Raw genomic sequence first — 55,107 nt, forward strand, 5'->3', positions numbered from 1 at the left:
TGCGGTGACTGCAACCAGCGGGCGCTGCCGACCCCGAGCAGCGCCCAGGCAGTCATGCACGGCAGGGCGATGATCAGAAAGATCAGCGCCAATTGCCACACCGGCTGTCCAGGCGCGGCAAACACGCCGATGATCGCGATTGCCATCATCCATACCTTGGGGTTGATCAACTGCAAGGTGGCCGCGCTCACTGCCCCAAAGCGTGCCCGCTGGGTACCGTGCAAAGGCGCAGCGGCGCTGCGCAGCAACTGCCAGCCGAGCCAACTCAGCCAAAGCACTCCCAGCCAACTCATCAGCTGCTGCGCGACGGGGTGCTGCAACAGCACTTCGGCCAAGCCCAAGCCCACTACCCAGACCATCCCCGCTGCAGCCAGGCAGCCGCTGAGGATCGGCGCCACGCTGGCGCGCAGGCCGCGCTGGGCGCCGTGGGCGAGGATCAGCAGATTGGTCGGCCCCGGGCTGATACTGGCGACCAGGGCGAACAGAACAAAGGGCAACAGCGACTGCGCCATGACGGGGTACTCCACACAATTGGAGCACCATGCTCGCCGCTGGCGGCGGATCAGTCTGGAACGATTGAGCAGCGGCGGCGGTAGTCTGCCGGGGTCAATTGATACGCCCGCCGAAACCAGCGCCCCAGGTGACTCTGGTCGGCAAAGCCCAGGGCGCTGGCCACCTCGGCGGGCGTTTGGCCTTGCGCCAGCAGGCGGCGGGCGCGGGCGACCCGCAGCTGGATCAGGTAGGCATGCGGGGCCAGGCCAAAGGCGGCCTTGAACGCCCGGGTCAGGCGGAAGCGGTCCACGCCACAGGTGCGCGCCAGGTCATCCAGGCCGATGTCCTGGTCCAGATGCGCATGCAGATAGTCACGGGCCACCTGCGCGGTCAGCGGCAGGCGCGGGTCGGGGTTGAGCCGTTTGCGCCAGTGCAGATGCTGGGTGAGGCAGGCGAGCAGGTCGTCCATGGCGGTTTGCCGAACGATGCGCAGCTCTTTGCCGTGCATGGCCTTGAACGCTCGCAAGGTAGCCCCCGTCAGGCGTTCGTCGCGGCACAGCGTATCGGCGAAACTGGGCAGGCCATCGGCAGGCGCGTGCTCGAACAGGGCGCGCACTTCGGCCTCCATCCAGTTGGGGTCCAGATACAGCGTCGAATAGGTGAAACCGTCCTCGGTGGGGGCCTGGCCATCGTGGATTTCGCCAGGCTCGAGCAAGAACACCTGGCCCGGCGTACTGCGATGGCGGGCGCGGCGGCAGTGGAACTGCTGCACGCCTTGTTCGGTCACGCCCACCAGGTAGCTGTCGTGCCAGTGCGGGTCGTAGGCATGGCCGATGAAATGCGCCCGTACCGACTCGATGCCGGTATCGACGTCTTGGGCAAGGTCGATCCAGTTGCTCATGGCCATGGCCGCTTGTGAGGAGCCTGCAACCTTATCGCAGAACCGCTGCGCAGGTTTAGAACGAATGTGCAGCGCTTTGCGAACCGCAGTATATTTGCGCCCCCAGGAAACGGGGGTAGCGCTGTAAGGGCGCGATTGCGCCTTAGCGGCATCAAGAGGAAGGGAGTGGGAAGTGAGCCTGAAAGACGATCTGGTTCTTGAAAAGTACAAGTATGTCTTGTCGCAGAAACAGGCACTGAATGAAGCGACGTTCAAGATCATAACGGTGTATCAGGCCTTGGTGCTGGCGCTGTTTGCTGGACAGTTCGCGGTGGTGATGGCTACCAAGGATAAGCTGCCGGTCGAATCAGGACTTTACGCATCTTGGGTGCTGTTGGCGCTGTTCGTCATGATCTCCCTGCTGGTGCTGGCGTTGCTGGTGGGCGGGGTGTTTTCCTGGTTGAGCTATCGACAGGACGAGTCGGAATTGGCGTCGAAGTACAAAGTCGCGGTAGCGGCCAAGAAGCCGGTGGCGTGGGCAGATGTGCTGCGCTGGTATGAGACCTACCTGGTGCTGTTCGTGGTGGGGTTTGGTGGCTTGACTGTGTATGGATTCGTCAAGTACATCCCGGCGATTTTTGCGATTTAGTAGGTTACTCAAGTACTTCTGAAATCCAGGCCGTGAAGCGAAATGGGCTTCACGGCCGTATTAGGTTTAGAAAGGGCAATGTTCTACCTACCGGCGACGGGTCATTTTTTTCGATAAACTATGCAGTTCCTGATGATGTCATGCCCAAAGACGGTAGCAACTTTGTATTTCTCATTTTTGCTCGCGGTAAATTTTCCCCAGGATTGCGTGATAGCGTATTCAATTATTTCGACCGTGGATCTGGGTTGGCGTGGTTCGCTGAGTTCTGATAAGTCCAGCCAGTGCACGGGTAGTGCGCCTTCTGTTTCAATTACAAAATCTTGGGGAATGTATTTTTCATAGAATTTTTTAGCTGAAACGTCGTCGTGGTCTTCAGGATCGATGCGGCCTACATGGAGTGCAATTGTTTCGGTTTTAGCGCAGAGGGTTAGAAAATCTACATACGATATGTCGCTTCCGCTGACGGCTCCGATTTTGATTTTTTCTTTATCAACTCCAAGTCGGGCCAAGATGGCGAACTGCTCAAGGTCTAATGTGCTTAATGATGAGTATTCATCTATGTGGTCATTCACCCACTTGTGGAACTCTTGCGCGGTGAGTGCGGGCGTCGCTGTGTTTCTCGCCAAATCATCTTGTTGAAAGGTGTTCAATATGCCCAGTAGGCCTGGGATAGTGCCAGTCAGGATGCCACGATATACCCCGGCAGATGTTAAACCATCGGGCCGATAGTAGGGTGATAAGTCTAGTCCAATGCGGCCGATAATCTCGCCGGCGGTATTTTTGATGAATTTAAGCGGCGTGTAATTTTCGATGCAAGGACTCACGTCAACCAAGCCAGGATTGACTCTGCTGAGGAGGGTTATTTCGTCAAGCTCTAGCCAGTCGTTTGCCCGTACTGCTCGGGTTCGAGAACCTTGAAATTTACAATATAAATGTATATCGAGCGAAGGTGCCAAACTTGCGCATTTATCCGCTAAGGTAAGCGTTACGCTTTTGTTGTAGTTAATTTTCGAGGTGAGCAGTCGTTTAAGTTCTCCTGAGCGTAACAACACTGAAACCCGTGTTCCATGGCGATGTAGTCTTTCATCTTCGTGCGGTGCTCTCAATGTGGGTCTGGCGTGATGGTCATTAGCAAAATCCAGCACCCATTGGCAACTCTCGTTATCTTTAACCTCATACCGACGCGTGGTTAGGAGTATACGTGACCCAAGCATGAACACCGAAAAGAAACCAATACCGAATCTGCCAACCGCCTCGAAGTCGCTGGTGATCAGGCGTTGCCATTCGCCGCGCAACTCTGCGCTTTTCCACAAAGACTTACCGAAGTCGAGTAGGACCTCGGTAAGTACATAGCGACTCATCCCTATCCCCGTGTCTGTGACATGCAGCCAGTCACCCTCGGCAGTGGATTGCACGCAGACTTCAATCTCACCTTCTTCCTCGCCAAGCCCGCCCAGGCTGCGGCACGCGTTGACCGCATCCCTGGCGTTCTGGATCAGCTCCCTAAGGGCGGCAGAGGGATCGTCGCCATAAAGCCGCTGCCCACCGAACTGCTCCACGATCTTGCTGATGTTGCTGATCTTCAGGCTGGTATCGATCGGGTGCCAGCCGGTAGTGGGGACGTTTACGGCAAAGCTCTCTGTGCTGTGGAGGTGGGCCACGGACCGCACCGCAAACAGCGGTCGATTGTAGTCGAGCTGCAGGCGTTCGCTGGCGCGCAGTTCGCTGTCGATCATCTTGGCCGCGTCAAAGGCCAGCCACCAGGCGGTTTGTTCCTCGAGCGGGAAGGGCGACCCTGACAGGCACAACTCTTTGCGTTGAGGATCCGCATCGCGCTTGACGCTATTTAGGCGGGACTGGAACCGCCAGTGCTCAAGGGACAGCCCAGTGGGCCTGGTTAGTGCCTGAAGAAAACGCGGCGCGCGCTGCGCATCGATGTGTGCGGCATCTGCCGTTCTGAGGATCAGCGCGAGTTTGAGCACATCGACTGTCCACAACGCCGGTTGCAGGCAAGCTGCTGGGGTAATTTTCTGAGGGTGCAACAACTCAAGTTGATGAGGATGATGCCAGTGGCTTTCGGCGACCAAACCGATCACGTCGCCATAGGCCCTGCGCAGCTCAGCATTAGGCAGCAGGAACAACGCGCTATCGTCCCCGGCAATCGTCCAGCTTTTGTGCGCCAAGCTGCGCGCTTGCTTGGGATGCAAGGCGCGCAGCACTTCGAACAGTACTTTCTGAAATTCAGGGCTGCCTCGCTGCAGGGTTGCCGGATCGATTTTCAACGTATTGCAATAGACCGCCCATTCCGGCAACGAGACGATCTCCTCAACACCTCCCGGATACGCGGCTACGCAATGCGCTGCGTCATGCAGCAGAAACGCGCCACCCAGCACGAACGCCTCGGCAGGATTGAGCGGATAGTCAGGCCCGGTAATTTCCGACGCGGTCAGCCACAGGGCATCGATGTGAGTGATGTCATGCACGGTCAAGGACGGCATGTCCTTGTGGATATGGCTTACCAGCGTAGCTACATTTTTTCGAAACTCCGTGAACGCTTCGATTAGGCGATTTCGTTGCCTGTCGAGGCCGTCGTCCTGAGGTGCGAAGGCTGTTTTCCATAGTTCAGAAAGCTGGTAATTCTCCACGCGACGTCCTTGCTTAAGCTGGCGAAACCGCCCTGAAGGAGAGGCTGTGGCGGTCATACAAAAAGGCTGGATCTTAATGCCGATGTGGCACTTTGTCATTAGCTCGGGAAATGCTTGAACTGGCGTGCGCGGGGTTGCAGGGGGGAGCGCAGCATTTTCACTCCCACGACGAAAGTGTTGTTGCATGGCGAAGGTTTTTCTTTCTCAAGGGCGAGATAAGATGCCCGCCAGTTTCGATCACTACAGGAGCTTTTCGATGGACACCGTGACCCTGGCCAAACGCCGCTACACCACCAAAGCCTACGACGCCGCCCGCAAGATCCCCCAGGCGACCGTCGATACCTTGCTTGAGCAACTGCGCCACAGCCCTTCGTCGGTCAATTCGCAGCCGTGGCACTTCATCGTTGCCGACAGTGATGAAGGCAAGGCGCGTATCGCCAAGAGCACCGAGGCGTTCGCCTACAACACGGCGAAAATCCTCAACGCTTCGCACGTGATCGTCTTCGCCACCCGTACCGAAATGCCTGATGCGCATCTGCAGGCAGTGCTGGAACAGGAGGCGCAAGATGGCCGCTTCCGTGACGATCAGGCCCGCGCAGGGCAAGATCAAAGCCGCCGTTTCTACGTCAATCTGCACCGTTTCGATCAAAAGGACGTGCAGCACTGGATGGAAAAGCAGACGTACCTGGCGCTGGGCACGGCGCTGCTCGGTGCCGCCGCGCTGAATATCGACGCTACGCCAATAGAAGGTTTCGACAGCAAGGCGCTGGATGCAGAGTTGGGCCTGCGTGAACGGGGCTTCACCAGCGTCGTGCTGTTGTGCCTGGGCTACCGCAGCCCGGAAGACTTCAACGCCGGTCTGAACAAGTCGCGCCTGCCCGCCTCGACGGTGTTCACCTTCCTCTGAAGGCCAAGGTGATGGCACTGTGCAGTTAGGACACCCGCCCTAGATTCAAAGGCAGGGAGGGGAGCAATAATCGGGGCGTTTCATTGACCACAAGGAGTGTTGATCATGACTAGCCCTGATGCGTTCAGCCATGACGCATTGCGTGACTTGAGTGAAGAGGAAACCGAGCTGATCAGCGGCGGTGCCGGCCAACCGGAAATTGTCCGCGGGCCGCCGCCGCAGTTTCCCGAATGGCCTGAGCTGTTCGGCGACAGCTATTGATTGGCGACGTGCCTGGCCTCGGCTGATTCAGCCTCGGCCTGCCTCATCTACTTCAAGGAGCGTTATTTATGCCTTCTGTACATGCACAAACCCCGCGCGAGTTGAGCGGCGAGGAGCTGGATCAGGTCGCGGGTGGTTCGGATGCGACCATCATGCCGGTATTTCCGCCGGTGAGCAGGCCGATCTGCGGTGGGCCGGACGTGCCACCGCCGCATCTACCGCGCTATCCCGATGTGCCACCGCCCAATGATATTCGTGGCCCAACCCTGGGGCTTTGACAACAACGCCAGAACACCTGTCCAGGTTCATGCACAGCATGCACATGAACTTGGACAGGCAGCTACCACAATGCAGTCGCAGCAGCCGATACCACTCGCTTGAACACCTCCACGGCTTTGTCTACATCCGCTTCGCTGGTGTAACGGCCAAGGCTCAGGCGCACACTGTTGCGTGCCTTGCGCTCGTCCAGGCCGAGTGCCAGCAATACATGTGAGGCAGCGTTGCTGGCTGAGTTACAGGCTGAGGTGCTCGACAGCGCCAGCTCACTGGCCAATGCAGCGCTATTGAAACCACTGGCATCGATGCACAGGTTCAGGGTGTGGGGAATGCGTTGCTCTGGGCAGCCATTGAGGCTGACACCGGGCAAGGCCAGCAGGCCGTTACGCAGGCGCGCGCTCAAGGCCTGGATGCGTTGCTGCTCGCTGTCGCCGGGCTCGCCGGCGAGGGCGAAGGCGCTGCCCATGGCAACGATTTGATGGGTGGCCAGGGTGCCCGAGCGCAGGCCGCGCTCGTGGCCGCCACCGTGCATTTGCGCGTACAGCTTTGGGCGCGCACGGGCGCCGACGTAAAGTGCACCAATACCTTTGGGGCCATACACCTTGTGCGCCGAGAACGACATCAGGTCGACAGCCTGCTCGGCCAGGTCGAGGTGCACCTTACCCACGGCCTGGGCCGCGTCGACATGCAGCAGCGCACCGTGGGCGCGAACCAAGGCGCCAATTGCAGCGAAGTCAGTCAGCGTGCCAAGTTCGTTGTTCACCGCCATCAGCGACACCAATCGGGTGTCTTCGCGCAATGCCTGGTGCACTGCGTCGGGCTGGATCAAGCCGGCCGCATCGGGCTTGAGCCGGGTCACTGCCCAGCCTTGGCGTTCAAGTTCGGCCACGGTGTCCAACACGGCCTTGTGTTCCAGCAGGCTGGTGATCAGGTGGCTTGGTTTACCACAGCCTTGGGCGACGCCTTTGAGCGCCAGGTTGTTCGATTCGGTGGCGCCGGAGGTCCAGACCAGGTCGTCCGGTTGCGCGCCTACCCGCTGCGCCACTTGCTTACGCGCCTGCTCGACCAGCTCGCGTGCGGCTTGTCCATAAAAGTGGCCACTGGAGGCCGGGTTACCGAAGTTCGCTTCTCGTCCAAGACAGGCGAGCATGGTTTCGATAACCCGGTCGTCGACCGGGGTAGTGGCGGCGTAATCGAAGTAGAGCGGGGCGCTGGGCATGATGAGGCGAATCCGTGCATGTCGCCTTGGAGGTGGCGATCGATGCATTCATGCTACTGGGTGTAGTCGGAAAGATTTTTCTATCTGTTTGGCTATTTGCACTTTTAGTAGAAAATACTTCTCCAAAATAAGGTATGGATAGCAAGAGCTCGCCATTTCCTAGCCTAGAGAGGTTCAAGCGCCTTTTCTTCTTCGATCACCACCCGCTCGCATAGCTCGATAATTTGCTCGCGCATCCAGCGGTTGGCTGGATCCTGGTCAGTGCTTTCGTGCCAATACAAATGAGTTTCCAAGGGCGGCACTTCCACCGGCAGCGGCAGGTGACACAGGTTGTGGCGGCGGGCGAAGCGTTCCGGCACGGTCATTACCATGTCGGTCTGCTGCAATACCTGCGAGGCCATCAGGTAGTGCTGCGAGCGCAGGGCGATCTTGCGCTGCACGCCCATCTTGCCCAGGGCCAGATCGACATAGCCCAGGCCGTTGCGGCGGCTGGAGATATGGATATGGGTCATGCCCAGGTAGTTGTCCAAGGTCAGCTTGCCGTCGGCCAAGGGGTGACCTTGGCGCAGGGCGCAGACGTAACGGTCCTGCATGAGTTTGACGTGACGCACTTGCGGGTCGGTGTTCAATGGCGCGTCGACGGCAAAGTCCAGGCGCCCGGCGGCCAGCTCCTTGGTGGTTTCACGGCGTTTGCACAGGAAACTCTCGATCATCACCGCCGGCGCCAGACGTCGCAGACGCTGGAACAGCGGTGGCAGGATCACCGCCTCGGTGAGGTCGGTCATGCTGATGCGAAAGGTCTTGTTGGCCTGTTGTGGATTGAAGATGCGGCTTTCTTGCACCGACACCCGCAACAGCGCGAGCGCGTTGCGCACCGGGCCGATGATGTTCTGCGCCATCGGCGTGGGCACCATGCCTTGGGCGGTGCGTACGAACAGCGGGTCGTTGAAGGTTTCGCGCAGCCGCGACAGGGCGTTGGACACCGCCGGCTGGGTGATGCCGACAATCTGCCCGGCACGGGTCAGGTTGGCTTCGGTATAGATGGCGTCAAAGACGATGAACAGATTCAGGTCAACCTTGCTGAGGTTCATGGGCGCCGCTCGTTGTTGGAGTTATGGCTCGATCATATATCGGTTATGAATGTTTATACACGCGGAAAATAGACTAGGTGGATCGACTGCGGCTGTTCTAGTCTCTGGCCCATGTTCTTCGTCCCGTGAAGGTAGCCCCAATGGATTTCGCCTATTCGCCCAAGGTCCAGGCTCTGCGTGAGCGCGTCAGTGCGTTCATGGAGGCCTATGTCTACCCCGCAGAACCGGTGTTCGAGCGCCAGGTTGCCGAGGGCGACCGCTGGCAACCCACTGCGATCATGGAAGAACTCAAGGCCAAGGCCCGCGCCGAGGGGCTGTGGAATCTGTTCTTGCCTGAGTCAGAGCTCGGAGCCGGCCTGAGCAACCTGGAATACGCGCCGCTGGCCGAGATCATGGGCCGCTCGCTGCTGGGGCCGGAGCCGTTCAACTGCTCGGCGCCCGATACCGGCAACATGGAAGTGCTGGTGCGCTACGGCAGCGAGGCGCAAAAACGCCAGTGGCTGGAACCGCTGCTGCGTGGCGAGATTCGTTCGGCGTTCGCCATGACCGAACCCGACGTCGCCTCTTCGGACGCCACCAACATGGCAGCCACCGCAGTGCGCGACGGTGATGAGTGGGTGATCAATGGCCGTAAATGGTGGACCTCCGGCGCCTGCGATCCGCGCTGCAAGGTGATGATCTTCATGGGCCTGTCCAACCCGGACGGACCCCGCCACCAGCAGCACTCGATGATACTGGTGCCCACCGATGCGCCGGGGGTGAAGATCGTCCGCCCACTGCCGGTATTCGGCTATGACGACGCGCCGCATGGCCACGCCGAGGTGCTGTTCGAGAACGTGCGGGTGCCTTATGAGAATGTTCTGCTCGGTGAGGGCCGCGGCTTCGAGATCGCCCAGGGACGCCTGGGGCCTGGGCGCATTCACCACTGCATGCGCTCGATCGGCATGGCCGAGCGCGCCCTGGAATTGATGTGCAAGCGTTCGGTCGAGCGCACCGCGTTCGGTCGGCCACTGGCGCGTCTGGGCGGCAACGTCGACAAGATCGCCGATTCACGGATGGAGATCGACATGGCGCGGCTGCTGACCCTCAAGGCTGCGTACATGATGGATACCGTCGGCAACAAGGTGGCGCGCAGCGAGATCGCTCAGATCAAGGTAGTGGCGCCCAACGTCGCCCTGCGGGTGATCGACCGGGCTATTCAGATTCATGGGGGGGCAGGGGTCAGCGGTGATTTTCCGTTGGCCTACATGTACGCCATGCAGCGCACCCTGCGCCTGGCCGATGGGCCGGATGAAGTGCACCGGGCGGCGATTGGCAAGTACGAGATTGGCAAGTACGTGCCTAAGGAGATGTTGCGCGGGCACTGATAGCGCCAGGCCGGTCTCTTTAGCGGTAACTGGCCGTGTGCAGCACTGCCAGTTACCGGTGTGACGCCCCTCAGGGATCAGGGTGTTTTCAGGTCCACCAGCAGATCCTTGGCCGCCTTGGTGGCCAAGACGCTCATCAGCCTACTCATCTCATCCTGGCGGCCGATGCCTGATTCAGCGCCGCCCATCATCACGTTCGGTACTGGGGCTTTGGCTGCCGCTTCAGCCCACGCGCGGTTGATCTGTACCAGCGCGTCGAGCTTGTTTTGCAGGGCACCATCGGCCTTGAGCGACGCCTCGCGGGCGTAGGCTTCGGCGTCGGCACTGATCTTGGTGGCTTGGGCATTGACCTGGGCTTTATCGCGCAGCAGCTCAGCAGTCTGCTTATCGATCTCGGCGCGGCGTTTTTCCCGATCGGCATTGATCAAGGCCAGCTGCTTTTCCGTCTCCGCCTCGGTGGTGCGCTCGATCTGCTGGCGCAGACTTTCCTGGCGCTTGGCCTCGACGTCCTTGGCGCCACGAGCGGACACCAACTCTTTTTCCTCTTCTTCCTTGAGCCGGTTTTGCCGGGCCACCGCCAGTTCCGCCAGCGCCTGCTGCACCCGCACCATACGCTCTTGATACTGCGGGTTGGGGTCGATATGGGTTACCCGAGCATCGACGACTTCGACGCCAAACAGGCGAAATTGCTGCTGCTTGCGCAGCTCTTGGCCATCTTTGTCGAGCTTCTTTTCGATGACGAAACGGGTGGCGCTGTTGTCGCCGAAACTGCCCTGGTCGGTGCCGGCCTGGAGTACGGCGGTCTGGGCTGGGAAGTGGTCGCGCTGTACGCGGATCTCCTTGCGACTGGTCAGGTACAGGCCATTGCGCAACTGGTTCTCGAACTCGGCACCAAAGTGGCTGCGATTGCCGGCATAGTAATCGTCGGCGCTCATCAGTGACGCCGTGGCTTGCAGGGTTTCCTTGACTGCCGGCAGCAGCGCACGCTGGAGGAAATTATCCGGCGTGCGGTACTCCTGGGCAATCTTTAGGAACGCATCCGCTGAGGGCAGGCGAAACTGGGTGCTGAACTCGGCCTTGGCGTCGACATTGCCCAGGAACACGATGGGCAGGTTTTCCAGGGTTACTGACGGATGACCACTGCGATTGCCTTCCTCGTTGTCCGCTTGCAGGGCCGACTGGACGCCGATAGTGCGCCGCCAGGAGGTGCTGCGGCCGAACCATTTGGTTGCGTAGCCCACGTCCTCGACGACTTTCTCCTCGCCGAAGATCGTCCGTACATGGGTCATCTGACCTGCTTCGTTGTAGAACAGCACTTGGTTGAACAGCGCTGCCAAAGCGGCGCAGGCGAGCAGCGGGGTGGCGATGACGGCAATGAGCTTGCGGTTGACGCGCAGTTGGCTGAGGTCAGGTATCGGTGGCTTTTCCATGAGGGCACTCCTTGTGAAGGGACGTGCATGCTGGTTAACAGGGGACAAGCTTCACAGTCAGCTAAATCATATAGCGCTGTAGGAGGCTTCTATTTTTGTTTGGAAGGGCTGGCGCTCGCAGCCGATCTGACCCAGCTCATACCGGATGCAACGCTTAACGCGGTGGCGTTCTATCGCGTGCGCTTTGGTGAGCGAGGAGGGGTGATCTATCAGTCGCCTTCGGGCTTGGCGGTGTGTTCTCCATAGGAACAAGTGGTCTTGGTACGCCCATATGTGCCTTGGTTCCGGTGGGTGGCGGGTCAGCAGTGGGGGGGGCTTGGAGGTAGTGCGGCAGGTGAAAGGCTGGCAGAGGAGTTATATGAGTTCGGACATGATTGATTTTGACAGTTGGCCGCAGCTTGTAAGAATTGCCTTCTTGGCAGGGCCGTTTTTAGTTGGATTGCCAGGTGTTGCCATGAGCCTGTACATCGCCAGTACTCGCGAATTCCACATCATGTTGTCTGCCATTCAAAGTCGTCCATGGTTTGAGCAACAGAAACGAGGGTGGGGTATCGGCGGGTTAAAATCTCGCTGGATGCTGGTCTGTTTCGTTTGCGGCTTGCTCTTACTCCCTGGACCACATATACGCAGGGGGGGCTAGATATTAACGAGCTGCGCAATTTTCCTCGGGGTTTGAAACGAAGGATGCTGGTTTCTGTATGGCTTACCATAATCGGATTCACGTGGATGATGGTCGCCTTTGTCCTCATCAGACTGTCCCAACCATGAAGCTTGGCGGCATTATGCTTTGAACGGGCAACTCAGACCCGCAAATGCGGGTCTTTCTTTTCTTCAGTGCTAGACGTTTGGCCGGGTTTGACTGCCTGTGAATCGGTAGCTTCACCGGTTTCGATGGAGCTATGACCAGCGTCCTCTTGCTGACTGTCCCGCGTCTTGAACAGCGACAACAGCACCCCGCCGAGCAACAAGCCGAACGTCACCCCCAGTGACAGCAACGCCGGCACCTTGCCCATCATCCCGTGGTAGAAAATCTTGCAACCAATGAAGATCAACACCAGCGCCAGCGCGTATTTGAGATAGACGAAGCGGTGCATCAACGCCGCCAAGGCGAAGTACAGCGAACGTAGGCCGAGGATGGCGAAGATGTTCGAGGTGTAGACGATGAAGGGGTCTTGGGTGATGGCGAAGATCGCCGGGACACTGTCGACGGCGAACACCAGGTCAGCCAGTTCGATCAACACCAGGGCCAGGAACAGCGGCGTGGCATAGCGCAGCGCCTTGCTTTGCCCCGGTGGGGTGAGGTGGACGAAAAAGTGCGGGCCGTGGATCTGGTCGGTGACGCGCATATGCCTGCGTACGAAGCGCAGCACTGGATTATTGGCCAGGTCCGGATGGCTGTCTTGTTTGGAAAAGGCCATCTTCACCCCGGTGAACAGCAAGAACGCGCCGAACAGATAAAGCACCCAGGCAAAGTTCTGCACCAAAGCCGCGCCCACGCCGATCATGATCGCGCGCAAGAACACCACCCCGAGAATGCCCCAGAACAACACCCGGTGCTGGTAGCGGCGAGGGATGGCAAAGAAGCTGAAGATCATGGCCATGACGAATACGTTGTCCATCGACAACGACTGCTCGACCAAAAAACCGGTGTAGAACTCCAGCGCTGACTGCGCGCCCAGTTCAAACCATACCCACACCCCGAACAACACGCCCACGCTGAAGTAGCCCGAATACAGCAGCAGGCTTTCGCGCATCTCGATTTCTCGGTCTTTGCGGTGCAGCACGCCCAGGTCCAGCACCAGCAGACCAATGACGATGGCGATGAATACCAGCCACAACCAGGCGCTGGTGCCGAGCAATGGGGTGGTGAGATAGGTGTGTAGAGCCGTCATGAGCCCCTCCTTGATTGTCGACGTTGCATGGCAACAGTGATCCGACATGGCGGCTTGGCAGCCGTCAGAGGGGCCCGGTATCACATGGGTTTGAGCCTAGACCCATTTCCCCCAGTGCTCGAATGCGACGCTGTTACATTTCTTTGCTTGGATCCTTGCCCCGGGATGAGGCCAGTACTGGCCAACTCGTCAATACACCCAAACCTCAACCCGCCGATTGCGCAGGCGCCCCTGTTCCTGATCGTTGTCGGCCACCGGCAGTTCATCACCCATGCCGGTCACCTCCTTGATCTGCACGCCATCGCGAGCCAACTCGCGGCGTACCGCCATCGCCCGCAAGCGGGAAAGGAGCGCGGCGCGCCCTGGCGTTTCCTTGGGGTCGCTAAAGCCGACCAGCACTGTCTTGACGTGCAACTTGCCCGTCTGGCGCAGGTAATCAGCCACCCGCCGCACATCGCGCAGCGCCTTGTTGTCGAGGCTGGCACTGCCTTGCTGAAAGCGGAAATTGACGGTCAGACGCTGCGCCTCCTCGGCCAGGTTGCGGTAGCGCGGCGGCATATCCGCTTGGGTGGGCACCGCCAGTGCCTTGACCTGCTGCGAGACAAACCCCTGTTCAGCGACAATCGCCTGGCCTGCCGGGCTCTGCGCGAACTCGGCCAGTGCCCGGGCCAACGGCTGCGGGTTGCTGGGCAGGTAAAAGTACAATCGCCGCGACAGCGGATAGTCTTCGCTGGCCACCCGCGCGCGGCTGGGCAGCAGGGCCGGCGCGTCGCCCTCGGCGATGGCCAGCACCTTGGCCCCGTGCACCGCAGCAAGGCTGCTAAAGCCAATCGCCTGGCGATCAGCCTTGACCCGCTCCGCCAGTTGCTCACTGGATTCAAAACGCAGCGCCTGGCTGTCCAGCACGCTGGCGTGAGTGTCCAGTACCAGCGCCTTGAAGGTTTCGAAAGTGCCGGAGCGGTCATCGCGCGCGTACAGACGAATCGGCCCGCCGGGCACGCCTAACTGCTCCCAGCGCGACACCTGGCCTGAGAACACCTGCGCCAGTTGCTCGGTGGTGAGCTTGGCCAGCGGGTTGTCCGGATGCACGATCAGCGCAACGCCGTCCAGGCCGATCACCTGCTCCTGGGCCGGGCTACGTAGATCGCCCAGTGCCCGCAGGCGCTGGGCTTCGGCTTCGCTGATGGGGCGCGAGGCGGCGGCAAGGTCGGCAGCGCCACTGCCTAGCGCGGCAAACCCTGTGCTAGAGCCATGCGCTGCGATCGCGACGCGGATCAACAGGCCCTTGAGATCGCGCGCAGTGATGTCGGTTTCATTAGGGGCCGCCCCTGGCGCCTGCTCGATAGCGCTGGCGCCTTGGGCTTGCAGCATGCCTTGGATCAGCGCTGGACCCAGCGCCGCGCCGATGGTGTTGGAGCCTTGCACATGCAGCTGCGCCGGCTCAGCCAAGGCCAGCAGGGGCAGAATACACAAGAGCAAGACGCAGAGGCGGTGCATGCCGGGGACCTGTGGCATAGAGATGCACCGCAGATTACGACAGTGGGATGACCGCTAGATGACAGTCAATTTGACAGCGGTTGCGCCGCGGGTAATCCAGCGGGGCTGGGGCAGGCAGGTAGCCGCGCTACCTGCCGGGCGACGGCCTCAGTGTGCTTGCGCCGCCAGCACAGCCCCCTTTGAGCGAGGAACAATCTCAGACTGTTGCGCAACCCTGGACCGCAACTGTGTCGGTCCGGCGCCAGCAAAAGCCCTTATGCTGTAACGAAATATGTCTAGAACAGCCTGAAGAAGGAAGTCGCAATGCCACTCAAGGACCTGCTGATTGCCCTGGTGGTGATCATCGTCTGGGGAGTCAATTTCGTGGTGATCAAGGTCGGCCTCGACGGCCTGCCGCCCATGTTGCTTGGCGCCTTGCGTTTTCTGCTGGTGGCATTCCCGGCGGTGTTGCTGATCAAGCGGCCGAATTTGCCCTGGCGCTGGCTGATCGCCTATGGCGCAACGATCTCCCTCGGTCAGTTCGCCTTCCTGTTCCAGGCCATGCATAGCGGAATGCCGCCGGGGCTGGCTTCGCTGGTGTTGCAGTCGCAGGCCTTCTTCACCCTGGGCTTCGCCGCGCTATTTCTCGGGGAGCGTCTGCGCCCGGCCAGCCTGATTGGCTTGTTGGTGGCTGCGAGCGGCTTGGCCCTGATCGGCAGCGAGAACAGTAGCCATGTGCCGCTGGTAGCCCTGTTGCTGACCCTGTGCGGCGGTGCCATGTGGGGCATGGGTAACATCATCACGCGCCGTTTCGGTTCAGTGAACCTGGTGGCGTTGGTGGTCTGGGGCGGGCTGATTCCGCCGCTGCCGTTTCTGCTGCTGTCCTGGTGGCTGGAGGGGCCGCAGCGCATGGCTGATGCGTTGAGCAACATCGGCTTGAGCTCGGTATTGGCCCTGGCATTTCTGGCCTACGCCGCGACCATGCTCGGCTACACCCTGTGGAGCACGCTGCTGTCGCGTCACCCTGCGGGCAAGGTCGCGCCTTTCTCGCTGTTGGTGCCGGTGGTGGGCTTGAGTTCATCGGCCTGGTTGCTGGATGAACGACTGAGTGCCATGCAGGGCTGGGGCGCGTTGTTGGTAATGCTGGGGCTGCTGATCAACGTATTCGGTCCGCGGATCAGCCAGCGCCTGCGCCCGGCCAGCGCGCAATAAGCGCTTACGAAAACGCCGCAGACCTTGCCGGGAGGGCGGGCAAGGTTTGTTAGCATGCGCTTCTTTTGCCTAATCCAAGGGAGCGCCCGTACATGATCATTTCCACTACCAGCCAACTGGAAGGCCGTCCGGTCGCTGAATACCTTGGCGTGGTCAGCGCCGAATCGGTGCAGGGCATCAACTTCGTGCGCGATTTCTTTGCGCGCTTTCGCGACTTTTTCGGTGGCCGCTCGCAGACCCTGGAGGGCGCACTGAAGCTGGCGCGTGAGCAGGCCACTCAGGAGTTGATGGCCCGGGCACGTCAATTGCAAGCTGACGCCGTGGTCGGCGTGGACTTCGAAATCAGCATGCCGTCGGTGCAGGGCGGCATGGTCGTGGTGTTCGCCACCGGTACGGCGGTGCGTTTGAAGTAAGGCCATGTGCCACTGGTCGGGTCCGTGGATTTTGTCCGGGCGGTCCGAGAATGACCGGCTAGTCTCACTTCAACAGGCCGCTGTTCATCTAGGCAAGCACGCTGCTTGCCGACACGGTCACCTCTGGAGGGAGACAGGGCATGAGCGAATCCTTTTTCGAAGACATGAATGATGCATTCCCGATCAACAGCCAGGTCCGTTGCGGCCAGACGGCTTTTCGCCTGGGCTTTGCCAACATGACCCTGGACGAATCGGAGCAGCTGCAGCCTGCGTCGCTGCAGCGCAGCAAGAAGGGTCGCTTCACTCCACGGGTGCCGACCAAGAAGTAAGCCGACCGCCAACGCCCCGCTCAATGGCGGGGTTTTTTTTGCCTTTGTTGATCCTGCTCATGGTATCGGCGTGTTGCCCTCGCACGCGACTCGATGCTGTGGTCTTCTTGCGCGGCATTTCGCCAATGGAGGATTGATTTCGATGCGAATCAGGGAAGAGGCCTACTGGCAGTGGGCCGATGCGCAGTTGCACAGTCGCAGCCACGATGAGGAACTCAGTGATGGCACCAGCATCGATGTGCAGGTGCGCCTGTCGCGCCTGGGGGCCACGCAGTTGTTCCTGGGGCTATATGCCAAGAACGGTGCCGCGTTGCACGAAGAGTATCATCCGACGCGTCCAGGCGAGACCATGACACGAGCGCTGGTCTGGGGCGTTGAGCGCGGGCGGGCGCTGGCCACTGGCGCCTTGCCATTGCCGCAGGTGCAGCGGCCTAGGCTTCAGGCCTGAAGGACGGCGGTTGCAGAACCGGCGAAACCGCCCATGAAAAAGCCCGGCCTTTGCGGGCCGGGCTCAAGTAGCGGTGTACAACTCAGTTCAGTGGGTCGATCACCTTGACTGCCTGCCGCTCACGGGCGGCGGGCCATTCTTGTTGCAGGGTCTGCAGCACGCGGCCAACGAACTCGGTGTCGGCGGCGGCTTTCTTGCCGACGTAGCCTTGGCCACGGCGGTAGACCTTGAAGCGGGCGCGCATGGTTGGCAGGTCCGCTTCGAATTGATCTTCGACGCTGTTCGGCGGCAGGCGGTCGAGGCGTACCTCGCCGGTCTGGCTGAGCCACAGCAGATGGTCGTCAAGGCTGTCCTTGCGCGCGGCGAACAGCTGGGCCAATTGGTCGATAGTCGGTTTGTCGTTCAAGTTCATCATAAAGCCCCCATTACCCGTCGATTAGTGATTTCACACTTGGCGCTACCCATGTAGCGCGCTACCAAGGCTGCTACAGCAGCATTGCAACAGGGGCTTTCTCACGCTGCCTTTTGGACAGTTCCCTCTCCATGGACGGCCTGCGTTACCGCGCAGGCCGTCTGGAACACCCTTGCCACCGCTCCCGATCAGGGAGACGGCTTCATCATGCACAAGGCCGATTCACGTCGTCAACAGTTTTGTAGTGAATATTTTTTCTCACTACATCTTGTCTGACAATCCACTCGGCAACGCCCTGGGCGATGCCCCCGAACAGCGCTAAAAGCTAGATTATTCAGGCGCCTGGATCTGCGTGAGGATGCGATATGCCGCCTCTACCCGGGCCTCGTTGGGGTAGTTGCGATTGGCGAGCAGGGCAACACCCATACCCTTGGATGGGATGAAGGCGACGTAAGCGCCAAAGCCTGCGGTAGACCCGGTCTTGTTGTACCAGGCGGCTTGCGCTGCTGGGCTTGCCGGCAGTAGCCGCTGGGTGGGCTGGGGCTTGAGAGCAAAGTCTGCGCCATTACCCTTGCGCAGGGTGTCGAGGCTGACCGGGTAGGGGTAGCGCTCCCAGCCAAGGCCCTGGGTCATGGTGCCGACCTGGAAGTAGCCGGTGTGGGTGATGGCGATGGCCTGCTTGAGCGTTGGGCTGAGGCGGTCGGGCTGCAGTTGCAGGCGCACGTAGCGCATTGCATCGACCACATCGGTTTTGATGCCGTAGGCCTCATCAGCGAAAGGTCCAGGATTGACCCGCACCGCTCGGTCCTGCGCATCGTAGCCCTGCGCGTAGAGGCCCTGCGCAGCAGCGGGAACCGCCAGGTACGTGTGCTTCAAGCCCAGTTGCGGCAGCACGGTTTGGCTCATCAAATCGGCAAACGGGCGCTGCTGCGCGCGCGCGGCCAGATCGCCGAACAGCCCAAGACTTGGGTTTGAATAGCAACGCTGTGTGCCGTGCTCGCCACGGGGTTGCCACTGTTGGTAGAACGCCAGAGCCTGGGCCGAGGTAGTGACCTCATCCGGGAATTGCAACGGCAGGCAATCGGCGCTGTAAGCGCCAAACTCCAGCACGCTGGCCTTACCCAGTGGCGCACCTGCCAGGGCCGGCTGGTAGCGACTGGCGGGGGCGTTCAGATCAAGCTTGCCTTCGGCACTGGCCAGGGCTGCGAGGGTAGCGGTGTAGGTCTTGCTCAGCGAGCCGACTTCGACCAGCGTTTCGCGGCTTACCGGCTGGCGCTCTTGCTTGTTGGCCAGGCCGTAGGTGAAGTAGTGCTCCTGGCCATTGACGAACACCGCCACCGCCATGCCGGCAATGGCATGGTCGCGCATGAGTGGTTGAATGATCGCGTCGACCTGGTTGTGCAGGTCATCGGCCAGCACCTGACTGCTGGCAAGGGACAGTACAAGGCCCAACTTGAGCAGGCGAACAGAGGTATAGCGCATGGGGTTTCCTGGTCTGAAGCGTGCGCAGTGTCCGTTGAGCGACACTGCTGGGGGTTCCGGCGTTAGCGGTAAAGGTGGCCAGACCTTATCGTCTGCCCTTGCACAATGACAAGACGGAACCTGTGATGAAGTACTTGCGCATGCTCTTTGACAATTTCACCCTGGCCTTGCTCGGGGTCGTGCTGATTGCCACGTTACTGCCATGTTCAGGCGAGGGCGCGGTACTGTTCGGCTGGTTGACCAACCTGGCCATCGGCCTGCTGTTCTTTCTGCACGGCGCCAAACTGTCGCGCGAGGCGATCATTGCCGGTGCCAGCCACTGGCGGTTGCACCTGCTGGTGTTCTCTTGCACGTTCGTGATGTTCCCGCTGCTAGGGCTGGCGTTCAAGCCACTGTTCGTGCCGTTGGTGGGCAACGAGCTGTACCTGGGCGTGTTGTACCTGTGTGCCTTGCCAGCCACCGTGCAGTCGGCGATTGCTTTCACCTCGCTTGCGCGGGGCAACATACCTGCTGCGATCTGCAGCGCGGCCGCTTCCAGCCTGTTGGGGATCTTCCTGACGCCATTGCTGGTGATGCTGCTGCTCGGTGCCGACGGCGATACCGGTTCGGGCCTCGATGCGGTGCTGAAGATCACCCTGCAACTGCTGGTGCCGTTCGTGGCCGGCCAGATGGCCCGACGCTGGATCGGTGATTGGGTCAAGCGCAATGCACGCTGGCTGAAACTGGTCGATCAAGGCTCGATTTTGCTGGTGGTCTACACCGCGTTCAGTGAGGCGGTGGTCACGGGCCTTTGGCTTACCGTGTCGGCGCAGCATCTGGCGGGGTTGTTTGCAGTCTGCGGGATTCTGTTGGCCGTGGTGCTGGTGGGCACGCGACTGCTGGGACGGGTGCTAGGGTTCAATATCGAGGATCAGATTACGATCCTGTTTGCCGGCTCGAAGAAGAGCTTGGCCACCGGCGTGCCGATGGCGCAGGTATTGTTCGTTGGCAGCGGGATTGGCGCAATGATCTTGCCGTTGATGCTGTTCCACCAGATCCAGTTGATGGTCTGCGCGGTGTTGGCGCAGCGTTATGCCAGCCGGGAAGAACCTGCCGAACAGGTCTCGGCGGCGTCCTGAAGTTGACGTGGAGCTGTGCCGGCCCTATCGCGGGGCAAGCCCGCTCCTACAGGGGTTGAGGAGGTTGTGTGGGAGCGGGCTTGTCCCGCGATAAGGCCGGCACAGCCTAGCGCAAGGTCCTCTCGATCCCACCCAGCAACACACTCTCCATCAGCGCAAGGCTCTGATCTTCAGGCAAGCCCCGGCCATGCAGCCACCCTGGCAACTGATTGAGCAGGGTCGCCAGCACATGCGCAGTGGCCGCCAGCCTCTCACCTGCCAGCGAGGTCTTGGGCGCAATCAGGTGCAACAAGCCCGCCTCGTAACGCTTGCGTGCGACCAGCAAACGCGCTTGCTGGGTTTCGCTCAGGCAGCACAGGTCGCGCTCGGCCAGGCGAAACTGCAGCGGCCGTTCGGCATGCAGTTGCCAATGCGCGGCTACCAGGCTTGCCAACACCGGCTTGCCTCGCGCCAATGCCCGTCGCCCTTGATCGAGGGTCGCTTGCAGCTCCTCGTACAACTCCTCGATCAGGTCGTAGAGCAGGTCCTGTTTACTGGGGAAGTGGTGGTACAGCGAGCCTGCCGTCAGACCGACATGCGCCGCCAGCTCGCGCATGCTGACCTGGCCGAAGCCTTTTTCGGCAAACAGTGCCATGGCCTTGTCGCGACGCTCATCGAAGTTGGCACAGCGCAGGGCAGCGTTGGCTGGCATGGCACTCGCTCCATCAGTAGGTGAAGAACCCGCGGCCACTCTTGCGCCCCAAGTAGCCGGCGGCGACCATTTCCTTGAGCAGCGGGGCAGGGCGGTATTTGCTGTCGTTGAAGCCCTCATGGAAGGCCTCCATGATCGCCAGCAGCGTGTCCAGGCCAATCAGGTCAGCCAATGCCAGCGGGCCGATCGGTTGGTTGCAGCCAAGGCGCATGCCGGTATCGATATCCTCGGCGCTGGCCAGGCCCTCCTGACGGACGAAGATCGCCTCGTTGATCATTGGCACCAGGATGCGGTTGACCACAAAGCCTGGGCGATTGCCGGCGGTGATGGGCGTCTTGCCGAGCTTCTCGGTCACCAGCAAGGCCTGGGCGTAGGTGCTGTCGCTGGTTTGCAGGCCACGAATGATCTCGACCAGCGCCATCATCGGCACCGGGTTGAAGAAGTGCACGCCGATGAAGCGCTCAGGGTGCTCGATGCTGGCGGCCAGCTGGGTGACCGACAGCGACGAGGTGTTGGTGGCGATCAGGCAATCGGCGCTAACGTTGGCCGCCACCTGCTTGAGGATGCGCAGCTTCAGCTCGAGGTTTTCGGTCGCGGCCTCGATCACCAGCTGCGCGCTGCTCAGGGCGGCGTAGTCGGTACTGGTGCGGATACGCGTCTTGGCCGCCTCGGCCTGATCAGCGGCGAGGGTACCTTTGCTGACCTGACGCTCGAGGTTCTTGCTCAGGGTGGCCACGCCGCGTTCCAGGGCAGCATCCGAAACGTCGATGACCAGCACCTGGAAGCCCGCCACGGCACACACCTGGGCGATCCCATTGCCCATGGTGCCGGCGCCGATCACGGCGATCTGTTCAATGCTCATGTTGACGATTCCTTACACGCGTTCGAAGACGACGGCGATGCCTTGGCCGCCGCCGATGCACATGGTAGCCAGGGCGTAGCGGCCCTGGATGCGCTGTAGTTCATGGATGGCCTTGGTGGCGATAATTGCCCCGGTGGCGCCTACCGGGTGGCCCAGGGAAATGCCCGAGCCGTTGGGGTTGACCTTCTGCGGGTCGAAGTCCAGCGCGCGGGCGACCGCGCAGGCCTGGGCGGCGAAGGCTTCGTTGGATTCGATCACGTCCAGGTCGCTGACCGACAGACCGGCTTTTGCCAGCACCTTCTGCGTAGCCGGAATCGGCCCTAGCCCCATCAATGCCGGTTCCACCCCCGCATGGGCGTAGGCCACCAGCCGCGCCAATGGCTTCAGGCCCAGTCGGCGCACCGCATCGCCGGTGGCCAGCACCAGCCCGGCGGCGCCGTCATTGATGCCGCTGGCATTGCCCGCGGTGACGCTGCCATCTTTCTTGAACACGGTCTTCATGCCGGCCAACTGCTCGGCGCTGACATCGCCGCGCACATGCTCGTCCACGGCGAACTGCACGCTGCCCTTACGGGTCTTGAGCTCCAGCGGCACGATCTGGCTGGCGAAACGGCCTTCGGCGATGGCGCGGGCGGCGCGTTGCTGGCTGGTCAGGGCCAGTTCATCCTGCATTTGCCGGGTGATGCCGTGCTTGGCCGCAACGTTCTCGGCAGTGATGCCCATGTGGAAGTGTTCGAACGGATCCTGAAGAATGCCGACCATGTAGTCGATGCCCTGCAGGTCGCCCATGCGTGCACCCCAACGAGCTTGCGGCAGTAGATAGGGGCCGCGGCTCATCGATTCGGCACCCGCAGCCAAGGCTACATCGCAATCCCCCAGCAACAAGCCTTGGGCTGCCGAGACGATTGCCTGCAGGCCTGAGCCGCACAGGCGGTTGACGTTGAACGCCGGGGTTTCCTTGGGGATGCCAGCGTTCATTGCCGCCACCCGGCCCAGATAGGCGTCGCGCGGCTCGGTGGGGATCACGTTGCCCATGACCACATGACCGATCTGCTCGGCCGCCACGCCTGAACGCTCGATCGCCGCACGGGTAACCGCGCTGGCCAGATCTGCCAGGGGCAGGTCCTTGAGCGAACCGCCAAAGCCACCGATGGCTGAACGCACGGCACTGACAACGTAGATTTCTGCACTGCTCATATGAGGCTCCAATTGCGAAGGCGTGGCGGGATAGGGCCTGGCTCTGCGAGAATGACCGCGGTATCCACAATGGGTCGAGTCTAGGCAAAGGTCGAGGCAGGGCCTATGTCGGATCTGCTCAGTCAACCTGGCATTTTTTGCCACTCAGCCTAGACAGTGAACATCAACCATGCGCGATAGCGATTCGGTCGCGGTGTACTTTCTCAATGCCATGGTGCATGCCCTGCGCGATCAGCCCGAGCAGCGCGATGGCCACTTGTTGGCCGTTGGCATCGACCCCGCCTTACTCGATCAACCCCAGGAGCGGGTGCCGGCCAAGGCCTTCGCGCGCCTGTGGCTAGACCTGATCCATGCGCTTGACGATGAGTTTTTCCGCCTCGACAGCCACGGCATGCCGATTGGCAGCTTTGCCTTGATCTGCCGCGGGCTGGTGCAGGAGCCGAACCTGGAGAAGGCCCTGCGTCAGTGCCTGGGTAATTTCGCCCTGTTTTTGCGTGACCTGCGCGGGAGTTTTTCGGTGCGCGGCGGGCGCGCGGTGATCAGCGTGCAGTCGAGTATCGAAGACCCGCTGACCCGGGTCTATGCCGAAGAAACCTACCTGGTGTTGGTGGTCGGTTTGCTGTGTTGGTTGGCGGGGCGGCGTATCGTCATCGACCGCACCGAACTTGCCGTCGCCCGACCCACCCAGGAAGACGACACGCTGTTGTGGGGGCCTGATCTGCGTCTGGGCAGTGGCCGCACCGAGGTTGAGTTCGACAATGCCTACCTGCGCCTGCCGGTGGTGCAAGACGTGGCAGCCTTGAAAACCTTCTTGCGCACCGCACCCCAGGGGCTGGTGATCCGCTTTCGCAATCAAAATGGTTTGGTCGCCGAGGTTTACCGGCATTTGCGCGCCAGGCGCTATGGCCAGTGGCCGACGCTGACTGCCCTGGCTGAACGTCAGGGCTTGAGTGCCAGCAGCTTTCGCCGCCAGCTGGAACGTGAAGGGCGCTCGTACCAGCAGATCAAGGATGAAGTGCGCCGGGCCATGGCCTTCGAGCGTCTGCGCGAGGGCAGCCTGAGCATCGCCGAGATCGCCGAGCAGACCGGCTTTCAGGAACCCAGCGCGTTCCATCGCGCGTTCAAGAAGTGGACCGGGCATAGCCCGGGCAGTTACCGCTCGCGGCTCAATCGCCACGAGCGCTAGGCGCTTTCAGTCTTCGAGTTTGGCCGCCAGTACTTTCATCTGCTCCAGATCGCCTTTGGCCACCTTGGCCACACCTTCGCCATAGGCCGGATCAGCCTTGTACAGGAACGACAGGATGATCAGCTTGCTTTCATCATCGGCTGCTGCCAGCGACTGGCCAAAGCTGTTGATCAGGTCGCGCTGCTCAGCCTCGGAGAAGGAGCGGAACAGCTCGCCAGCCTGCTTGAAGTTCTGCTCACGGGCGATCCCTTGCTGCTGCGTGCTGCCCGCCAGTGGCAGGGCACTGTAGCGCGCCGCCTCAGACGTGGTGCGTGGTTTTAGGCGGCTGGGTTGATAGTTGACGCTGTCTTTGCTGCGACCGGGGTTGTGCGCGCCATCCTGGTTGCCATTGTCTACCGCTGCCCGAGGCTGATTGATCGGCAGGCTGCTGGCGTTGGCGCCGACGCGATACATCTGCGTATCCGCATAGGAGAACAGCCGACCTTGCAGCAGACGATCCTCGGAAGGCTCGATCCCGGCGATCAGGTTGGACGGGGCCAGGGCCACCTGTTCGGTTTCCTGGAAGACGTTGTCGACGTTGCGATTGAGCACCATTTGGCCGACACGACGTTCGGCTACATCGGGCCAGATCTTGGTGGGGTCTAGTGGGTCGAAATCGAACTTGGCCAGCGCCTCTGGGCTCAGGGTCTGAATGTACAAGTCCCATTTGGGGTGTTCGCCACGACTGATGGCGTTGATCAGGTCAGCGGTCATGTGGCTGAAGTCTTTGCCTTGGATCTGCTCAACGGCGGCTGGGTCGAGGTTGACCTGGCCCTGCAGGCTTTTCCAGTGAAACTTCACATAAGTCGTCTCGCCCTTGGCGTTGACGAACTTGTAGGCGTGCACGCTGTTGCCGTCCATGTGCCGGTAGCTTTTTGGCGTGCCTTGGTTGGAGTACAGCAGGGTCAGCGTGCGGGTGGCTTCGGGTATGTGCGAGAACAGGTCGAAACGCCGTTTGTCATCGCCCAGGTTGGTGCGTGGATCGGGCTTGAAGGCATGCACCATGTCCGGGAACTTGATCGCATCGCGGATGAAGAAGGTTGGGAAGTTGTTGCCCACCAGGTCCCAGTTGCCGCTGGCGGTGTAGAAGCGGGTGGCAAAGCCGCGTGGGTCGCGCAGGGTTTCTGGCGAATGCAGGCCATGCACCACCGAGGAGAAGCGCACGAACACCGGCGTGCGCAGGCCAGGAGTGAACAGCGAGGCTTGGGTCAGCTCGCCGAGGTCTTCGAAGGCGGTGAATATCCCGTGGGCGCCCGTGCCGCGGGCATGTACCACACGCTCTGGGATGCGCTCGCGGTCAAAGCGTTGCAGCTTCTGGATCAGCTGTACGTCCTGCAGCAGCACTGGGCCTGCAGCGCCGGCAGTCTGCGAGTGCTGGTTGTCGCCCACGGGCGCGCCATTGTCGCGCGTCAGGTGGGCGGCATACAGGCCGTTGCTGGCGAACAAGGCCGAAGCGAGCAGCGCGGCTGCCAAGCGGGTGGGGCGGGTTACTGGCATCTGAGGAGCCCTTGTCTAGTGGGTCGGGCCTGCGATGCTAAGTAGCTTGCTGCGCCACCACTGTCGGATCTTTCTCCTTCTGCGCGATGCTTTTTAGACGGCGCTTATCAGGCATCGGCTTATTCAGGTGGCCACTGAGGTGCATCCAATCTCTTCATTTCAGCCACAGCCCGCGAGACGGGATAATGCTGCCCTCTGCAACAGGAGTAGTGCTTCATGTCCAACCAACAGTTCATGCGCGAGGCCCTTGATCTGGCCCGCGCCAATATTCAAGCCGGTGGCCGTCCGTTTGGCGCCGTACTGGTCTATCAAGGTCAGGTGCTCGCCCGCGCGGTCAACGAGATTCATCGCAGCCAGGACCCGACTGCCCACGCCGAAATGCAAGCCATCCGCCAGGCCGCGCAGGCCTTGGGCCGGCCACGCCTGGATGGGGCCGAGATCTACGCTACTGGCCACCCTTGCCCGATGTGCCTGGCCGCGATGCATTTGTGCGGCATCGAGCGGGCCTGGTTTGCCTATGACAACGACGAAGGCGAGCCCTATGGCCTGTCTACTGCCGCAGTCTATGCGCAGATGGCCAAGCCACCGCAGCAGCAAAGCCTGCCGCTGCGCCCGCTCAAGCCGGCAGGCGAAGCTGATCTGTACCGCCAATGGCAGCAGGTTCAGCAGGCATGAGAGGCGCTTTTAATCTGCTGCTGGTGGTCTTGTTGGCGCTCAACCTGCGGCCGATTCTCACCAGCATAGGCCCGCTGCTCGAACCGATGCGCGCCAGCACTGGCCTTGGCTATCAACAAGCGGCGCTGCTGACAGCACTGCCGGTGCTGTGCATGGGCCTGATGCCCTTGCTTCACCCGTGGCTACGCCGCTGGCTGAGTGAGCATGGCGGCATGCTGATGGGCTTGGCGGCGATTGCCGTGGCCTGTCTTTGGCGCTTGCAGCTGGACACGGTCTGGGCGCTGATTGCCAGTGCGGTTGTCGCAGGCCTGGGGGTGGCAGTGGTGCAGGGCATGATGCCGGGGTTGGTCAACCGCTGGTTCCCCGGCCGCCTGGCGGCAACCATGGGGTTGTACTCGGCGGCCTTGATGAGTGGTGGTGGCTTGGCTGCCGTACTCGGCCCGCACATCAGTGGCTATTTCGGCCATTGGCAGGCGGGCCTGGGTATCTGGGCAGTGCCGGCCTTGCTGGGATTGGTCGCCTGGGCAGTGCTGCGTCCGCGCCAGGACACGCCCACGTTCGCCAGTGGCGGCGGTGGGCACTGGTTCGGCAACCGTCGTGCGTGGCTGCTGGCGGTGTACTTCGGCTTGATCAACGGCGGCTACACCAGCATGGTCGCCTGGCTGCCGGCTTATCATTTGGAGCACGGTGGCACTGCTCAAGGTGGCGCCGATCTGGTGGGCCTGATGACCCTCTTCCAGGTTGCAGGCGCACTGGGTTTGCCGCTGTTGCTGCGGCGTTTTGCCGATCGCCGTCTGGGGCTTTGGCTGGCGTTGTCGATTCAGCTGTGCGGTTTCCTTGGCCTGCTATTGGCGCCGACTGCGGCGATGGGGCTGTGGGTGGCGCTGATCGGTCTGGGCCTGGGCTCGTGCTTCAGCCTAAGCCTGACCTTGACCCTGGAACACCTGAAAACCCCGGCCGAGGCTGGTAGCCTGGCCTCGTTCGTACAGGGCATCGGCTTTATCATCACTGGCATCGTGCCCTACATCACCGGCTGGCTGCGCGATGTCAGCGGCGACTTCCAGGCTTCGTGGATGCTCCTGACCTGCACGGTACTGGCCATGCTGCTGGTGACCGCGCGGTTCGCCCCGCAGGGCTACGCTGGCGCTATCGCCCGACCCGAGCGGGCAGCCCAAGCGCTTAGCTGAGCTGATGCAGGGTATCGCGCACCCGGTCCAGCAGTTCGTTGGCGCTAAAGCCCGGGGCCAGCCCCGGTCGCACCGGCGCTTCGCTGAAGAACGGCGCCAGAGAGTACAGACCTACCTCGACCTTGCGGGCCAGGCTGATCAACAGCTCGACCTCCACCCCGGGGCTCGCCAACGCGCTCAGGTGACAGCCGGCGTTGGCCGGTACCGCCGTCAACCAGGGCGCCAGGTCGGTGTCCAGGCGCGCCAGGATCCTACGACGGGCTGCCAAGCTCTTCTGGACTCATCCGATTGAATTTTTCTCCCATTAGATACCTCAATAGCGCATGACTAGGCAGGGATTGTTGTGCCAGCACTTGCACGTACGTGATCGACCACGAACTGCACGGCAATCACCGGATTCATCATTTGCCTAGAAAAAATGGACAACGCCGTCACCTGGTATTGGGCCAGTTGCGATGCCGGCGTCGGCATCATCCCCAGGTTCAGTGCTTAGTGTTGGACACCTGACCCATTAGCTTGGAGGTTTAGTCATGCAACCTAAGACCGAGGGCCCCGAAGAGAAGGGGCCAAGCGATGTCCCCTTCATCAATGACCCGCAAAAGCCTACTTCGCCACCCTTGAATGACGCTGACGCCACGGATGCAGCGGAAGCTGAAGAGGATATACAGGACGATGGCCAGTCAATTTAGCTGGATGAGAAGACTATGGATAACTATCACCTAAACCCGACGTCGGATGGATGGGAGTTGAAGAAAGCCGGTGCTGACCGGGAATCCAAGCGGGCTGCGACGAAGCAGGAACTGGTCAGCATGTTGCCAGCCTTCTTTGAAGGCAAAACGGCTTCTGTGAAAATTCACCAAGCAGATGGCACGATTGAAGAGGAGCGCACTTACCCTCGCTCAGCTGACCCACGTCGAACCAAGGGGTGAACACTGTCACAGCGCGTGATCTCGGAATCGATCTCACCAGCGCCGACGGTTTGTTCAGGTGGTTGCTCGCCAGTTTCCTGATGGGGAAGCGGATTCGCTCAAGCGTCGCAGTGCAGACTTATCGAGTCCTGGTCGACCAACAAGCTGCCGATACACCGGTTAGACTCGCTCGCTGCTCGCATTCGACACTCGTCCGTTTGCTGGGCGAGGGAGGTTATGCCCGTTACGATCAGTCGACTGCCCGGCGTCTCCATGCGCTAGGCTGCACCCTGGCTTCAAAGTGGGAGGGTCAACTTCAAGACATGCAGGCGGGTTCTCTCAGTAGCGACGATTTTAAGCGCTGGCTGCTGAGCTTCGAAGGCGTGGGCCCTAAAACATTGGAGATATTCATGCGAGAATTTTCTCAGCACCATCATTAAGGCCTGTGCGGCAATTGGGTGGCGGCCGAAATCAGCTATGTGTAGATCTTGGGGTCAATATTCTTTCTAATAGTTGAGCACGTTGAATCTGCTGCGCAAAATAACACGATCCTGTTTATTGATTAAGTTTGACCTGCAGTAGTTATACCATTCGTCTGCTTTTCAGATTTTTGTCCGCACATTTCCTTTACGTATTATCTCCCATAATAACGCACGGCAAATAATCGTATTTGCGGCGCTGTATTTGCCGTGGAGGCATAATATGTTCATTCATAACAAACGTTTACAGTATACGGTGCGCGTTGCCCAGCCTAATCCTGGTCTGGCCAATTTGCTGCTGGAACAATTTGGTGGCGCGCAAGGGGAATTGGCCGCGGCGAGTCGATATTTCACCCAGGCGCTGGCGGAGGACGATGCTGGCCGCAAAGACCTGCTGATGGACATTGCAACTGAGGAATTGAGCCATCTGGAGATCGTGGGGTCGATTATTGTCATGCTTAATAAAGGGGCCAAAGGACGCCTGGCAGAAGGGATTGAGGAGGAGGGAGAGCTTTACCGTGCCATCAACGGCGCTGGTAATGACTCGCATATCACCAGCATCCTGTATGGGGCCGGTGCACCACTGACCAACTCTGCAGGCGTGCCTTGGAGTGCTGCATATGTCGACACCATCGGTGAGCCGACTGCAGATTTGCGCTCGAACATCGCCGCCGAAGCGCGCGCCAAAATCGTCTACGAGCGGTTGATGAACGTGACAGATGATCCAGGCGTCAGGGAAGCGTTGGGCTTCTTGATGACACGTGAAATCGCTCACCAGCTCTCATTCGAAAAAGCACTACATGCCATCCAGCCGAATTTCCCCCAAGGCAAGCTCCCGGGCATGCCGGAGTTCACCAACAAGTATTTCAACATGTCGGGTGAGCCTAATGTGCGTGGCCCTTGGAACGAAGGCAGCGAGTGGGACTACGTCGAGGATCCCGCCCCAGCGGTGGACGGTGGGGATGGCAGCGCTTCGGTAACCCTCTCCGAGATGGAGTTAGAAGCGGTTGAGGCCATGAAGTTGCGCACGACCTCTCAGCCGGACAGTAATCCGATTACCGGCGCAGACCTGGGGTCGGGGTTGGTGCAGGGGCGCGACAGCGAGTAGTTCCGATGCGAACCCGAATACAGGCCGGCAATGTCACAAAAGACAAGGGCGCTGAGCTTGCAATGCGCAGGGCCTTGATGGCGTTTGAAGTGGACTCGCGCCTGGCATGCAGGGCATTGCGAATCCGCATGGCCATGGTGGTCTTCGGCGTTGGGACACTGCTTGCGAACGATGTGCCCGAGCCGCCACGCCTGCCAGCTACCCATGGAAAGCATTTTTAACCGATAGTAGTTTTCTGAGGAAATACCCATGCCTGCACGTAAAAGCGTTGAAGATTTGTTCATTCACGAGCTGTCGGATGTGTATAGCGCCGAGAAGCAGATCACCAAGGCCCTGCCTCGTTTGGCGCGCGCCTCGACCAATCCACTGCTTGCTGAAGCCTTCCTCTCTCACTTGGAGGAAACGCAGGGTCAGATCGAGCGAATTGACCAGCTGGTTGAGCTTGCAGGCTTGAAACTCAAGAGAATGAAGTGCGTCGCCATGGAGGGCCTGATTGAAGAGAGCAAGGAGCTTTTGGACGAAATTGAAAAGGGTGCTGTATTGGATGCCGCACTCATTGGGGCTGCACAGAAAGTTGAGCATTACGAGATCGCGGCTTATGGCACGCTTATCGCGATGGCTAAACACTTGCGAATGAAGGAGGCGGCTCAGTTGCTGGCAGACACACTGGTAGAAGAAAAATCTGCCGATGAGAAGCTTTCAGCGATTGCCGAAGAAGGGGGAAATCAGGCGGCTACTCTAGACAAGTAAGTCGCAGGGTGGGAAAGCTCAGCGCATTTTGCTGGGCTTTTTTTTAAGCTAAAAAAATAGGCCGTCGGTTTCGAGCTCTTTAATGGCTTCCCTGGCTTCGCGTATCTGCAGTAGGAGGGTTGCATAGAGTTGCAGCGGCATTATGGAATTCACCCAATTGGCATTTATGAAGGAGCGCGCATTCGTACTGCATTGTTTCCTACGGTGTAATTTTTCGGGCTGAGCATCAGTTGGCTGGGAGTAGCTCAACGATCGTCCGGCTAAGCGCTTCCAATGTGCAAGGTTTAGCAATAAACATCGCATTGGCTGGTAAAAAGCCAGGAGGCAGAACCGTATTGCCTGACACGATTATAACCGGTAACTCAGGGCGCATAGACCATAGGGTTTTGGCTAAACCGATGCCATCACATTGTCCTGGCATCACAACGTCGGTTATCACTAAATCAAATGAATCATTAACGTTCAGCTTAAGCAAAGCTGCGTCAGCGCTGATGCACCCAGTCGCTTCATACCCCAGATGCATAAGGGCTTCCGTCATCAGCCACCTCAGCACATCGTCATCCTCGACGATCAGCACGCGACTAGGCATAGCATTTACTCCTGGCTGTTCCTGTTAGGTGTGGCTTATAGCGAGTCGTTTCAAAAGACAGACAGAAGGTTCACTAGCTGTTGCCATGCTGGCTTACGGCATGGGCTAATCTTGGAGAATGCCTACCCTGCGAGCATCTAGATCGCTATGCGACTGCACGATTTCATCGAGAACAGCATGGAACGTATTCTCCAGGCGTGGGAAGACTTTGCTCGATCGGTAGAAACAAAACAGCCGGATCTCGATGCAACCGGGCTGAGAAATCATGCAGAGAAAATTCTGCGAACGATCGCCGCAGACATGCGCAAAGGGCAGACCACACGCGAACAAGCGGAAAAGGCCCAGGGCAAGGGCCCCTTAAATACCAGTGAAACGGCTGCTCAGACGCATGCACTGACGCGCTTGGTTGCCGGGTTCTCACTGGATCAAATGGTCTCCGAGTACCGCGCGCTACGTTCCAGCGTGCTATCGCACTGGCTTGCGCAAGAAGTGTTTGAAGAGGAGCACCATGTTCGAGACATGATCCGCTTCAACGAAGCGATAGACCAAGCCCTCGTGGAATCCATCGCGGCCTACGGATCCGCCTTGGAATCAACGCGTAAGATGCTACTCGCTGTGCTGAGTCATGATCTGCGCTCCCCTTTGGGGGCGGTGCTAATGGCGGGCGGCTTGATCCTCCGCCAAGAAGGCTTGGATGAAAAAGGGAGGGAGCTGGCAGCCCAAGTCTGTACGAGCGCCCAACGCGCCAACAACATGGTGAACGATCTGCTTGATCTTGCTCGTTGCAACATCGGCACCGGCATTCCAGTGCAGTTGGAGCCAGCTGAGCTGAATGAGATCTGTCGCTCGGTTATCGAAGAGCTGCGCATTGCCTTCCCCGACGCCAGGATTGTTTTGAGTGAACAGGCGGTCATCCCAGGGCTATTTGACCCCGCACGGATGGCTCAAGTCTTTTCGAATTTGATTAGAAACGCTATCTGCCATGGTGATCCAGCCCTTCCGATCCATGTGAAGGTATTTGACCATCAAGGTGACCCGTGCGTCAGTGTCCATAATTGGGGAGAAGTCATCCCCCCTGAGGCCATGCCGCATCTCTTCAAGCCGGAAGGACGTTACTCGAGCTACGCGGCGGGTGACAGGGGGGTGTCAGCGGGGCTGGGCCTAGGGTTGTTCATCGCGGCGGAGATAGTGGCCAGCCATGGAGGCAAAATCCAGGTCAGCTCATCTGGCGAGGATGGAACCGTCTTCGAGGTAATCATGATTCATGCATCATCGGCCCCCTGAGTTTCCTTCGTATAGGCTAACCATGTCTTTGGGTAAGCTCCTCCAGTCCCTGAGATTCCAAAACGGGGATAAGTGTGCTGACACGCCAGAAATAGCCGAAGGCAAGCGGGTTGGCGAGCGCCGGCAGAACTTGTCGGGGTAGGTTTTCTCGAACCGTTAGGCGTTATAGGAAATCGTGAGCGCGCCGGGCAAGCCCCTTGGAAAAAGCCGGATATCGAGGAGCATTGGTAATGATCTACATCGGGTGCGCCGGCTGGAACCTGTCACGGCCTTCTTTGGAAGAATTTCCCGTTTTGGGTAGCCACTTGCAGCGTTACGCGACTCGCCTTAACGCGGTAGAGGTCAACAGTTCGTTCTATCGATCGCATCGGCCCCAAACCTATGCTCGGTGGGCAGCGTCGGTGCCAGAAGGTTTCAGATTCTCGGTCAAGGCGCCACAGACAATCACCCACGAACGGCGGTTGATGAATTGTGAGACACCGCTGAAGGACTTTTTAGAGCAGTGCGGCCAGCTCGAAGGCCGTCTCGGTTGCATTCTGCTGCAGTTACCACCGTCACTGCAGTACGAGGCAAAAATTGCTCAGAACTTTTTTGAGCTAATGCGCAAGCACTACGCGGGGCCACTGGCGCTAGAACCTCGGCATCCATCCTGGCGGGATGCAGACGCTAAATTGTCGGCATTTCAAATCGCCCAGGTAGGCGCGAGTCCACCCCGTTTCGGTGACGATGAGCAGCCCAGTGGTTGGCCAGGCATGGTGTATTGGAGACTGCATGGCGTCCCCCGGACTTACTACAGTTCATACCCGAAAGAGTATCTGCAGCGCTTGTCGCAACGGCTCGAAGTGAGTAGGGCCAACAATGTGCCCACCTGGTGCATTTTCGACAACACCACGTCCGGAGCTGCGTTAGGCAACGCTCTTATGATGCAGGCATTGCTCAACCCTGTTGAGGCCGCGAGACAGCGAGTGAGTGTGGCACCAAGTAAGGCGTGTTAGACCAGTGAAGGTCCTGGGTAGCAATTCGCTCTCAGGGATTCACGGCTTGATGAGTTCAGGCGGCATAAGCTGCTATGAGAGACTGTGGCAGGTGGGGCATTGCTCAAGAGCTTGCAGTCGAAGTCCCTGCCTTCTGAATGTCTTTATTTCAAACGGCGCCTGCAGTGTGTGAAGTATTTTTCTCAAATAGCAGATCTGAACGTCGATGATCTTGGTGCCAGGGTTGAATTGATATCCCCAGACCTCGCTGAATATCGTTTTTCTGCTCATCACCGTCCCTTGGTTGAGAAGGAGGAGTGCCAAGAGACGGGCGGGCGTCGCCTGGAGCAATAGGCATCGCTCATTGACGCGTAAGAGATTGACACGTGTATCCAGGATTAGAGTCGCATCCAGGCCGACAGCAGATATCTTTATCTGGCCAGCTTCGCTGTACCAGAACCGCTGTTCGATACTGCTTCCCGCCCTCCGCCCGCACTGGGCAACCACCTCGGATCTGGACATGGTATGTCGCTCAGCCGTGGTGCCCGAACAAAAGTGGAACACCACATGAATCGCTCAGGCGCTCCATGTAGTCACGAACCAGCTTCGGGAACTCAATCTCACGGACGATAGACAGCGACCGAAGCACCGGCCACAGTGTGATGTCGTTGATGCCAACAGCCTTTCTCTCAGCTACAAGTGGTGCCAAGGCCTCAAGCATAGGCTGGATAGATGCAAGTAGTTTTGGCATGGCTTCGCGCAGCATCTCCAGATTACCAAAAGCCAGCTCTTCACGCTGACGGTAGGCCTGTTTCGCCTCTGGCGTGGCGATCTCTGCGAAATTGCCCTCTACGAATCGTGGGATAAACAGTCTGAGTGCTGTTGGCCACACTTCCTTGATCCACTCATCCAGTGCGCGGTCTTGCGGAGCAAGGAGGGCAGTGGGCCCCAAACTATCCAGGTATCGAACAATGTCCAGGCTTTCGCCGATGTGGCTTCCGTCATCCTTGCGCAAGATGGGCAGAGCCTTCCTACCGATCAGTCGAATCGGCGTCTTGGCGTCACCCTCCATGACGACTTCAAGAGTAACTGGAAGACATTTGAGCCCAGCGATCATCCGGGCCCGTGTGCAGAATGGGCAGTGTTCGTAGATGTAGAGTTTCATCATGTTGACCTCTCCAATAACCTGTCCGGCGTGATGGACTCAGAACTGCACTGAACGAGTGAGTCCACCGTCGACCAGCAGGTTTGTGCCCGTTGTAAAGCTGGCAGCAGGGCTGGCCAGGAAAACCACGGCCTTTGCTACCTCCTCCGGCGTAGCCATACGTCCCATCGGGTTTTCGGCCAGGCATTTGGCAAAGGTTTCGGGCTGCTCGCGCTCGATGTCACCCCATACACCATCAGGGAAGTACACGTTGCCAGGGGATACTGAGTTGACTCGAATACCCTCGCTTGCATGGCGAACCGACAGGGTTTTGCCATAGTGAAGCAAGGCGGCCTTCAAGATGCCGTAGGGTTCTGCGAACATATCAACCTCACGGCCCGATACGCTTGAGATCAAGACTACCGAAGCTGCTTGCGACTCGCGTAGAGCAGGCAGAGCCGCTTTGATCATCGTGGCACTGCCCAGCAGGTCGGTATCGAAAGCTCGGCGCCAGGTCTGCAGATCATCTCCCCCGGCCAGGGCACTGACGTTTGGTATGACAATGTCGAGCCCGCCCAAGCGCGTCGCCGCATTATCTACCCAGGCACGAACCTGTTCTGGTTGGGTGACGTCTACGGCAGTGCCCGAGGCGTGTTCACCAAATTCGATCTGGGCGTTGCGCACGCCCTTTTCACCGCGAGCGCAGAACGCAACGTGCGCGCCTTCGGCGAGGAAGAGCTGGACGATTGCTCGGCCAATGCCCCGCGATGCGCCGCTGACCAAAACGCGTTTACCCTGCAGACCTAGATCCATGGTTTTTCTCCTCTGTCGAATAGCTCCAAGACGGGGCCCTAGCGAGCCCCGACGCTGGCCTTACTTGCGTAGCTTGTAGGCAATGATCTCGTCACTGGTTCCGGTTTCCATAAAGGCATGACCAGAAGCAGAAACCAGTACGTATTGCTCGCCGTTGACTTCATAGGAAATCGGATTGGCTTGCGCACCCACTGTCAGCACGTCTTCCCACAGCACTTCACCGGTGGCCGTGTCGATGGCGCGGAACAGGTTGTCAGTTGCAGCCCCAACGAATGTCAGACCGCCCGCCGTGGTCACGGTGCCACCGTTGTTGGGCAAGCCGATATTGAGTGGCAAGTGCGACGGGATGCCGAACGGGCCGTTGCGACGCGCGGTGCCCAGAGGTTCGTCCCATACGGTCTTACCGGTGTCCAGGCTGACTGCACGAATTCCACCGTAGGGTGGCGCCGAGCACGGCACGCCGGTGCCCCAGTTGCGCCAGCCGGCATTTACGCTGATTGCATACGGTGCGTTGACCTGCGGATAAGTCGAGGCGCCGCCTTCACCTTTACCTGACTTGCTGCCGGCCTTGTTCAAGGCCGTCTCGTCAGGCTTCGGCGCGTAGATAGGTTTAAGCCCCATCTTGTCAGCCTGCTCTCGCGGGATCAGTTGGTTGAGGTTGGGGATGTCGTTGTAGTTGGCAATCAACAGCCGTCGCACCGGATCGATGGCCACCGAGCCCCAATCCGACCCACCGTTGTAGCCAGGGTATTGAATCCATGGGCGATCGACGGAAGGCGGCGTTAGATAGCCCTCGTAGTTCGCCTGGCGGAACTGAATACGGCACATCAGCTGGTCAAGTGGGGAAAAGCCCCACATGTCTGCTTCGGTCTTGGGGGCCTTGCGCAAGGTGTGCCACTCGGAGGTGGGCTGAGTATCGGCCAGGAAGTCTGGCTCCACAGATCCGCCTTTCGGGGCCTTCACCTCGCCGATAGGGATCAGCGGTTCGCCTGTGGCACGATCCAGGATGTAGATATCACCTTGCTTGGTCGGCAGCAGCACCGCGGGTACCGGCTTCCCATCCTTGCCCGGGTAATCCAGCATGGTCGGTTGACTGCCCAGGTCGTAGTCCCAGACATCGTGGCGAATGGTCTGGAAGTGCCAGACGTCTTTACCCGTTTTTACGTCTACCGCCACCAGTGAGGTGGAATATTTGTTCTCGGCTGCGCTGCGGTTGGAGCCGTAGTAATCGATCGAAGAGTTGCTGATCGGCAGATAGACATAGCCAAGCGCCTCGTCGCCAACTGCTGCCGTCCACATGTTCGGCGTGCCACGGGTGTAGGTGCTGCCTTCAGCTGGGCCATGAACGTTTGCCGGGTTAGCCAGATCCCAGGCCCAAGCCATTTTTCCCGTTACGGCGTCATAGCCGCGAATGACACCTGAGGGCGCATCTTCATCCTGGCCGTCCCGAATCTGCGCACCGGTGACAATCACACCGTTGACGATGGCGGGCGGTGCCGTTACTGCGTACCAGCCGGGGACTTTCTTACCCAGACCTTCCCACAGATCAACCGCGCCATTTTGACCAAAGTCTTTGCAAGGCTCACCGGTATGCAGGTCGACCGCGACCAACCTCGCGTCGAGGGTGGCCTCGACAACGCGGCTGCGGCATTGGGCGGATTCAGGAAGCTGCGGGGCGGTATATACCGCGACGCCTCGACAGGCTGCTGCGTGAGGAATGGCCTGATCGGGGACGCCAGGGTCATGGCGCCAGTTCTCTTTACCTGTTGCGGCGTCGATCGAGATGAGTATGTTTTTGGCAGAGCACATCAGCAGATCGTTGCCGATCTTGACCGGCGTTGTTTCTGGTGAATAGCGGCTGCCCGGGTTCGGTAGATCCCTGGTGTGATAGACGAAGGCGCGCTCCAGGCGCCCGACGTTATCAGGGGTAATCTGCTTGAGTGGGCTGAAGCGCTGGGCATTGTGATCGCCACCGTAGAACGGCCAGTCGCTGCCGACCTGCGGTACGTCCCGAGCCTGAGCGAACTGCATCTGCAGCGTGCAAGAAACCGCAATGGCAAGCACGCCACCGCATTTGACGGATGTGAACATGACAGACCTCGTTACGCAGCAGTGCGAGGAGCGCGGCGCAGCGCCGGCGACAGGAAAAGAATGAGCAACAGGATTACGGTCATGGCCACCAGACGTGGCACCAGCCCCCACCAGTTAAGCCCGACCTCCCACAGTGCCCAGATCACGGTCAGCCCCCAGATAACGGCGAAGAGGTACAGTGCGCTGCGCCGTTGCTTCCAGAGCAAGGCTGCGGCGACTATGCACCCTGCACCTGTGAGGCCGTAGTACCAGCTTCCGCCCAACGCGATTAGCCATACCCCGCCTCCGAACAGGGTCATGCCAAACACACCAAGGGCCACCGCCAATACGACGGTTGCCAGCCGCCACTTCCCGCCAGAACCAGACTGGGCCTGGTCGTTGTTGCGGGATACACCACTACGTTGATTCATGACGCTACTGCTTCCTTCATTACAAGTCATTCAAGCCACCGCCTGATTGGCAGGTGTGACCAGCCCGATCGGGCGGCGGGTACAGAACATCGAGAGGATCGCGCCCACTACCAGCAAGGCGCCGACCACCACGAAGGCCAAGGCAAAGCTGCCGGAGCCGGCAACCACATAGCCGGTCACGATCGGCGCCAGCAGCCCAAACAGATTGCCGACCGCTGTGATGAAGCCTGCTGCAGTGCCGACGTCGTCTTCAGAGCGCACCAAGTCGTTCACAAGCGAGAGGTTCAGAGAAATCGCCGAAGCGCAGGTCGCCAACGACAGGGTGATCACAAACAGAATTGACCAGGTGCTGTCGATCGCTGGCACCAGAAAGATGACCGAAGAGGCGAGCAACACACTCGCTACCACCATGCGACGCTGTCCTGTTTCGGCTGCACCTGGGCGCATCGCCTTGTCACTCAGGCGGCCAATAACGATGGCGAGAATCGCCGCACCAAGGTATGGGATAGCGGTGTAGATGCCGCTGGACATCACTGTCAGGCCTTTCTCAGCCTGCAGGTAGGTCGGCAGCCAGGTCAGGAAAAAGTAGGTAGCGTAAACAGCGCACCCATGCGATAGGGCAATGGCCCACATGCTGCTGGAGCGTGCGAGGCCCTTGAGGCCAAGCGATACAGCCTGCGCCGGCTCGGCCCCGTGTGAGACGCTACCTTCAGCAATCTCCGCGCGTTCGGCATCGTCAAGCCATGGGGCTTTGGCAGGGTGGCTGTACCATTTCAACCAGGCAGCCAGCCAGAGGAATCCCAACGCACCGGCTACGACAAACGCGATGCGCCAGCCAAACGCGCTAATCAGCCAGCCAAAGCCAATGGCGCCGATGGCCGGGCCTACCAGGCTGCCGCTGTGGAACACGGCGGTGGCCATGCCACGCTCTTTGAGTGGCATCCATTCGCGGATGACGCGCGCGCCGGCAGGGTAGGTAGTGGCTTCACCCATGCCCATGATTAGCCGGCACGTGAGCAATGAAATAAACCCGGTCGACAATGCGGTGCAGGCAGTGGCTACCGACCATACCCCGATGCCGTAACCGTTGACCTTTTTAGGGCCAAAGCGGCCTACGAGGTAGCCCATGGGGATGAGGGCCAGAAAGTAGAGCCATACGAAGGACGAGAAGAGGTAGCCCATCGCAACCGGCGAGATATCGAATTCCTCCTTGAGCACTTTGGAGGCAACCGAAAGCGAAACTCGGTCAACGTAGTTGATCAGTGTCAGGGTGAAGAGAAACGCGTAGATCCACACACGCTTTTTCTTCAACAGACTGGTGTCTTTTTGCATCGCCATCACCTTGTAGTTATAGGGACGATCCAGGGACGAAACACTCGGGGCGTCGGCACAATGGCTCGCTCACCTTGCCCGGGCAGTGGGCAACGCAGAGTGAGCGGCCATCGCAGATCAGCAATCGATCAGCCCAGCCAACGCTGGATGTTGGCGACCATGACTTCTTTGGAAATGCCGTAGCGGTCATGAAGGGTCGGCAGCGCACCTGCATCCAGGAACTGGTCAGGCAGCGCCACGTGACGAACTTCCGGTTGCACGCGGGCTAGTAGCAGCGCCATGGCTATGGCCTCACCGAGGCCACCGATCTGGGTGTGGTTTTCCGCGATGACAACCAGCCGGCCTTCGCGGCGACATTGTTCCAGGATGGTCGCGACATCGAGCGGCTTGATCGTCGGTACGTGCAAGACCGCGGTGTCGATTGTGTGCTTGGCCAGTTCGTCTGCTGCTTCAAGGGCGCGCATAGTCATGAGGCCCGAGGAAATGATCAGCACATCTTTGCCGTCACGTAGCAGCTTGGCTTTGCCCAGCTCGAATGTGTAGTCGTACTCATCGAGGATGAGGGGCACGCGTCCACGGGGTAGGCGCATGTAGACCGGGCCGTTATGCTCCGCTATCGCGGCTACACATTGCTCCGTCTCCAGTGCATCGCAAGGGTCGATGACCATCATCTGGGGGATGGCTCGCATCATCGCCAAGTCTTCGGTGGCCTGATGGCTTGGGCCGTAACCGGTAGTCAGGCCCGGCAGCGCTGCACAGATCTTCACGTTCAGGTTCTCTTCAGCGATTACCTGATGAATGAAGTCATAAGCTCGGCGAGTGGCGAATACTGCATAGGTGGTGGCGAACGGTACGAAACCTTCTTTTGCCATACCTCCAGCCGCAGCCATGAGCAGTTGCTCGGCCATACCCATCTGCAGGAATCGCTCTGGATAGCGTTGGGCGAAGATATGTAAGTCGGTGTACTTGGCCAGATCAGCTGTCATGCCGACGATGCGAGGGTCCTTCTGGCCTGCCTTGACCAGGGCGTGGCCAAACGGTGCAGGCGTGGTGCGCTGTCCCTCGCTGGCGATGGACGCGATCATGGACGACGTGGTGAGCTTCGGCTTTGCTGGGGAGGCGGCGGTCATTGTGGGCTCCTTGGCGCGTGGATCTCATCGAGGACTGCGAGGGCTTGCTGCCACTCCTGGGGCTCGACCCGGATGAAGTGGTTCTTGTCACGCTGCTCCAGGAAGGGCACGCCTTTACCCATCAGAGTGTCGAAAAGAATGACTCTCGGTTTTTCGCCTTGTACCGCCCGCGCGATGTCGAAGGCCTGGATCACAGCCTGCAGATCATTGCCGTCGACACGTTGCACGTGCCAACCGAACGCGGCCCACTTGTCGACAAGAGGCTCGAACTGGAGGATGTCGTGGGAAGGGCCGTCCGCTTGCTGGCGGTTGATGTCCACCAGATTGATGAGGTTGCCGAGCTTGTGGTGCGAAGCCGACATGGCAGCCTCCCACACCGCGCCCTCGTCCAGCTCGCCATCGGACATCGAGTTGTAGACGAACGCATCGTTACCTTTCATGCGCAAACCCAGCGCCTGACCCACCGCAATAGCCAGCCCCTGGCCTAGGGAGCCGCCCGAAATTTCCATGCCGGGTGTGTACGTGGCCATGCCGGACATCGGCAAGCGACTGTCGTCGGAGCCATAGGTTTGCAGCTCATCTTCTGGCAATACGCCGGCTTCCAGCAGCGCGGCATACAGGGCGATTGCGTAGTGCCCATGGGAAAGCAGGAAGCGGTCACGGCCTTCCCACTCGGGTTGATCCGCGCGAATGTTCATCGCGTGGCAGTAGGCAACAGCCAGTACGTCGGCCCAGCCCAGTGCCTGGCCGACATATCCTTGGCCCTGGACTTCGCCCATACGCAGGGCGAACCGTCGGATTCGCCAGGCATGCGTCGACATCCGGGCAAAATGGTCATTGCGACTCTCGGTCATATTGTTCTCCATTGGTGACCAGCGATCCGGAGTTACTGACGCAACGGATTCATCAGTAACCAGCCGAATTGAGTAACCCCTTGATGATCATGTAAAAATACAGGCTCGACAAAAGGTTTAAATTCGCCAGTCAATGAATTGGATTCACCAATGAAGATCTTGAAAAAGGTACCTCTTTCAGCCCTGAGGGTATTCGAAGCGGCGGGTCGAACCTGCTCTTTTGTAGAAGCAGCAAAGGAGCTGGATCTCTCGTCAAGCGCGGTAAGCCATGCCATACGCAAATTGGAAGTCGCCGCTGAAGTCTCTCTGTTCACTCGCAGTACGCGCCATACGGCGCTGACAACCGAGGGCGCCATGCTGCTGGATCATGTGCAGCGTGGTTTCGAGGAGATGAGCCGGGGATTGGCGATTGCGACCAATGAGCCCGCAGTGCCGCTGCGCCTTCACGTGGCACCGACGTTCGCCAGCCAGTGGTTGGTGCCGCGCCTGGCCGGCTTTCTGCGTGATCATCCCGGCATCGACCTGCGGATATCCGCCAGTACTGACTATGCACTGTTCGACAACGATGATTTCGACCTGGACATCGTCTACGGCGAACCCAGGGTCTCTTCGCACGAAAAGACGCCGCTGCGCATTGAAGAGCTAACACCCCTATGCAGTCCTGAGGTTGCCCAGCATCTTCGCTCCCCGCAGGATCTGTACTCCCAGTTTCTTATCCAGAGCGATGGTCAATCCGTGCAATGGAAAGGGTGGTTTGCGGCCAATGGAATGCATCCACCGAACAGTTATGGCTTGGCGTTCGATCGAAGCTCCATGGGTATTGCAGCAGCGGCGGGCGGCCTGGGAGTAGTGCTTGAATCTGACCTGGTGGCTGAGCAGGAGCTGGCAAGCGGTCGGCTGGTCAGCCCGCTTCGGCATGTCAGCAACAGTGTCCGCTACGTTGGCCACTACCTCGTGCATCCTCGGCGGCATAGGCAACCGCACGCAGTGACTCAGTTCAAGCAGTGGCTGTTCAAAGAGTTAGCTGTCCCTTGATGCTGAATGGGGGCTCGGAACTCCTATCATTTCGGGACAAGCTTCAAGTTCAGCTCGTAATATCAGACCGGCTGGCGGCCTTGCTGCACCTGCTTTTTATCGCCTTGAGGCGCCAATTTGTCCAAGATCTGCTCACGACACACGCTTAGCACTTCATCAGCAAGCGGAGAATCGTCCGGGCAGGCTCGAGACAGAATCAAGGCGCCGAGGACGTGCGCAAATGTATCGATGATTTCCGCCCGGCTTACCTTAGGCTCGTTTCCCTGTAAAACCTCCAGCACCCCCTCAATTCCAGCCTCGTAAACTGCTTTGATGTCATCTGACTGGCGAGCAGCGTCTCCTCCCAGTGCCGCTAGCGTGCAACCTTTTCCTTTCTCATCGCGGTGCTTGCGAGACAGGTAGAAATTGACGAAGTCGGCCAACTGGATGCCGTGCAGCTGCTCGGCCGTCTTATTGATTCCGCAAGTCGCGGATTCGCCCATCAAGTCCGCCTTGGACTTGAAGTGCTTGTAAAAACCGCCGTGGGTAAAGCCGGCAGCAGCCATGAGGTCGGCAACACCCACGCCGTCGTAGCCGCGTTCACGGAATAATGTAGAAGACGTCTCCACGATATGGGCCCGGTTAGCTTGTGCCTGGGCCTTTGTGACCTTCATTTCTGTGCTGTCTCCGCTATCAAGCCAACCAATATCATACATTGATGATGTTCATCATCAAAGGCGTTGACTGATAAGATTATGATCATCATCATTAGCCCGTGTCTTCCACCGAGAGAGCAAAACGTCATGAGCTATACCCATTTCACCGTTCCGACCCGCACAGTTGAAGTAGGCGGTGACGCTTTCACTTACCGTCGCTGGGGCAACCCTTCTGGTGTGCCGCTGGTCTTCATCGCCCACTTCCGTGGCGGGCTCGATCACTGGGATCCGATCATCACTGATGGTCTGGCGGCGGGACGTGAAGTCATCCTGCTCAACGGTAGAGGTGTGGCTTCTTCGTCGGGTATTCCGGCCACGACCATTGAGCAAATGGCGGATGACATTGCAGCAGCCATCAAGGCCTTGGGGCTGACCCAAGTCGACCTGCTCGGCTTCTCAATCGGTGGACTGCAGGTTCAGGAAGTGGCACTTCGTCACCCTGAGTTGGTGCGCAAGCTCCTGCTGATCGGCACCGGACTGCGCGGCGGTGATCCAACCATGGCGGAGGGTGTGAGAGAAGCCGCTTCGAACCCCGTTCCGACCATCGAAGACTTCCTGTTTCTTTTCTTCGGTCGTTCGGAAACTGCCAAAAAAGCGGGCCTGGCTTTCTGGGAACGGCGCAACCAGCGTTCCGATCAGGACACCCCAAGCTCCATTGACGTCGCCCTGGCCCAGGGCGCTGCTTTTGCAGCCTATGTCCAGTCGGCGCAGGGAGAGAACCGCTTCTCCTACCTCCACGATCTCAAGCAGCCCACCTTGGTAATCAATGGCGTCGACGACGTCATGATCCCTTCGATCAATTCGTGGAACCTGGTGCAGAACATCCCCGATGCCCAGTTGCTGATCTACCCCGACTCCGGTCACGCCGCTCATTTCCAGTATCCCGAGCGCTTCCTGAAGCACGCGCTCCAATTCCTGGAAGAGTAAGACCAAGCCTGCTGGGCTGCTGCAAGCGGACCGTTACCCATTTGAGATTACCCACATGACTCAGTCTTTTGACACTGAAATCAAGTACATCGCTGCACCCAACAAGACTCTCAAGGTCGATGGTGTTGCCTTCGCTTACCGTGAGCTGGGACGCAAAGGTGGTGTCCCCCTCATCCTCCTGAACCACTGGGGGGCCGTTCTCGACAACTTCGATCCACGCATCGTCGATGAGTTGGCCAAGCATCACCATGTGATTGCCACGGACTATCGCGGCGTTGGTTTGTCTGGTGGCGTTGCGCCGCTCACCGTCGCAGAAATGGCCCGCGATTCCGTGGCGTTTATCAAGGCGCTGGGCTTCGACAAGGTCGACCTCTTCGGCTTCTCGTTGGGTGGCTTTGTTGCTCAGCAGATCGCGATCACCCAACCCGGCCTGGTGCGCAAACTGATTCTGACCGGCACTGGCCCTGCAGGGGGTAAGGACATTGACCAGGTCGCCGTAGTGTCCATGCCGCTGATTGAGAGGGCGACGTCCGAAGGGATCGATCCGAAGACCTATCTCTTCTTCACTTCGAGTGAGGCGAGCCAGCAGGCTGCCAACGCTTTTCTGAAGGCCATGCTTGAGCGCCAGACCGACCGGGATGTTCCAGTCCCCCAGGAAGTCTTCGGTCGCCAGCTTCAAGCCATCCAGGCTTGGGGGCAGCAAGCCCCGCAGGACTTGTCTAGCCTGGATATTCCCGTACTCATCGCCAACGGCGACCAAGACATCATGGTGCCGTCCGAACTGAGCGGTGATATGGCAGAGCGCATTTGCGGCTCTACGCTGGTTATCTACGAGGATGCGGGCCACGGGGGGATTTTCCAGAACCACGCTGACTTCTCCGCGAAAGCGCTCGCATTTCTTGCTGCCTGATCCATTTATCAACATTTGAGCAAGAGCGGGGCTTCCCGTTTTTCTTGCTGAAGGAGTAACTCATGACATTCAAAGCGCTGCTTCTCACCAAAGAGGGCGAATCGGTCTCGTCGAACGTGGTGAATTTCTCTGAAGCGGATCTCATGCCAGGGGACGTCACGGTCGCTGTGGAGTTCTCCACGGTGAACTACAAAGACGCGATGGCACTCACGGGGCGGGGTGGTGTTGTGCGCAGCTACCCTTTGATCCCAGGGATCGACTTGGCTGGCACCGTCATCGAGTCGAGCAACCCGGAATTCAAGGCAGGAGATCGGGTGCTCGCAAATGGCTGGGAGCTTAGCCAGAGCCACCATGGTGGGTTTGCTCAGAAGGCCCGGGTGAAGGGTGAGTGGCTGGTCAAAATCCCGGATGAATTCACCACCAAAGATGCCATGGCTATCGGAACCGCTGGCTACACAGCGATGCTGAGCGTGCTGGCTCTCGAGCACGGCGGACTGACTCCCGAGCGTGGCGATATCTTGGTGACCGGGGCCAACGGAGGTGCTGGCTCTATCGCTATCGCGCTGCTGGCGAAGCTTGGTTATCGAGTGGTCGCCTCAACAGGTCGTCTCAGCGAGTCGGATTACCTCAAGTCGCTTGGTGCCGCTGAGGTCATCGACCGTCATACGTTGTCTGAAGCAGGTCGCCCAATCGGGGCAGAGCGTTGGGCCGGTGCGATAGACTCGGTTGGCAGCCATACCCTGGCCAACGTCTTGGCTCAAACGAAATATCGCGGTGTGGTAGCCGCCTTTGGCCTGGCTCAAGGCGCTGATCTTCCTGGGTCGGTGCTGCCCTTCATTCTGCGCAACGTGACGCTTGCCGGGATCGACTCGGTGAATGCACCGCGTGAAGTGCGCCTTCAAGCGTGGTCTCGCCTGGCACGCGACCTCGATTTGGTCAAGCTGGGTCAGACCGTCCAAACCGTTGGTTTGGCAGATGTACCGCGCGTTGTTCGCGAGCTTTTCGAAGGGAAGGTGCGTGGACGTACTGTGGTCAATGTGAACGAGTGAGGCCATCACTTCGAGGAGTCGGATAAATGAGTCAGCCTAGCGCAATCGTGTTTGGTGTTGGCACTACCCGCGGTGTTGGGGGAGCGGTCTGTAAGCGTTTTGCCCAAGAGGGGTATCACGTCATTGTCACAGGCCGAACCTTGGAAAAGATCGAGGAAGTCGTTGCAGACATTCGGAGTTCCGGCATCGGGAGCGCCGAAGCGTTGCAGACTGATGTCACCGTCGAAGGGCAAGTCATCGCAGCGTTTGATCTTGCGATGTCTCCAGGCGCGGGCCGAGCCCCTGCTGACGTCGTGGTCTTCAACGCGGGCAATAACGCCCTGATCGATTTCACTCAGCTCACGGCCAGCCAGTTCGAGGACTTTTGGCGAGTAGGCTGCTACGCCGGCTTCCTCGTTGGCAGAGAAGCAGCCAGGCGGCTGGTTCCTCTCGGGCGAGGCACCGTGATTTTTACCGGTGCTTCTGGAAGCTTGAGGGGCAAGCCTGGCTTTGCCCACTTTGCCGCCGCCAAGGCGGGATTGCGAATGATCTCCCAGAGCATGGCACGCGAGTATGGGCCTAACGGCATTCACGTTGCTCACGTCGTGATCGATGGCGGCATCCTGGGTGACCGACTGCGAAATGCCGCCCCGGCCAGGGTGGAGAGCATCGGGGCAGAAGGGCTGTTGGGATACGGGGCGATTGCTGAAAACTACTGGACGTTACATCGCCAGCCACGATCCGCCTGGACTCAAGAACTCGACCTTAGGCCGTTCAAAGAAAATTGGTGATTGCCTGATCCTCCAGCACTTCGGGCACGTCAACATTTTGGAATGCTGAAGACATGAAAGCGTTTCTGATTGATCGCTACGGCAAAAATGTCGTTGGTGATATCTCTGAAGTTCCAGAGCCCAAGGTGGGCGATTTCGATGTTTTGATTGAGACTCACGCTGCAAGCGTGAACGTTCTTGATATCAAAATCCGCAAGGGCGAGTTCAAGTTGATTCTGCCTTTCCAGATGCCCCTGATCTTGGGTAACGATGTCGCTGGCAGCGTGAAGCGGATTGGTAGGAAAGTCAGTCGTTTGCGTGTGGGCGACGAGGTCTACGCACGTGTAGACCAGGCGCGTATGGGCGGCTTTGCGCAATTCGTCGCCGTCAACGAAGCGGCAGTCTCGCCCAAGCCTACCAATCTGAGCATGGAGGAGGCGGCTTCACTGCCATTGGTGGCTCTCACTGCCTGGCAGGCTTTGGCGGAAATGGCTAACGTTCAACCAGGGCAAAAGGTTTTGATCCATGCCGGCTCCGGTGGCGTCGGTAGCATCGCCATCCAAGTCGCCAAGCACCTGGGAGCATTCGTCGCAACAACCACGAGTACCGTCAATGTGCCGTGGGTTAAGGCGCTGGGTGCCGATGTGGTGATCGATTACAAGACCCAGCAGTTCGAATCGCAGTTGAGTGATTACGATGTCGTGCTCAGTGGGCTGGGCGGTGATGTTCTCGAAAAATCCCTCCAGGTACTGAAGCCAGGTGGTCAGTTGATTTCCATCTCTGGCCCACCTACCCCTGAGTTTGCTGAGCAGCTTCGCCTTTCCTGGTTGTTCAAGCAGGTCGTGCGTTTGATCAGCCGTGGGATCAGGAAAAAATCTGAGCAGAAGGGCGTCAGCTACAAGTTTCTGTTCATGAGGGAGAGTGGTGCGCAACTGGCTGAACTGGCCAAGCTGGTTGAAGCCGGCGATATCAAGCCTGTGGTAGATCGCACCTACCCGTTGGGCTCGACGCGTGATGCTCTGGCTTACGTCGCGCAAGGCAGAGCCAAAGGCAAGGTGGTCGTGAAGGTGAGGTGATCACCTGAGAGCAAAGGGGAGCGAAAGCTCCCCTTTTTCATGGCTAGGGGGTTCGTAGGGGTGGCTCAATAAGCCATCGAGGACTTATTCCGCCCTGGCCCTGGTTCGGTAGTCAAGAAGCACACGAATGCTGTGACCATGGCACTCACGAGCACCACTCCAAGCACCGCATGCGGGGGCAAACGTGAGCAGGGGTGTCGCAGGTGGTCTTCAGGTAATCCTTTCGATCCATTGCGGTCATTCACATTCCTCTGTTTGAAATGCCTGTCTCAGAGATCAGCCTTGCCGCCCAGCTTCATATGCAGGGGTCGACTGGCGAGGGCCGCATCGCCCTGCTAGCCTGAAACATCGTGTTCAAGAAGCTGTGTTCAATCATGAACTTATCTAATTCATGGTTCAGTCTGATAACCGCTCAAAGCAATCGGTCAGATCGCGATCACCGTTCCGTTCTATGGAAATAGGAGCTTCCATGCAAAATATCACTGATATAGAGCCGGCTCAGGATTTGTCATCTTTCATCGGTACCCACTTCATCTATACGTACGCCAACGGTTGGAAATATGAATGGTACGCTCGTAATGCGCACACTTGTGACTACCGAATTCATCAGGGGCTAGTCGGCGGACGGTGGGTAACGCATCAAACGATGACCTTGGTACAAGTCGGCGCGGGTCTTTTCAAAGTTGATTGGCATGAGCCGACCGGGACCTGTGTGAGCCTTTTGTTCGACGTTGCGCAACGCCGACTTCACGGAACAATTTTCTTCCCCCAATGGATTGCTGGAGAAGGGCAGCACCCGGAGAAAACAATCTGCTACCAGAATGACTTCATAGAGGACATGAATCGATTTCGAGACGAGGGCCCGGCGTACCCTTATGTCATTATCAGCGAATTTGCCAAAATAACATTTATGGAACAACGCGGCGCTGATAATGATGAAGTGATAAATGCTGCGCCCGGACAACTTCCAGACGGTTTTCTCGATAGACAAAATTGAGGTCTAGTTTCGATTGAGTCCGACGCTCAGCGATTGCGTCCTAGTAATATGCGTTGGGGAGGGTAAAAGGCCATTCGAGCGTATTCCCTGACCTGCTTTCTGCTGCCCCACCCCGGGTTGACCGGCTTCTCGAGCGCTGAGGCTCAAGGTAGGCCAGGAGTGACGGCAGCAGCTCTCTCTGCACTTGAGCGCAGTTCTGCGATGTCGCGCTTTGGCGGTGTACCGAATTGACGCACGTACTCGCGGCTGAACTGTGACGGGCTTTCATAGCCGACCTTGAAGGCAGCGGTAGCGGCATCCAGATGCTCGTTGAGCATCAACCTTTTTGCCTCGTTCAACCTCAGCCATTTTTGGTACTGCAGCGGGCTCATGGCGGTGAGCTGACGGAAATGCTGATGGAAGGTGGAGAGCCCCATCTGAACCCGGGAGGCCAGTTCGTCCACTCGCAGCGGCGCGGCGTAGTTCAGCTTCATCCAGTCGATGGCCTTGGCAATTCGATGGCCCTTGCTGCCTACGGAGGCGATATGGCGCAGCAGAGGGGCCTGGTCACTCAACAGCAACCGATAGTGGATCTCTCGTTGTACCAGAGGCCAAAGTACCGGTATCGCAGCCGGCTCCTCTAGCAGCTGAATCAGACGGGCGAAGCTCTCCAGCAATTTCGGGCTCAGTTCTCCCACGCCAGCGCTGGTATGGAAAGGCTGACCATTTACAGGAAGATGACCATCTTGCGCAATCAGCTCCGCCAGCGTGCGCAGGTCGAGCTTGAATACCAAGCCAAGACACGGTGCTGCATCGCTGGCCATCGTGACGGCTGAATTGGCGGGAATGTTTAGCGAGGTGACCAGAAAGCGAGTCGTATCGTAGGGGAATACAGCACCGCCAATGACCATTTCCTTGGCGCCCTGCGCGACCAGCACGATGCTCGGCTCGACGATGCAGGTGATTGGAGGGGCTGGGGCGTTACGTCTATACACGCTGAGGTCGGCAATGCCTGTCGCGAAATCACCAGCAGTGGGCGCGTGGGCGCCGATCACCCTGCACAGGGTGGCCAGTGGGTTCGTGCTTACGGGTAGCGGTGCGGTGGCGGCCATGGTGAGGGTTCCGATCATCGTATGGCAAAACACTACTTGCGCGTCACTTCAGCTGTCCATGTCCGAAGTGTACGGTCTGGACATTTAGGCAAGAAAACTGACCGTTTGCTCTACTGATGCGCCGCTTCACGCGCAGAAGATTAGGGCTAGGCGAGATGGTCAGTGTTCTTAGCAATGAAGGCCACTCGTTGCACTTCCATTTTGAGCAGACAGGAAGATGTGCATGAGGTCTTTATTCGTTGCGTTTGCCTTGATGGCCATTCCATTCACTGCGGGAGCCGCCGATATGTCCTATGGGGCCAACAATTTCTACAAGAGTGAGCAGGTTTCACTCGAACGGGTTTCCTTCAAAAACCAGTTCCAGATGACCACGGTCGGCAACCTGTACCTTCCGAGAAAACAGAGCGTCAATGCCAAGCATCCTGCCATCATCGTCGGGCACCCAATGGGGGCGGTGAAGGAGCAGAGCTCGAATCTTTACGCACAGAAACTGGCTGAACAGGGCTTCGTTACCCTTGCCATCGACCTGTCGTTTTGGGGCGAAAGCGACGGGCGTCCACGTAACCTGGTATCACCGGACATCTACGCCGAAGACTTCAGTGCGGCAGTCGACTATCTCAGCGCCCAGGGCTTCGTGGATCGTGACCGTATTGGCGTACTGGGCATCTGCGGCAGCGGTAGCTTCGCCATCAGTGCCGCGAAGATCGACCCACGCATGAAAGCCATTGCGACGGTCAGCATGTACGACATGGGCGCCGCCAATCGCAATGGACTCAAGCAGGGTATTACTGTCGAGCAGCGCAAGCAGGTTATTGCCGAAGCGGCTGCCCAGCGTGATGTCGAATTTGCCGGTGGGGACACCCAATACACCAGCGGCACGGTTGATCAGCTGACTGAGCAGTCCAATGACATCGAGCGGGAGTTTTACGATTTCTACCGCACCCCACGCGGTGAGTTCACCCCCAAAGGGTTGTCGCCGTTTCTGACGACGCATCCCACGCTGACCAGTAATGTCAGGTTCATGAACTTCTATCCGTTCAATGACATCGAGACGATCTCGCCACGTCCGATGCTGTTCATTGCAGGGCAGAACGCTCATTCCCGTGAGTTCAGCGAGGAGGCCTATCGCCTGGCCGGTGAGCCTAAAGAGCTGGTAATCGTACCAGGCGCAGGCCATGTCGATCTCTACGACCGCGTTGAATTGATCCCCTTCAGCACGTTGACCACTTTCTTCGGCGAGAACCTCAAGTAACTACTGCTGTCACTGGGCCCCGCTCTTACACGCTGGGCTAGGGCATCCGTGTCTTTTGAAATGGATACATCGAGAAACGCCATGAGCAGCACTGCAATATCCCTTCAACATTCAAGCCGTCAGATATGGAGCGCTGTCCTTGCGATGTCGCTCTGTGCCTTCGCCCTGGTGGCCTCTGAGTTCCTGCCAGTGAGCTTGCTCACGCCGATTGCGTCCGAGTTGTCACTTACCGAAGGCCAAGCTGGGCAGGCCATTTCCATCTCGGGTTTGTTCGCTGTAATCACCAGTCTGCTGCTTGCCACCGTCACCCAGGGGATCGACCGCAAGCCTGTGCTGTTGGTCACAACTTCGCTCATGCTGGTTTCCGGGGGGATGGTGGCGTTTGCCCCAAACTACCTGACGTTGATGGTAGGGCGCGCCGTGCTGGGCATTGCCATTGGCGGCTACTGGTCGATGTCCACTGCAGTGATGATGCGCATCGCACCTGAGGCGCTTGTGCCCAAGGCCATTGCCGTTATGCAGGGCGGTACCGCGTTGGCTACGGCAATTGCGGCGCCCGCTGGAAGTTATCTGGGTGGCATGATTGGTTGGAGAGGAGCATTCGTTTGCGTTGTGCCTTTGGCCGCCTTGGCGTTGATCTGGCAAGCCTTCACGCTGCCAGCCATGCCGAGCGAACGAACCCAAGTATCGGCCCTCGGATCCCTGCGTTTGCTGGTAGATAGCAAGGTCGCCCTCGGTATGGCTGCAGTAGCCTTCCTGTTCATGGGACAATTCACACTGTTCACTTATCTACGACCTTTCCTGGAAACGGTCACGCGTGTCGATGTGCCCACCCTCTCGCTTCTACTGTTGATTATCGGTGCCGCAGGTTTGCTGGGCACTATGTTGGTCGGCCCTCTTGTTAGCCGAAACCTGAATCGCGTTCTGGTGGGAATACCGTTGATCATGACAGCCATCGCATTCGCCGCTATCGCTGTGGGTGGCTGGATAGTTCCAGTTGCGGTTTTACTCGGCATATGGGGACTGATCGCAACGTGTGCGCCAGTGGGGTGGTTTACCTGGTTGGCCAAGGCGCTGCCGCACAATGCAGAAGCCGGTGGCGGGCTAATGGTGGCGGTGATTCAATTGGCTATCACTGCAGGCGCAACAGTAGGCGGTTTGTTGTACGACGGGATCGGCTACCCGGCTACCTTTCTTGCCAGTGGCGTATTCTTGCTCATCGCAGCCACGCTGAGTGTTATCACAAATCGCAGGCCAGCGACGCTAGCCATGTAGAGCAGGCTTTCGACTTTTCGAGGCGTCCCGCATTGCAGGCATGGTGGGCTGCTCGAAGACTACGGACCTTCTTCAGTTGAAACCCGTACCCGCTCTGACAAAGGTCTCGGCCAACTCTGCATAAAACGCCGACGCCTGCGCCTTGAAGAGACCGTCGGCGTTCTGCATCATTTTTGTGGCGCGTAAACTTCTTCTTTACCGGCTGCCTTTTCGTTATTGAGGGCAGCGATTTCCCGCTTAGCGGTCTCTACGTCAAACGAGTTGTCCCACTTCGCTATTGCGATGGTGCCAATGCCATTTCCGATGAGATTGGTTACTGCTCTGGCTTCATTGAGGAACCTGTCGATGCCCAGCAGCAGTACAAGACCAACGAGAGGAATTGAATGAATGGTGGTGAGGGTCGCGGCAAGTGTGATGAAGCCCGCACCTGCGACACCTGCAGAACCCTTCGAAGTGAGTAGGAGAACACCCAGCAAGACCAGCTGATCCATGATCGATAACGGTGTGTTGGTCGCCTGGGCCACGAAGATCGCAGCCATGGTCAGGTAGATGCAGGTGCCGTCGGCGTTGAAGGTGTATCCGGTGGGTAGCACCATTCCCACCACGGATTTCTTGCAGCCGAGCTTTTCAAGCTTTGCCATCATTCGCGGTAGCACGGCTTCGGTTGAGCAGGTACCCAATGTGACCAGGATTTCATCCTTGAAGTAGCGCAGGAACTGCGTCAGCGGAAGGCCAGACCAGCGAGCTACTGCCCCCAAAATCACCACAATGAAGATCAGGGTGGTCACGTACAGGGCGATCAGCAATTGGCCCAGTGACAGAAGCGTGCCAACTCCATACTTACCGATGGTGAAAGCCATCCCGGCACCCGCTCCAATTGGGGCCAGACGCATGACCATTGCGACAATCTTGAACAGGCCATGCAGGAACAGGTCGATGATGTTGATCAGCGGTTTGCTGGTTGGGCCCATTTGCACCAAGGCAACGCCCATCAGCACCGACAGTAGAATCACCTGCAGCATCGAGCCTTTCGCGAAGGCATCCATGAAGGTGTGAGGGATGATGTTGAGGAGAAAGTCGACAGTTCCGCCCTGTTCCTGGGCGGCTTGGCTGTACTTGCCGATAGCGCTTGCGTCCAAGGTATTGGTGTTGATGTTCATCCCTACGCCCGGCTTGACGACGTTGACGACTACCAGGCCGATAATCAGAGCCAGCGTTGAGAGAATTTCAAAATAGATCAGCGCTTTCACGCCGATGCGACCCACCTCTTTGATGTCGCCCATTTTGGCGATACCCACCACTACCGTCCCGAAAATGATCGGAGCGAGCAGCATCTTGATGAGCTTGATAAAACCATCTGCAAAGGGTTGCAGCGTTGCACCTATGGCAGGCTCCAAGTACCCAATCAGCCCGCCGATGACGATGCCAATCAATACCTGGATATAGAGCTGGCTGTACCAGCGGGACTTGGTCGTTTCCACGAGCGCACCTCATTTTATTGTTGTGATCGGCTGTGTGCTGAGCGTCATCCTGACGCTTTGGTAGTGCTGCCTCGTGGTCAAGGCAGCAACATTTGAGGATTAGCCTTCTCCCAGTTCCCGCATGACCGCATACAGCGCGGACTTGGCTTCGAAGCCAACGCCTGGAATGTCCGGCAGCCCGACATAGCCGTTTTCCACGCGGATGCCATCCGCGAATCCGCCGAAGGGCTGGAACACATCGGGGTAGGACTCGTTACCGCCCAGGTGCAGGCCTGCTGCGATGTTCAGTGACATCTGGTGGCCGCCATGGGGGACGACTCGACGGGAAGACCAGCCCAGCTCTTCCATGACCTTCAAGGTGCGCATGTACTCGACCAAGCCGTAGGAAAGGGCGCAGTCGAACTGCACGTAGTCACGATCAGATCGCATGCCTGCATGGCGGAGCAGGTTGCGGGCGTCCTGGTGCGAGAACAGGTTTTCGCCGGTCGCCATTGGCAGTTCGTAGTGATTCGCCAGCTCTGCCTGCAGGGCATAGTCGAGCGGGTCACCTGCTTCTTCGTACCAGAACAGGTTGTACGGCTTGAGGGCTTCGGCGTACGCGATGGCGGTTTTTTGGTCGAAGCGGCCATTGGCATCGACAGCCAGGCGGCGACCATCACCGACCACTTTGATCACCGCTTCGATGCGGCGGATGTCGTCTGCCAGCGGCGCTGCGCCGATCTTCATTTTGACAACGTCATAGCCGCGATCCAGATAGCCGCGCATCTCGTCCTGCAGCTTGGTGTCGTCCTTGCCTGGGTAGTAGTAACCGCCTGCTGCGTAAACCCAGACCTTGTCGTCAGCCTTGCCACCACGATAGCGGTCGGCCAGCAGGCGATACAGTGGCTTGCCTTCGATCTTGGCCACGGCATCCCAGACCGCCATATCGATGGTACCAACGGCCACCGAGCGCTCGCCGTGCCCACCAGGCTTCTCGTTGGTCATCAGGGTTTTCCAGATGGCGAACGGGTCAAGGTTGTCGTATTCCTTGTCGATCAGCGACTCTGGATCGGCTTCGGTAATGCGAGCCAGGAAGCGATCACGCATCAATGCGCCTTGACCGTAGCGACCGTTTGAGTTGAAGCCGTAGCCGATTACAGGCTTGCCGTCGCGGATCACGTCGGTGACCACGGCAACAACTGAGCAGGTCATTTTGGAGAAATCAATGTAGGCGTTGGCGATGGGCGAGGCGATGGATACGGTCTTTTCGCGGATGTCGACGATACGCATGATGCGCTCCTCTTTGTTGTTGGAGGCTTCACGGTATGCTTGGCGAAAGCGTGCGCCCAATGCTATTAATCCAGCACCCCATGCTGAAACGGCATTGCCCAT

The 55,107-nt window shown here is 58.9% G+C and carries 54 protein-coding genes and 3 pseudogenes (2 of these 57 only partly in view); 29 read left to right on the plus strand and 28 right to left on the minus strand.

Annotation, left to right across the window (positions count from 1 at the left end):
• Both ACI2JX_RS04035 and ACI2JX_RS04040 read right to left on the minus strand, forming a co-directional pair.
• Positions 1-512, minus strand: the 5' portion of a protein-coding gene (locus ACI2JX_RS04035; RefSeq protein WP_404689438.1) for a LysE family translocator. 73 nt of this gene lie to the left of the window's left edge; 512 of the gene's 585 nt are visible here — the first part of the coding sequence; it begins with the start codon at positions 510-512; its stop codon lies off the left edge, out of view.
• Positions 513-562: 50 nt separating this feature from the next.
• The gene (locus ACI2JX_RS04040) at positions 563-1,393 is read right to left on the minus strand and encodes an AraC family ligand binding domain-containing protein (protein ID WP_404689439.1); all 831 of its coding nucleotides are present in this window, start codon (positions 1,391-1,393) and stop codon (positions 563-565) included.
• A gap of 172 nt (positions 1,394-1,565) precedes the next feature.
• Between ACI2JX_RS04040 and ACI2JX_RS04045 the strand changes: the two genes are divergently transcribed.
• Positions 1,566-2,021, plus strand: coding sequence for a hypothetical protein (locus ACI2JX_RS04045; RefSeq protein WP_404689440.1), 456 nt, complete (start codon positions 1,566-1,568; stop codon positions 2,019-2,021).
• Positions 2,022-2,122: 101 nt separating this feature from the next.
• On the opposite strand, the gene ACI2JX_RS04050 is transcribed toward ACI2JX_RS04045, so the two are convergent.
• Positions 2,123-4,852, minus strand: a complete 2,730-nt coding sequence (locus tag ACI2JX_RS04050) for an ATP-binding protein (RefSeq protein WP_404689441.1) — start codon at positions 4,850-4,852, stop codon at positions 2,123-2,125.
• Between the two features lie 70 nt (positions 4,853-4,922).
• Between ACI2JX_RS04050 and nfsB the strand changes: the two genes are divergently transcribed.
• The 3 genes from nfsB to ACI2JX_RS04065 all read left to right on the plus strand — a co-directional run bounded on the left by nfsB (position 4,923) and on the right by ACI2JX_RS04065 (position 6,112).
• Complete coding sequence (nfsB, locus tag ACI2JX_RS04055; protein ID WP_404689442.1) at positions 4,923-5,573, plus strand: oxygen-insensitive NAD(P)H nitroreductase; 651 nt, start codon at positions 4,923-4,925, stop codon at positions 5,571-5,573.
• Between the two features lie 105 nt (positions 5,574-5,678).
• On the plus strand, positions 5,679-5,834 hold the full coding sequence (locus ACI2JX_RS04060) for a hypothetical protein (RefSeq protein WP_368973173.1): 156 nt from the start codon (positions 5,679-5,681) through the stop codon (positions 5,832-5,834).
• Between the two features lie 68 nt (positions 5,835-5,902).
• Entirely contained in the window at positions 5,903-6,112 is a 210-nt protein-coding gene (locus ACI2JX_RS04065; RefSeq protein ID WP_368973172.1) for a hypothetical protein, read from the plus strand.
• 62 nt (positions 6,113-6,174) lie between these two features.
• On the opposite strand, the gene ACI2JX_RS04070 is transcribed toward ACI2JX_RS04065, so the two are convergent.
• Both ACI2JX_RS04070 and ACI2JX_RS04075 read right to left on the minus strand, forming a co-directional pair.
• Positions 6,175-7,329 carry a cysteine desulfurase family protein gene (locus tag ACI2JX_RS04070; RefSeq protein WP_404689443.1) on the minus strand — a complete coding sequence of 385 codons (1,155 nt, stop codon included), beginning with the start codon at positions 7,327-7,329 and terminating at the stop codon, positions 6,175-6,177.
• 164 nt (positions 7,330-7,493) lie between these two features.
• Positions 7,494-8,420 (minus strand): LysR family transcriptional regulator, encoded by a 927-nt coding sequence (locus tag ACI2JX_RS04075; RefSeq protein WP_404689444.1) that lies wholly within the window; start codon positions 8,418-8,420, stop codon positions 7,494-7,496.
• A gap of 140 nt (positions 8,421-8,560) precedes the next feature.
• On the opposite strand from ACI2JX_RS04075, the gene ACI2JX_RS04080 reads away from it, so the two are divergent.
• The gene (locus tag ACI2JX_RS04080) at positions 8,561-9,787 is read left to right on the plus strand and encodes an acyl-CoA dehydrogenase (RefSeq protein ID WP_368973169.1); all 1,227 of its coding nucleotides are present in this window, start codon (positions 8,561-8,563) and stop codon (positions 9,785-9,787) included.
• 77 nt (positions 9,788-9,864) lie between these two features.
• Here the strand turns inward: ACI2JX_RS04080 and ACI2JX_RS04085 are convergent, their stop codons facing one another.
• The 3 genes from ACI2JX_RS04085 to ACI2JX_RS04095 form a co-directional block, all read right to left on the minus strand.
• On the minus strand, positions 9,865-11,217 hold the full coding sequence (locus ACI2JX_RS04085; RefSeq protein ID WP_264233472.1) for an SPFH domain-containing protein: 1,353 nt from the start codon (positions 11,215-11,217) through the stop codon (positions 9,865-9,867).
• Positions 11,218-12,017: 800 nt separating this feature from the next.
• Positions 12,018-13,109: a TerC family protein gene (locus ACI2JX_RS04090; protein ID WP_404689445.1), complete on the minus strand. Its 1,092-nt coding sequence runs from the start codon at positions 13,107-13,109 to the stop codon at positions 12,018-12,020.
• Between the two features lie 189 nt (positions 13,110-13,298).
• Entirely contained in the window at positions 13,299-14,606 is a 1,308-nt protein-coding gene (locus ACI2JX_RS04095) for a phosphate ABC transporter substrate-binding/OmpA family protein (protein WP_264233479.1), read from the minus strand.
• A 303-nt stretch (positions 14,607-14,909) separates the two neighbouring features.
• On the opposite strand from ACI2JX_RS04095, the gene ACI2JX_RS04100 reads away from it, so the two are divergent.
• From ACI2JX_RS04100 to ACI2JX_RS04115, 4 genes are all read left to right on the plus strand, one after another.
• Positions 14,910-15,797 (plus strand): EamA family transporter, encoded by an 888-nt coding sequence (locus ACI2JX_RS04100; RefSeq protein WP_264233481.1) that lies wholly within the window; start codon positions 14,910-14,912, stop codon positions 15,795-15,797.
• Positions 15,798-15,889: 92 nt separating this feature from the next.
• Positions 15,890-16,210, plus strand: coding sequence for a YbjQ family protein (locus ACI2JX_RS04105; RefSeq protein ID WP_264233483.1), 321 nt, complete (start codon positions 15,890-15,892; stop codon positions 16,208-16,210).
• Positions 16,211-16,350: 140 nt separating this feature from the next.
• Positions 16,351-16,539 (plus strand): hypothetical protein, encoded by a 189-nt coding sequence (locus tag ACI2JX_RS04110; RefSeq protein ID WP_186555166.1) that lies wholly within the window; start codon positions 16,351-16,353, stop codon positions 16,537-16,539.
• 142 nt (positions 16,540-16,681) lie between these two features.
• On the plus strand, positions 16,682-16,987 hold the full coding sequence (locus ACI2JX_RS04115) for a hypothetical protein (RefSeq protein ID WP_186555167.1): 306 nt from the start codon (positions 16,682-16,684) through the stop codon (positions 16,985-16,987).
• Positions 16,988-17,069: 82 nt separating this feature from the next.
• On the opposite strand, the gene ACI2JX_RS04120 is transcribed toward ACI2JX_RS04115, so the two are convergent.
• The gene (locus tag ACI2JX_RS04120; protein ID WP_186555168.1) at positions 17,070-17,402 is read right to left on the minus strand and encodes a hypothetical protein; all 333 of its coding nucleotides are present in this window, start codon (positions 17,400-17,402) and stop codon (positions 17,070-17,072) included.
• Between the two features lie 327 nt (positions 17,403-17,729).
• A complete protein-coding gene (gene ampC / locus ACI2JX_RS04125; protein ID WP_404689446.1) occupies positions 17,730-18,881 on the minus strand; it encodes a class C beta-lactamase in 1,152 nt (383 codons plus the stop codon).
• A 125-nt stretch (positions 18,882-19,006) separates the two neighbouring features.
• On the opposite strand from ampC, the gene ACI2JX_RS04130 reads away from it, so the two are divergent.
• On the plus strand, positions 19,007-19,999 hold the full coding sequence (locus ACI2JX_RS04130; protein ID WP_404689447.1) for a bile acid:sodium symporter family protein: 993 nt from the start codon (positions 19,007-19,009) through the stop codon (positions 19,997-19,999).
• A gap of 106 nt (positions 20,000-20,105) precedes the next feature.
• Here ACI2JX_RS04130 and ACI2JX_RS04135 read toward each other — a convergent pair whose 3' ends face one another.
• The 3 genes from ACI2JX_RS04135 to ACI2JX_RS04145 are packed head-to-tail and all read right to left on the minus strand — an operon-like array spanning position 20,106 to position 22,749.
• The gene (locus ACI2JX_RS04135; RefSeq protein ID WP_404689448.1) at positions 20,106-20,690 is read right to left on the minus strand and encodes a TetR/AcrR family transcriptional regulator; all 585 of its coding nucleotides are present in this window, start codon (positions 20,688-20,690) and stop codon (positions 20,106-20,108) included.
• Between the two features lie 13 nt (positions 20,691-20,703).
• Positions 20,704-21,552 carry a 3-hydroxybutyryl-CoA dehydrogenase gene (locus ACI2JX_RS04140; RefSeq protein WP_404689449.1) on the minus strand — a complete coding sequence of 283 codons (849 nt, stop codon included), beginning with the start codon at positions 21,550-21,552 and terminating at the stop codon, positions 20,704-20,706.
• 12 nt (positions 21,553-21,564) lie between these two features.
• Positions 21,565-22,749 (minus strand): acetyl-CoA C-acyltransferase family protein, encoded by a 1,185-nt coding sequence (locus ACI2JX_RS04145; protein ID WP_264233494.1) that lies wholly within the window; start codon positions 22,747-22,749, stop codon positions 21,565-21,567.
• 169 nt (positions 22,750-22,918) lie between these two features.
• Here ACI2JX_RS04145 and ACI2JX_RS04150 point away from each other — a divergent pair, with 169 nt between their 5' ends.
• Positions 22,919-23,935 (plus strand): AraC family transcriptional regulator, encoded by a 1,017-nt coding sequence (locus tag ACI2JX_RS04150; protein ID WP_186555174.1) that lies wholly within the window; start codon positions 22,919-22,921, stop codon positions 23,933-23,935.
• Between the two features lie 6 nt (positions 23,936-23,941).
• Here ACI2JX_RS04150 and ACI2JX_RS04155 read toward each other — a convergent pair whose 3' ends face one another.
• Positions 23,942-25,471 carry a catalase gene (locus tag ACI2JX_RS04155; protein WP_404689450.1) on the minus strand — a complete coding sequence of 510 codons (1,530 nt, stop codon included), beginning with the start codon at positions 25,469-25,471 and terminating at the stop codon, positions 23,942-23,944.
• A 216-nt stretch (positions 25,472-25,687) separates the two neighbouring features.
• Here ACI2JX_RS04155 and ACI2JX_RS04160 point away from each other — a divergent pair, with 216 nt between their 5' ends.
• Positions 25,688-26,146 carry a nucleoside deaminase gene (locus ACI2JX_RS04160; protein WP_264233497.1) on the plus strand — a complete coding sequence of 153 codons (459 nt, stop codon included), beginning with the start codon at positions 25,688-25,690 and terminating at the stop codon, positions 26,144-26,146.
• Positions 26,143-27,333 (plus strand): CynX/NimT family MFS transporter, encoded by a 1,191-nt coding sequence (locus ACI2JX_RS04165; protein ID WP_404689451.1) that lies wholly within the window; start codon positions 26,143-26,145, stop codon positions 27,331-27,333. Before ACI2JX_RS04160 ends, ACI2JX_RS04165 begins: the two co-directional genes overlap by 4 nt.
• On the opposite strand, the pseudogene ACI2JX_RS04170 reads toward ACI2JX_RS04165, so the two are convergent.
• A pseudogene (locus ACI2JX_RS04170) lies at positions 27,326-27,598 on the minus strand (PLP-dependent aminotransferase family protein); the annotation flags it as partial. The gene ACI2JX_RS04165 and the pseudogene ACI2JX_RS04170 overlap by 8 nt on opposite strands.
• Before the next feature lie 98 nt (positions 27,599-27,696).
• Here ACI2JX_RS04170 and ACI2JX_RS04175 point away from each other — a divergent pair.
• The 4 genes and pseudogenes from ACI2JX_RS04175 to ACI2JX_RS04190 all read left to right on the plus strand — a co-directional run.
• A pseudogene (locus ACI2JX_RS04175) lies at positions 27,697-27,817 on the plus strand (DUF6555 family protein); the annotation flags it as partial.
• 220 nt (positions 27,818-28,037) lie between these two features.
• Entirely contained in the window at positions 28,038-28,262 is a 225-nt protein-coding gene (locus tag ACI2JX_RS04180) for a DUF2188 domain-containing protein (RefSeq protein WP_404689452.1), read from the plus strand.
• 681 nt (positions 28,263-28,943) lie between these two features.
• Positions 28,944-29,828: a manganese catalase family protein gene (locus tag ACI2JX_RS04185; RefSeq protein ID WP_312155634.1), complete on the plus strand. Its 885-nt coding sequence runs from the start codon at positions 28,944-28,946 to the stop codon at positions 29,826-29,828.
• A gap of 249 nt (positions 29,829-30,077) precedes the next feature.
• A complete protein-coding gene (locus ACI2JX_RS04190) occupies positions 30,078-30,578 on the plus strand; it encodes a ferritin-like domain-containing protein (RefSeq protein ID WP_264233507.1) in 501 nt (166 codons plus the stop codon).
• Between the two features lie 226 nt (positions 30,579-30,804).
• Here the strand turns inward: ACI2JX_RS04190 and ACI2JX_RS04195 are convergent, their stop codons facing one another.
• Complete coding sequence (locus ACI2JX_RS04195; protein WP_404689453.1) at positions 30,805-31,167, minus strand: response regulator; 363 nt, start codon at positions 31,165-31,167, stop codon at positions 30,805-30,807.
• Between the two features lie 147 nt (positions 31,168-31,314).
• Here ACI2JX_RS04195 and ACI2JX_RS04200 point away from each other — a divergent pair, with 147 nt between their 5' ends.
• The gene (locus ACI2JX_RS04200; protein WP_404689454.1) at positions 31,315-32,451 is read left to right on the plus strand and encodes an ATP-binding protein; all 1,137 of its coding nucleotides are present in this window, start codon (positions 31,315-31,317) and stop codon (positions 32,449-32,451) included.
• A 230-nt stretch (positions 32,452-32,681) separates the two neighbouring features.
• Entirely contained in the window at positions 32,682-33,446 is a 765-nt protein-coding gene (locus tag ACI2JX_RS04205; protein WP_404689455.1) for a DUF72 domain-containing protein, read from the plus strand.
• A gap of 72 nt (positions 33,447-33,518) precedes the next feature.
• On the opposite strand, the gene ACI2JX_RS04210 is transcribed toward ACI2JX_RS04205, so the two are convergent.
• From ACI2JX_RS04210 to ACI2JX_RS04245, 8 genes are all read right to left on the minus strand, one after another.
• Positions 33,519-33,947 (minus strand): winged helix-turn-helix domain-containing protein, encoded by a 429-nt coding sequence (locus ACI2JX_RS04210; protein WP_404689456.1) that lies wholly within the window; start codon positions 33,945-33,947, stop codon positions 33,519-33,521.
• A gap of 10 nt (positions 33,948-33,957) precedes the next feature.
• Positions 33,958-34,593 (minus strand): glutaredoxin 2, encoded by a 636-nt coding sequence (grxB, locus tag ACI2JX_RS04215; RefSeq protein WP_404689457.1) that lies wholly within the window; start codon positions 34,591-34,593, stop codon positions 33,958-33,960.
• Positions 34,594-34,629: 36 nt separating this feature from the next.
• Positions 34,630-35,382, minus strand: coding sequence for an SDR family oxidoreductase (locus ACI2JX_RS04220; RefSeq protein ID WP_312151272.1), 753 nt, complete (start codon positions 35,380-35,382; stop codon positions 34,630-34,632).
• A 60-nt stretch (positions 35,383-35,442) separates the two neighbouring features.
• Entirely contained in the window at positions 35,443-37,473 is a 2,031-nt protein-coding gene (locus ACI2JX_RS04225) for a pyrroloquinoline quinone-dependent dehydrogenase (protein WP_264233516.1), read from the minus strand.
• Between the two features lie 11 nt (positions 37,474-37,484).
• Entirely contained in the window at positions 37,485-37,883 is a 399-nt protein-coding gene (locus ACI2JX_RS04230; protein ID WP_404689458.1) for a glucose dehydrogenase, read from the minus strand.
• A gap of 30 nt (positions 37,884-37,913) precedes the next feature.
• Positions 37,914-39,215 (minus strand): MFS transporter, encoded by a 1,302-nt coding sequence (locus ACI2JX_RS04235; RefSeq protein ID WP_264233520.1) that lies wholly within the window; start codon positions 39,213-39,215, stop codon positions 37,914-37,916.
• A 128-nt stretch (positions 39,216-39,343) separates the two neighbouring features.
• A complete protein-coding gene (locus ACI2JX_RS04240) occupies positions 39,344-40,345 on the minus strand; it encodes a transketolase family protein (protein WP_404689459.1) in 1,002 nt (333 codons plus the stop codon).
• The gene (locus tag ACI2JX_RS04245) at positions 40,342-41,199 is read right to left on the minus strand and encodes a transketolase (protein WP_264233523.1); all 858 of its coding nucleotides are present in this window, start codon (positions 41,197-41,199) and stop codon (positions 40,342-40,344) included. Before ACI2JX_RS04245 ends, ACI2JX_RS04240 begins: the two co-directional genes overlap by 4 nt.
• Positions 41,200-41,349: 150 nt before the next feature.
• On the opposite strand from ACI2JX_RS04245, the gene ACI2JX_RS04250 reads away from it, so the two are divergent.
• A complete protein-coding gene (locus ACI2JX_RS04250; RefSeq protein WP_264233525.1) occupies positions 41,350-42,234 on the plus strand; it encodes a LysR substrate-binding domain-containing protein in 885 nt (294 codons plus the stop codon).
• A 62-nt stretch (positions 42,235-42,296) separates the two neighbouring features.
• Here the strand turns inward: ACI2JX_RS04250 and ACI2JX_RS04255 are convergent, their stop codons facing one another.
• Positions 42,297-42,887 (minus strand): TetR/AcrR family transcriptional regulator, encoded by a 591-nt coding sequence (locus ACI2JX_RS04255; protein ID WP_312151297.1) that lies wholly within the window; start codon positions 42,885-42,887, stop codon positions 42,297-42,299.
• A 129-nt stretch (positions 42,888-43,016) separates the two neighbouring features.
• Here ACI2JX_RS04255 and ACI2JX_RS04260 point away from each other — a divergent pair, with 129 nt between their 5' ends.
• From ACI2JX_RS04260 to ACI2JX_RS04285, 6 genes are all read left to right on the plus strand, one after another.
• Entirely contained in the window at positions 43,017-43,856 is an 840-nt protein-coding gene (locus ACI2JX_RS04260) for an alpha/beta fold hydrolase (protein ID WP_404689460.1), read from the plus strand.
• A gap of 55 nt (positions 43,857-43,911) precedes the next feature.
• Positions 43,912-44,766 (plus strand): alpha/beta fold hydrolase, encoded by an 855-nt coding sequence (locus tag ACI2JX_RS04265; RefSeq protein WP_404689461.1) that lies wholly within the window; start codon positions 43,912-43,914, stop codon positions 44,764-44,766.
• A gap of 62 nt (positions 44,767-44,828) precedes the next feature.
• On the plus strand, positions 44,829-45,815 hold the full coding sequence (locus tag ACI2JX_RS04270) for an MDR family oxidoreductase (protein WP_404689462.1): 987 nt from the start codon (positions 44,829-44,831) through the stop codon (positions 45,813-45,815).
• A gap of 26 nt (positions 45,816-45,841) precedes the next feature.
• Positions 45,842-46,585 carry an SDR family NAD(P)-dependent oxidoreductase gene (locus ACI2JX_RS04275; RefSeq protein ID WP_404689463.1) on the plus strand — a complete coding sequence of 248 codons (744 nt, stop codon included), beginning with the start codon at positions 45,842-45,844 and terminating at the stop codon, positions 46,583-46,585.
• 53 nt (positions 46,586-46,638) lie between these two features.
• Positions 46,639-47,640 carry an NADP-dependent oxidoreductase gene (locus tag ACI2JX_RS04280; RefSeq protein WP_404689464.1) on the plus strand — a complete coding sequence of 334 codons (1,002 nt, stop codon included), beginning with the start codon at positions 46,639-46,641 and terminating at the stop codon, positions 47,638-47,640.
• A gap of 469 nt (positions 47,641-48,109) precedes the next feature.
• Positions 48,110-48,637: a phenolic acid decarboxylase gene (locus ACI2JX_RS04285; RefSeq protein WP_404689465.1), complete on the plus strand. Its 528-nt coding sequence runs from the start codon at positions 48,110-48,112 to the stop codon at positions 48,635-48,637.
• Between the two features lie 143 nt (positions 48,638-48,780).
• Here the strand turns inward: ACI2JX_RS04285 and ACI2JX_RS04290 are convergent, their stop codons facing one another.
• Positions 48,781-49,728: an AraC family transcriptional regulator N-terminal domain-containing protein gene (locus ACI2JX_RS04290; protein WP_404689466.1), complete on the minus strand. Its 948-nt coding sequence runs from the start codon at positions 49,726-49,728 to the stop codon at positions 48,781-48,783.
• A 223-nt stretch (positions 49,729-49,951) separates the two neighbouring features.
• On the opposite strand from ACI2JX_RS04290, the gene ACI2JX_RS04295 reads away from it, so the two are divergent.
• Together ACI2JX_RS04295 and ACI2JX_RS04300 are read left to right on the plus strand one after the other, a co-directional pair.
• On the plus strand, positions 49,952-50,980 hold the full coding sequence (locus ACI2JX_RS04295) for an alpha/beta hydrolase (RefSeq protein WP_404689467.1): 1,029 nt from the start codon (positions 49,952-49,954) through the stop codon (positions 50,978-50,980).
• Between the two features lie 81 nt (positions 50,981-51,061).
• A complete protein-coding gene (locus ACI2JX_RS04300) occupies positions 51,062-52,255 on the plus strand; it encodes an MFS transporter (protein WP_312151288.1) in 1,194 nt (397 codons plus the stop codon).
• Between the two features lie 167 nt (positions 52,256-52,422).
• Here the strand turns inward: ACI2JX_RS04300 and dctA are convergent, their stop codons facing one another.
• A complete protein-coding gene (gene dctA / locus ACI2JX_RS04305) occupies positions 52,423-53,736 on the minus strand; it encodes a C4-dicarboxylate transporter DctA (RefSeq protein WP_264233541.1) in 1,314 nt (437 codons plus the stop codon).
• 99 nt (positions 53,737-53,835) lie between these two features.
• The gene (locus ACI2JX_RS04310; RefSeq protein ID WP_312151289.1) at positions 53,836-55,005 is read right to left on the minus strand and encodes a mandelate racemase/muconate lactonizing enzyme family protein; all 1,170 of its coding nucleotides are present in this window, start codon (positions 55,003-55,005) and stop codon (positions 53,836-53,838) included.
• A 100-nt stretch (positions 55,006-55,105) separates the two neighbouring features.
• On the opposite strand from ACI2JX_RS04310, the pseudogene ACI2JX_RS04315 reads away from it, so the two are divergent.
• Positions 55,106-55,107, plus strand: a pseudogene (locus tag ACI2JX_RS04315) (LysR family transcriptional regulator); it runs 872 nt beyond the window's last position.

Origin of the sequence: Pseudomonas sp. NPDC088890 (assembly GCF_044900155.1) — a bacterium.
In the GTDB taxonomy this organism is placed as follows: domain Bacteria; phylum Pseudomonadota; class Gammaproteobacteria; order Pseudomonadales; family Pseudomonadaceae; genus Aquipseudomonas; species Aquipseudomonas urmiensis.

Coding starts and splice junctions, on each gene's coding strand:
- ACI2JX_RS04060 (WP_368973173.1), top strand. CDS start 5,679: ATGACTAGCCCTGATGCGTTCAGCCATGACGCATTGCGTGACTTGAGT.
- ACI2JX_RS04230 (WP_404689458.1), bottom strand. CDS start 37,883: ATGAATCAACGTAGTGGTGTATCCCGCAACAACGACCAGGCCCAGTCT.
- ACI2JX_RS04040 (WP_404689439.1), bottom strand. CDS start 1,393: ATGAGCAACTGGATCGACCTTGCCCAAGACGTCGATACCGGCATCGAG.
- ACI2JX_RS04110 (WP_186555166.1), top strand. CDS start 16,351: ATGAGCGAATCCTTTTTCGAAGACATGAATGATGCATTCCCGATCAAC.
- ACI2JX_RS04280 (WP_404689464.1), top strand. CDS start 46,639: ATGAAAGCGTTTCTGATTGATCGCTACGGCAAAAATGTCGTTGGTGAT.
- ACI2JX_RS04290 (WP_404689466.1), bottom strand. CDS start 49,728: ATGGCCGCCACCGCACCGCTACCCGTAAGCACGAACCCACTGGCCACC.
- nfsB (WP_404689442.1), top strand. CDS start 4,923: ATGGACACCGTGACCCTGGCCAAACGCCGCTACACCACCAAAGCCTAC.
- ACI2JX_RS04145 (WP_264233494.1), bottom strand. CDS start 22,749: ATGAGCAGTGCAGAAATCTACGTTGTCAGTGCCGTGCGTTCAGCCATC.
- ACI2JX_RS04160 (WP_264233497.1), top strand. CDS start 25,688: ATGTCCAACCAACAGTTCATGCGCGAGGCCCTTGATCTGGCCCGCGCC.
- ACI2JX_RS04180 (WP_404689452.1), top strand. CDS start 28,038: ATGGATAACTATCACCTAAACCCGACGTCGGATGGATGGGAGTTGAAG.
- ACI2JX_RS04100 (WP_264233481.1), top strand. CDS start 14,910: ATGCCACTCAAGGACCTGCTGATTGCCCTGGTGGTGATCATCGTCTGG.
- ACI2JX_RS04150 (WP_186555174.1), top strand. CDS start 22,919: ATGCGCGATAGCGATTCGGTCGCGGTGTACTTTCTCAATGCCATGGTG.
- ACI2JX_RS04195 (WP_404689453.1), bottom strand. CDS start 31,167: ATGCCTAGTCGCGTGCTGATCGTCGAGGATGACGATGTGCTGAGGTGG.
- ACI2JX_RS04240 (WP_404689459.1), bottom strand. CDS start 40,345: ATGACCGCCGCCTCCCCAGCAAAGCCGAAGCTCACCACGTCGTCCATG.
- ACI2JX_RS04090 (WP_404689445.1), bottom strand. CDS start 13,109: ATGACGGCTCTACACACCTATCTCACCACCCCATTGCTCGGCACCAGC.
- ACI2JX_RS04075 (WP_404689444.1), bottom strand. CDS start 8,420: ATGAACCTCAGCAAGGTTGACCTGAATCTGTTCATCGTCTTTGACGCC.
- ACI2JX_RS04225 (WP_264233516.1), bottom strand. CDS start 37,473: ATGTTCACATCCGTCAAATGCGGTGGCGTGCTTGCCATTGCGGTTTCT.
- ACI2JX_RS04105 (WP_264233483.1), top strand. CDS start 15,890: ATGATCATTTCCACTACCAGCCAACTGGAAGGCCGTCCGGTCGCTGAA.
- ACI2JX_RS04135 (WP_404689448.1), bottom strand. CDS start 20,690: ATGCCAGCCAACGCTGCCCTGCGCTGTGCCAACTTCGATGAGCGTCGC.
- ACI2JX_RS04070 (WP_404689443.1), bottom strand. CDS start 7,329: ATGCCCAGCGCCCCGCTCTACTTCGATTACGCCGCCACTACCCCGGTC.
- ACI2JX_RS04095 (WP_264233479.1), bottom strand. CDS start 14,606: ATGCACCGCCTCTGCGTCTTGCTCTTGTGTATTCTGCCCCTGCTGGCC.
- ACI2JX_RS04250 (WP_264233525.1), top strand. CDS start 41,350: ATGAAGATCTTGAAAAAGGTACCTCTTTCAGCCCTGAGGGTATTCGAA.
- ACI2JX_RS04270 (WP_404689462.1), top strand. CDS start 44,829: ATGACATTCAAAGCGCTGCTTCTCACCAAAGAGGGCGAATCGGTCTCG.
- ACI2JX_RS04220 (WP_312151272.1), bottom strand. CDS start 35,382: ATGGATCTAGGTCTGCAGGGTAAACGCGTTTTGGTCAGCGGCGCATCG.
- ACI2JX_RS04050 (WP_404689441.1), bottom strand. CDS start 4,852: ATGCAACAACACTTTCGTCGTGGGAGTGAAAATGCTGCGCTCCCCCCT.
- ACI2JX_RS04190 (WP_264233507.1), top strand. CDS start 30,078: ATGCCTGCACGTAAAAGCGTTGAAGATTTGTTCATTCACGAGCTGTCG.
- ACI2JX_RS04255 (WP_312151297.1), bottom strand. CDS start 42,887: ATGAAGGTCACAAAGGCCCAGGCACAAGCTAACCGGGCCCATATCGTG.
- ACI2JX_RS04275 (WP_404689463.1), top strand. CDS start 45,842: ATGAGTCAGCCTAGCGCAATCGTGTTTGGTGTTGGCACTACCCGCGGT.
- ACI2JX_RS04130 (WP_404689447.1), top strand. CDS start 19,007: ATGAAGTACTTGCGCATGCTCTTTGACAATTTCACCCTGGCCTTGCTC.
- ACI2JX_RS04245 (WP_264233523.1), bottom strand. CDS start 41,199: ATGACCGAGAGTCGCAATGACCATTTTGCCCGGATGTCGACGCATGCC.
- ampC (WP_404689446.1), bottom strand. CDS start 18,881: ATGCGCTATACCTCTGTTCGCCTGCTCAAGTTGGGCCTTGTACTGTCC.
- ACI2JX_RS04080 (WP_368973169.1), top strand. CDS start 8,561: ATGGATTTCGCCTATTCGCCCAAGGTCCAGGCTCTGCGTGAGCGCGTC.
- ACI2JX_RS04300 (WP_312151288.1), top strand. CDS start 51,062: ATGAGCAGCACTGCAATATCCCTTCAACATTCAAGCCGTCAGATATGG.
- ACI2JX_RS04260 (WP_404689460.1), top strand. CDS start 43,017: ATGAGCTATACCCATTTCACCGTTCCGACCCGCACAGTTGAAGTAGGC.
- ACI2JX_RS04205 (WP_404689455.1), top strand. CDS start 32,682: ATGATCTACATCGGGTGCGCCGGCTGGAACCTGTCACGGCCTTCTTTG.
- ACI2JX_RS04140 (WP_404689449.1), bottom strand. CDS start 21,552: ATGAGCATTGAACAGATCGCCGTGATCGGCGCCGGCACCATGGGCAAT.
- ACI2JX_RS04165 (WP_404689451.1), top strand. CDS start 26,143: ATGAGAGGCGCTTTTAATCTGCTGCTGGTGGTCTTGTTGGCGCTCAAC.
- ACI2JX_RS04200 (WP_404689454.1), top strand. CDS start 31,315: ATGCGACTGCACGATTTCATCGAGAACAGCATGGAACGTATTCTCCAG.
- ACI2JX_RS04065 (WP_368973172.1), top strand. CDS start 5,903: ATGCCTTCTGTACATGCACAAACCCCGCGCGAGTTGAGCGGCGAGGAG.
- ACI2JX_RS04115 (WP_186555167.1), top strand. CDS start 16,682: ATGCGAATCAGGGAAGAGGCCTACTGGCAGTGGGCCGATGCGCAGTTG.
- ACI2JX_RS04295 (WP_404689467.1), top strand. CDS start 49,952: ATGAGGTCTTTATTCGTTGCGTTTGCCTTGATGGCCATTCCATTCACT.
- ACI2JX_RS04265 (WP_404689461.1), top strand. CDS start 43,912: ATGACTCAGTCTTTTGACACTGAAATCAAGTACATCGCTGCACCCAAC.
- ACI2JX_RS04120 (WP_186555168.1), bottom strand. CDS start 17,402: ATGATGAACTTGAACGACAAACCGACTATCGACCAATTGGCCCAGCTG.
- ACI2JX_RS04185 (WP_312155634.1), top strand. CDS start 28,944: ATGTTCATTCATAACAAACGTTTACAGTATACGGTGCGCGTTGCCCAG.
- ACI2JX_RS04155 (WP_404689450.1), bottom strand. CDS start 25,471: ATGCCAGTAACCCGCCCCACCCGCTTGGCAGCCGCGCTGCTCGCTTCG.
- ACI2JX_RS04310 (WP_312151289.1), bottom strand. CDS start 55,005: ATGCGTATCGTCGACATCCGCGAAAAGACCGTATCCATCGCCTCGCCC.
- ACI2JX_RS04085 (WP_264233472.1), bottom strand. CDS start 11,217: ATGGAAAAGCCACCGATACCTGACCTCAGCCAACTGCGCGTCAACCGC.
- grxB (WP_404689457.1), bottom strand. CDS start 34,593: ATGATGAAACTCTACATCTACGAACACTGCCCATTCTGCACACGGGCC.
- ACI2JX_RS04210 (WP_404689456.1), bottom strand. CDS start 33,947: ATGTCCAGATCCGAGGTGGTTGCCCAGTGCGGGCGGAGGGCGGGAAGC.
- ACI2JX_RS04235 (WP_264233520.1), bottom strand. CDS start 39,215: ATGCAAAAAGACACCAGTCTGTTGAAGAAAAAGCGTGTGTGGATCTAC.
- ACI2JX_RS04285 (WP_404689465.1), top strand. CDS start 48,110: ATGCAAAATATCACTGATATAGAGCCGGCTCAGGATTTGTCATCTTTC.